This is a genomic window from Bartonella sp. AC158YNML, assembly GCF_042196725.1.
GTDB lineage: Bacteria > Pseudomonadota > Alphaproteobacteria > Rhizobiales > Rhizobiaceae > Bartonella.
Genome location: NZ_JBHIQU010000004.1, coordinates 1 through 57,671, shown reverse-complemented (window position 1 = coordinate 57,671; position 57,671 = coordinate 1). Strand labels below are relative to the sequence as shown.

General features: G+C 35.9%; 44 protein-coding genes, 2 tRNA genes and 1 other RNA gene (1 of these 47 running past the window's edge). 19 read left to right on the top strand and 28 right to left on the bottom strand.

Translation table 11 applies throughout. From position 1 onward, the window contains the following. The 13 genes from ACFIM1_RS03520 to ettA all read right to left on the bottom strand — a co-directional run. Positions 1 to 436, bottom strand: the beginning of a protein-coding gene (locus tag ACFIM1_RS03520; protein ID WP_375606967.1) for an FtsW/RodA/SpoVE family cell cycle protein. It extends 719 nt beyond the left edge of the window; 436 of the gene's 1,155 nt are visible here — the first part of the coding sequence; it begins with the start codon at positions 434 to 436; the stop codon falls past the left edge of the window. Between the two features lie 141 nt (positions 437 to 577). Next, positions 578 to 1,972, bottom strand: coding sequence for a UDP-N-acetylmuramoyl-L-alanine--D-glutamate ligase (gene murD, locus ACFIM1_RS03515; RefSeq protein WP_375609265.1), 1,395 nt, complete (start codon positions 1,970 to 1,972; stop codon positions 578 to 580). A 4-nt stretch (positions 1,973 to 1,976) separates the two neighbouring features. Next, positions 1,977 to 3,047, bottom strand: coding sequence for a phospho-N-acetylmuramoyl-pentapeptide-transferase (gene mraY / locus ACFIM1_RS03510; RefSeq protein ID WP_375606965.1), 1,071 nt, complete (start codon positions 3,045 to 3,047; stop codon positions 1,977 to 1,979). 22 nt (positions 3,048 to 3,069) lie between these two features. Next, positions 3,070 to 4,491 (bottom strand): UDP-N-acetylmuramoyl-tripeptide--D-alanyl-D-alanine ligase, encoded by a 1,422-nt coding sequence (gene murF, locus ACFIM1_RS03505; protein ID WP_375609264.1) that lies wholly within the window; start codon positions 4,489 to 4,491, stop codon positions 3,070 to 3,072. Beyond that, entirely contained in the window at positions 4,488 to 5,939 is a 1,452-nt protein-coding gene (locus ACFIM1_RS03500) for a UDP-N-acetylmuramoyl-L-alanyl-D-glutamate--2,6-diaminopimelate ligase (RefSeq protein ID WP_375608230.1), read from the bottom strand. Before ACFIM1_RS03500 ends, murF begins: the two co-directional genes overlap by 4 nt. Before the next feature lie 23 nt (positions 5,940 to 5,962). Further along, on the bottom strand, positions 5,963 to 7,705 hold the full coding sequence (locus ACFIM1_RS03495) for a peptidoglycan D,D-transpeptidase FtsI family protein (protein WP_375608229.1): 1,743 nt from the start codon (positions 7,703 to 7,705) through the stop codon (positions 5,963 to 5,965). Further along, positions 7,705 to 8,109 carry a hypothetical protein gene (locus tag ACFIM1_RS03490; protein ID WP_375606961.1) on the bottom strand — a complete coding sequence of 135 codons (405 nt, stop codon included), beginning with the start codon at positions 8,107 to 8,109 and terminating at the stop codon, positions 7,705 to 7,707. Before ACFIM1_RS03490 ends, ACFIM1_RS03495 begins: the two co-directional genes overlap by 1 nt. Further along, positions 8,106 to 9,104: a 16S rRNA (cytosine(1402)-N(4))-methyltransferase RsmH gene (rsmH, locus tag ACFIM1_RS03485; protein ID WP_375609263.1), complete on the bottom strand. Its 999-nt coding sequence runs from the start codon at positions 9,102 to 9,104 to the stop codon at positions 8,106 to 8,108. The genes ACFIM1_RS03490 and rsmH overlap by 4 nt, the downstream gene beginning before the upstream one ends. A gap of 260 nt (positions 9,105 to 9,364) precedes the next feature. Next, positions 9,365 to 9,755: RNase P RNA component class A (gene rnpB, locus ACFIM1_RS03480), an RNA gene on the bottom strand. An 83-nt stretch (positions 9,756 to 9,838) separates the two neighbouring features. Continuing rightward, the gene (locus ACFIM1_RS03475; protein ID WP_375606959.1) at positions 9,839 to 10,348 is read right to left on the bottom strand and encodes a lytic transglycosylase domain-containing protein; all 510 of its coding nucleotides are present in this window, start codon (positions 10,346 to 10,348) and stop codon (positions 9,839 to 9,841) included. A 1,006-nt stretch (positions 10,349 to 11,354) separates the two neighbouring features. Then, positions 11,355 to 11,729 carry a hypothetical protein gene (locus tag ACFIM1_RS03470; protein WP_375609299.1) on the bottom strand — a complete coding sequence of 125 codons (375 nt, stop codon included), beginning with the start codon at positions 11,727 to 11,729 and terminating at the stop codon, positions 11,355 to 11,357. Between the two features lie 2,673 nt (positions 11,730 to 14,402). Then, positions 14,403 to 15,341, bottom strand: coding sequence for an ArsR/SmtB family transcription factor (locus ACFIM1_RS03465; RefSeq protein ID WP_375609262.1), 939 nt, complete (start codon positions 15,339 to 15,341; stop codon positions 14,403 to 14,405). A gap of 672 nt (positions 15,342 to 16,013) precedes the next feature. Beyond that, positions 16,014 to 17,663 carry an energy-dependent translational throttle protein EttA gene (ettA, locus tag ACFIM1_RS03460; RefSeq protein WP_375609261.1) on the bottom strand — a complete coding sequence of 550 codons (1,650 nt, stop codon included), beginning with the start codon at positions 17,661 to 17,663 and terminating at the stop codon, positions 16,014 to 16,016. A 160-nt stretch (positions 17,664 to 17,823) separates the two neighbouring features. Here ettA and ACFIM1_RS03455 point away from each other — a divergent pair, with 160 nt between their 5' ends. Further along, complete coding sequence (locus ACFIM1_RS03455; RefSeq protein ID WP_375606954.1) at positions 17,824 to 18,360, top strand: hypothetical protein; 537 nt, start codon at positions 17,824 to 17,826, stop codon at positions 18,358 to 18,360. A gap of 47 nt (positions 18,361 to 18,407) precedes the next feature. Beyond that, on the top strand, positions 18,408 to 19,016 hold the full coding sequence (gene pncA, locus ACFIM1_RS03450; protein WP_375606953.1) for a bifunctional nicotinamidase/pyrazinamidase: 609 nt from the start codon (positions 18,408 to 18,410) through the stop codon (positions 19,014 to 19,016). Positions 19,017 to 19,490: 474 nt separating this feature from the next. Here the strand turns inward: pncA and ACFIM1_RS03445 are convergent, their stop codons facing one another. Further along, complete coding sequence (locus ACFIM1_RS03445) at positions 19,491 to 20,540, bottom strand: DUF475 domain-containing protein (protein WP_375609260.1); 1,050 nt, start codon at positions 20,538 to 20,540, stop codon at positions 19,491 to 19,493. 339 nt (positions 20,541 to 20,879) lie between these two features. On the opposite strand from ACFIM1_RS03445, the gene ACFIM1_RS03440 reads away from it, so the two are divergent. Further along, complete coding sequence (locus ACFIM1_RS03440) at positions 20,880 to 21,419, top strand: helix-turn-helix domain-containing protein (protein WP_375608225.1); 540 nt, start codon at positions 20,880 to 20,882, stop codon at positions 21,417 to 21,419. A gap of 387 nt (positions 21,420 to 21,806) precedes the next feature. Then, positions 21,807 to 21,986: a YegP family protein gene (locus ACFIM1_RS03435; protein ID WP_375608224.1), complete on the top strand. Its 180-nt coding sequence runs from the start codon at positions 21,807 to 21,809 to the stop codon at positions 21,984 to 21,986. 777 nt (positions 21,987 to 22,763) lie between these two features. Here the strand turns inward: ACFIM1_RS03435 and ACFIM1_RS03430 are convergent. Then, positions 22,764 to 23,075 carry a hypothetical protein gene (locus ACFIM1_RS03430; protein ID WP_375608223.1) on the bottom strand — a complete coding sequence of 104 codons (312 nt, stop codon included), beginning with the start codon at positions 23,073 to 23,075 and terminating at the stop codon, positions 22,764 to 22,766. A gap of 1,326 nt (positions 23,076 to 24,401) precedes the next feature. On the opposite strand from ACFIM1_RS03430, the gene ACFIM1_RS03425 reads away from it, so the two are divergent. After that, the gene (locus tag ACFIM1_RS03425) at positions 24,402 to 24,716 is read left to right on the top strand and encodes a helix-turn-helix domain-containing protein (protein WP_375608222.1); all 315 of its coding nucleotides are present in this window, start codon (positions 24,402 to 24,404) and stop codon (positions 24,714 to 24,716) included. Here the strand turns inward: ACFIM1_RS03425 and ACFIM1_RS03420 are convergent. Beyond that, entirely contained in the window at positions 24,640 to 24,822 is a 183-nt protein-coding gene (locus tag ACFIM1_RS03420; protein ID WP_375609259.1) for a hypothetical protein, read from the bottom strand. The two genes, ACFIM1_RS03425 and ACFIM1_RS03420, sit on opposite strands and share 77 nt — an antisense overlap. 1,694 nt (positions 24,823 to 26,516) lie before the next feature. Then, a tRNA-Ile gene (locus ACFIM1_RS03415) sits at positions 26,517 to 26,593 on the bottom strand. 172 nt (positions 26,594 to 26,765) lie between these two features. On the opposite strand from ACFIM1_RS03415, the gene ACFIM1_RS03410 reads away from it, so the two are divergent. Continuing rightward, the gene (locus ACFIM1_RS03410) at positions 26,766 to 27,509 is read left to right on the top strand and encodes an SIMPL domain-containing protein (protein ID WP_375608220.1); all 744 of its coding nucleotides are present in this window, start codon (positions 26,766 to 26,768) and stop codon (positions 27,507 to 27,509) included. 29 nt (positions 27,510 to 27,538) lie between these two features. On the opposite strand, the gene ACFIM1_RS03405 is transcribed toward ACFIM1_RS03410, so the two are convergent. The 3 genes from ACFIM1_RS03405 to dnaG form a co-directional block, all read right to left on the bottom strand. After that, a complete protein-coding gene (locus ACFIM1_RS03405; RefSeq protein WP_375608219.1) occupies positions 27,539 to 28,000 on the bottom strand; it encodes a YcgN family cysteine cluster protein in 462 nt (153 codons plus the stop codon). 623 nt (positions 28,001 to 28,623) lie between these two features. Beyond that, positions 28,624 to 30,639 (bottom strand): RNA polymerase sigma factor RpoD, encoded by a 2,016-nt coding sequence (gene rpoD / locus ACFIM1_RS03400; protein WP_375609258.1) that lies wholly within the window; start codon positions 30,637 to 30,639, stop codon positions 28,624 to 28,626. 354 nt (positions 30,640 to 30,993) lie between these two features. Then, positions 30,994 to 32,931, bottom strand: a complete 1,938-nt coding sequence (gene dnaG, locus ACFIM1_RS03395) for a DNA primase (protein ID WP_375609257.1) — start codon at positions 32,929 to 32,931, stop codon at positions 30,994 to 30,996. 134 nt (positions 32,932 to 33,065) lie between these two features. Here dnaG and ACFIM1_RS03390 point away from each other — a divergent pair, with 134 nt between their 5' ends. From ACFIM1_RS03390 to ubiC, 4 genes are all read left to right on the top strand, one after another. Next, complete coding sequence (locus ACFIM1_RS03390; protein WP_375609256.1) at positions 33,066 to 34,283, top strand: mechanosensitive ion channel family protein; 1,218 nt, start codon at positions 33,066 to 33,068, stop codon at positions 34,281 to 34,283. Positions 34,284 to 34,352: 69 nt separating this feature from the next. Beyond that, positions 34,353 to 36,044: a Na/Pi cotransporter family protein gene (locus tag ACFIM1_RS03385; RefSeq protein ID WP_375608216.1), complete on the top strand. Its 1,692-nt coding sequence runs from the start codon at positions 34,353 to 34,355 to the stop codon at positions 36,042 to 36,044. Between the two features lie 869 nt (positions 36,045 to 36,913). Beyond that, a complete protein-coding gene (locus tag ACFIM1_RS03380; RefSeq protein ID WP_375606942.1) occupies positions 36,914 to 37,165 on the top strand; it encodes a GlsB/YeaQ/YmgE family stress response membrane protein in 252 nt (83 codons plus the stop codon). Between the two features lie 1,063 nt (positions 37,166 to 38,228). Further along, entirely contained in the window at positions 38,229 to 38,735 is a 507-nt protein-coding gene (ubiC, locus tag ACFIM1_RS03375) for a chorismate lyase (RefSeq protein ID WP_375606941.1), read from the top strand. Between the two features lie 676 nt (positions 38,736 to 39,411). On the opposite strand, the gene ACFIM1_RS03370 is transcribed toward ubiC, so the two are convergent. Then, positions 39,412 to 39,864 carry a GatB/YqeY domain-containing protein gene (locus ACFIM1_RS03370; protein ID WP_375609255.1) on the bottom strand — a complete coding sequence of 151 codons (453 nt, stop codon included), beginning with the start codon at positions 39,862 to 39,864 and terminating at the stop codon, positions 39,412 to 39,414. Between the two features lie 258 nt (positions 39,865 to 40,122). Here ACFIM1_RS03370 and carA point away from each other — a divergent pair, with 258 nt between their 5' ends. Next, on the top strand, positions 40,123 to 41,319 hold the full coding sequence (carA, locus tag ACFIM1_RS03365) for a glutamine-hydrolyzing carbamoyl-phosphate synthase small subunit (protein ID WP_375609254.1): 1,197 nt from the start codon (positions 40,123 to 40,125) through the stop codon (positions 41,317 to 41,319). Positions 41,320 to 42,176: 857 nt separating this feature from the next. On the opposite strand, the gene ACFIM1_RS03360 is transcribed toward carA, so the two are convergent. Continuing rightward, positions 42,177 to 43,397 (bottom strand): MFS transporter, encoded by a 1,221-nt coding sequence (locus ACFIM1_RS03360; protein ID WP_375606938.1) that lies wholly within the window; start codon positions 43,395 to 43,397, stop codon positions 42,177 to 42,179. 539 nt (positions 43,398 to 43,936) lie between these two features. On the opposite strand from ACFIM1_RS03360, the gene ACFIM1_RS03355 reads away from it, so the two are divergent. Continuing rightward, positions 43,937 to 44,776: an N-acetylmuramoyl-L-alanine amidase-like domain-containing protein gene (locus ACFIM1_RS03355; protein ID WP_375609253.1), complete on the top strand. Its 840-nt coding sequence runs from the start codon at positions 43,937 to 43,939 to the stop codon at positions 44,774 to 44,776. A gap of 1,293 nt (positions 44,777 to 46,069) precedes the next feature. On the opposite strand, the gene ACFIM1_RS03350 is transcribed toward ACFIM1_RS03355, so the two are convergent. Continuing rightward, positions 46,070 to 46,978 carry a cation diffusion facilitator family transporter gene (locus tag ACFIM1_RS03350; protein WP_375609252.1) on the bottom strand — a complete coding sequence of 303 codons (909 nt, stop codon included), beginning with the start codon at positions 46,976 to 46,978 and terminating at the stop codon, positions 46,070 to 46,072. A gap of 754 nt (positions 46,979 to 47,732) precedes the next feature. Between ACFIM1_RS03350 and ACFIM1_RS03345 the strand changes: the two genes are divergently transcribed. Further along, positions 47,733 to 48,542 carry a TrmH family RNA methyltransferase gene (locus tag ACFIM1_RS03345; RefSeq protein WP_375609251.1) on the top strand — a complete coding sequence of 270 codons (810 nt, stop codon included), beginning with the start codon at positions 47,733 to 47,735 and terminating at the stop codon, positions 48,540 to 48,542. A gap of 280 nt (positions 48,543 to 48,822) precedes the next feature. On the opposite strand, the gene mnmA is transcribed toward ACFIM1_RS03345, so the two are convergent. Further along, entirely contained in the window at positions 48,823 to 50,046 is a 1,224-nt protein-coding gene (mnmA, locus tag ACFIM1_RS03340) for a tRNA 2-thiouridine(34) synthase MnmA (protein WP_375606934.1), read from the bottom strand. Positions 50,047 to 50,450: 404 nt separating this feature from the next. Between mnmA and ACFIM1_RS03335 the strand changes: the two genes are divergently transcribed. After that, complete coding sequence (locus ACFIM1_RS03335) at positions 50,451 to 50,726, top strand: DUF1153 domain-containing protein (protein ID WP_273790817.1); 276 nt, start codon at positions 50,451 to 50,453, stop codon at positions 50,724 to 50,726. A gap of 139 nt (positions 50,727 to 50,865) precedes the next feature. Here ACFIM1_RS03335 and ACFIM1_RS03330 read toward each other — a convergent pair whose 3' ends face one another. Further along, positions 50,866 to 51,252 carry a flagellar export protein FliJ gene (locus ACFIM1_RS03330; protein ID WP_375609250.1) on the bottom strand — a complete coding sequence of 129 codons (387 nt, stop codon included), beginning with the start codon at positions 51,250 to 51,252 and terminating at the stop codon, positions 50,866 to 50,868. 567 nt (positions 51,253 to 51,819) lie between these two features. On the opposite strand from ACFIM1_RS03330, the gene ctrA reads away from it, so the two are divergent. Next, positions 51,820 to 52,521 (top strand): response regulator transcription factor CtrA, encoded by a 702-nt coding sequence (gene ctrA, locus ACFIM1_RS03325; protein ID WP_375609249.1) that lies wholly within the window; start codon positions 51,820 to 51,822, stop codon positions 52,519 to 52,521. A 217-nt stretch (positions 52,522 to 52,738) separates the two neighbouring features. Here the strand turns inward: ctrA and chpT are convergent, their stop codons facing one another. After that, positions 52,739 to 53,377: a histidine phosphotransferase ChpT gene (gene chpT / locus ACFIM1_RS03320; RefSeq protein ID WP_375608212.1), complete on the bottom strand. Its 639-nt coding sequence runs from the start codon at positions 53,375 to 53,377 to the stop codon at positions 52,739 to 52,741. A 214-nt stretch (positions 53,378 to 53,591) separates the two neighbouring features. Between chpT and ACFIM1_RS03315 the strand changes: the two genes are divergently transcribed. From ACFIM1_RS03315 to ACFIM1_RS03305, 3 genes are read left to right on the top strand one after another with little or no spacing between them, the layout of a single operon-like run. Continuing rightward, positions 53,592 to 54,188, top strand: a complete 597-nt coding sequence (locus tag ACFIM1_RS03315) for a DUF1134 domain-containing protein (RefSeq protein ID WP_375606929.1) — start codon at positions 53,592 to 53,594, stop codon at positions 54,186 to 54,188. A gap of 27 nt (positions 54,189 to 54,215) precedes the next feature. Next, positions 54,216 to 54,602: a hypothetical protein gene (locus tag ACFIM1_RS03310; protein WP_375606928.1), complete on the top strand. Its 387-nt coding sequence runs from the start codon at positions 54,216 to 54,218 to the stop codon at positions 54,600 to 54,602. Then, the gene (locus tag ACFIM1_RS03305; protein WP_375608211.1) at positions 54,592 to 54,858 is read left to right on the top strand and encodes a hypothetical protein; all 267 of its coding nucleotides are present in this window, start codon (positions 54,592 to 54,594) and stop codon (positions 54,856 to 54,858) included. The genes ACFIM1_RS03310 and ACFIM1_RS03305 overlap by 11 nt, the downstream gene beginning before the upstream one ends. Before the next feature lie 314 nt (positions 54,859 to 55,172). On the opposite strand, the gene ACFIM1_RS03300 is transcribed toward ACFIM1_RS03305, so the two are convergent. Both ACFIM1_RS03300 and ACFIM1_RS03295 read right to left on the bottom strand, forming a co-directional pair. Next, positions 55,173 to 56,291 (bottom strand): DegT/DnrJ/EryC1/StrS family aminotransferase, encoded by a 1,119-nt coding sequence (locus ACFIM1_RS03300; RefSeq protein ID WP_375606926.1) that lies wholly within the window; start codon positions 56,289 to 56,291, stop codon positions 55,173 to 55,175. A 49-nt stretch (positions 56,292 to 56,340) separates the two neighbouring features. After that, positions 56,341 to 57,297, bottom strand: a complete 957-nt coding sequence (locus tag ACFIM1_RS03295; protein WP_375606925.1) for a Gfo/Idh/MocA family protein — start codon at positions 57,295 to 57,297, stop codon at positions 56,341 to 56,343. A gap of 159 nt (positions 57,298 to 57,456) precedes the next feature. On the opposite strand from ACFIM1_RS03295, the gene ACFIM1_RS03290 reads away from it, so the two are divergent. After that, a tRNA-Met gene (locus ACFIM1_RS03290) sits at positions 57,457 to 57,533 on the top strand. Positions 57,534 to 57,671: the final 138 nt, after the last annotated feature.

The window sequence follows — 57,671 nt, the reverse complement described above, 5'->3', positions numbered from 1 at the left end:
CCCTCCTGCGTATCTGTTCCGAAAAAAGCCAAGCGGACATAACCACAAAAGCTGGCTTCATAAACTCTGAAGCCTGTACAGAAAAACCAAAGAGCACAATCCACCGCCGTGCTCCCTTTAATTCTGGACCCCAAAATAAGGTTGCAACCATAAGAGCAAGCGTTACAATAAGCAAAAGAGCACATAAACGACGAATATTAGGAATTGAAAAAAAAGAAATGGTCACCATCGTAAAAAATGCTGAAATGCTGAAAATGATATGCCACCGAACAAAATAAAAACTATCAGCAATTCCGATTTTTTTTGCAATCGTGGGGCTGGCAGCAAAAGACAACATAATGCCAATCCCCATTAAAATTAAACAAGCTGCAAAGACAGAGCGGTCAATCGTCCACCACCAATTAGCAATTGGGTCTCTATCTGCACGCGTAACCATGATATCCGCCTTATCCGTTTTATAAATTGTTTCAAAGTGATATGGTTCCCCGCCTGTTTAACAAACACTTTAAAAACTAAATTACACAAAAAAAGATTCTGGAGTCTTAACGCAAAAATATTTTTTTATAACTGATGCTTTTTATTGTAACTGCATCACAAAAGAGACAAATGCTTCGCCCCGTTCTTCATAATTTTTAAATTGGTCATAACTTGCACAAGCAGGTGACAAAAGAACCGTCACCTCTTTTGCCTTACAACCTATTGCGTCAACAGCTGCTTCACGCACCGCATTTTTCAAAGTTAAGCTCATAGAAAAGGGAAAAGCAGATCCAATAATGCGAGCAAATTCTTCCGCCGCACTCCCAATCAAATAGGCTTTACGAATTTTAGGAAAAAATTCTCTAAGAGACTCTATTCCTCCCTTTTTCGCCTGTCCCCCAACAATCCAAAAAATATCATTAAAGGTGGAAAGAGCAGGAGCTGTTGCATCTGCATTAGTCGCCTTGCTATCATTGATAAACAAAACCGCCCCCATTTTACGCACCTGCTGCATACGATGATCCAACCCTTTATAACTTGCTAAATGCTTTTTTATAGAGGGATCTGTTATTTTTAAAGCCTGCAATGTTGCCAATGCCATAAGAGCATTTTGCGCATTATGACTCCCACGTAACACCGCCATAGGAGCAAGATCTGCAAGCATATGACGCTGTCCTTGACGAACAGAAAAAAGCTTGGTTCCATCTGCATAAAAACCATTTTCAACAAAATGATTCTTGGAAATTGCCTCAATTTGCTTCCCATCATGAAGTAACTGTTGATATAAAACCTGACAAGCTGCATCATCAACTGAAATAAAAGCCTGAGAAGCCTGAGCAATCAGATGCCTTTTGGTTTGCACATAACAGGCAAAACTTCCATGTCGATCAATATGATCAGATGTCAAATTCAATAAAAGTCCAATGGTTGGCTGAAGAGAGGGAGTAAGATCAATTTGAAATGATGAACATTCAATCACATAAATACGTTTTTTAACAAATGGCTTAAGCGTCAATATTGCCTTTCCAATATTTCCCCCCATCTGCACATCATAGCCCATTTTTTCCAATAAATGCGTAAGCAAAGCCGTTGTTGTCGACTTTCCATTCGTCCCCGTAATCGCAATAAACGGAACATCTTGGTCACAAAAACCATAATGCTGTAAAAAATCATGGCGTGCACGAACAAACAATTCAATATCACCAATAATTTCTATATTTTTTTTTCGTGCCTTTTCAACAACCCAATGCGGTTGAGGATAATTTAAAGGAACTCCAGGAGCGAGAATCAATGCAACAAATTCTGACCAGTCCTCATCGTGGAGATCTCTTGTTGGAATATTTTGCCGACAAGCCATCTGCACGCTTGAAGGACTATCATCCCACGCCACCACTTCTGCACCACCACACATTAATGCTTGTGCCGTTGCTAGTCCAGACTGCCCCAATCCAAACAGAGCAACTTTTTGACCTTTATAACACGTAACAGAAATCACATTCTCACCGCAATTTAAGTGTTGAAAGACCTATGAGAGCGAGAACAATCGAAATAATCCAAAAGCGTATCACCACTTGGCTTTCAGTCCAACCTTTTTTCTCAAAATGATGATGTATCGGTGCCATAAGAAACACGCGTTTTCTTGTTAATTTGAAATAACCAACCTGAATAACGACCGAAAAAGCTTCCACAACAAAAAGTCCACCAATAAGAACCAAAACAATTTCGTGCTTCGTAGCAACCGCAACAGTCCCTAAGAGTCCTCCAAGAGCCAACGATCCAGTATCTCCCATAAAAATAGCTGCAGGTGGTGCATTAAACCATAAAAATCCAAGCCCTGCCCCAACAACAGCTCCCAATAAAACAGCCAATTCACCTGTTCCCGATACATAATGGATTTGGAGATAATCAGCAAAATTCATATTACCAGAAAGATAAGCAATCAGAGCAAAAGATAAGGCTGCAACCATCACAGGAACAATAGCAAGCCCATCGAGTCCATCCGTCAAATTAACCGCATTACCCGTCGCGACAATGACGAAAGCAGAAAAAGGAATAAAAAACCAGCCCAAATTGATAAGATAATCTTTCAAAAAAGGCAAAGCTAATCCAGATGAGCCAATTTGCAGAATGGCAAAAGCAGCAATCGCCGCAACACAAAACTCCAAGCTTAACCGTGCTTTCCCAGAAAATCCTTTGTCTGTTTGTTTTGTGACCTTAAGATAATCATCATAAAACCCAATTACCCCAAAAGAAAGCATAACCAATAGCGATACCCAAAAGTAAATATTCGATAAATTACCCCATAAAAATGCCGATACCACAATGCCGATTAAAATCATTAATCCACCCATTGTAGGTGTTCCAGCCTTTTTAAAATGTGTTTGAGGTCCATTAGCACGAATCGGTTGCCCCTTACCTTGCCGCAATTTAAGAGAAGCAATGATGCTAGGTCCAAACAAAAAGACGATAAGCCCCGAAGTAAGCATAGCTGCTATCGTGCGAAAAGTAATATAACGAAAAACATTTACACCCGGAAGCCAATCACTAAACGAAGAAAAAAACAGCATCATGGAACAAAAAAACCTCTTAAAACTATGAAGAAACTGCTTTATAGCGATCAAGCAATGCAGTCACAATATTTGATGAACAAAGGCTATTGGATGATTTAATCATAAGTAGGTCGCCAGGAGAAATTTCTGCTAAAAGAAGCGGTAAAATTTTCTCAATATTTTCAGCATAATGAACCTTAACACCAGCAGACAAATCACTGACTAAAGATTTCATCGCCTCACCAAATAGAAAAACGGGATTAGCACCAGAAAGATATATTGGCTTTATTAAATCACGATGAAGCTTTTCACTATACTCCCCTAACTCTAGCATATCCCCTAAAATAGCAATTCGCCGCCCCCCTTTTCCTACAGGTCCTGTAGCAAGAAGCTCAAGTGCAGCACGCATAGAAGCAGGATTTGCATTATAGCTTTCATCAATGAGATAAAATTCACCCCCATTTGATAAAGACAGTCGATAACGAACACCTCGCCCCTTTTGAGAAGAAAAATGGCGAAAAGAAAGAAAAACAGGCTCTAACTCAACCCCCATAGCATCACAAGCAGCAATAACCCCTAAACTATTTTGCACAATATGGCGTCCCGGAGCCCCAATTTGAACCTCCTTATCCCGCCCCCCAATACGCACAATCATAGAAGAACTATCGGTTAGAAGACGTATATCTCGCGCTTGATAATCAGCATCTTTAGTCCCACCAAAGCTTAAGATCTTCTTTACACCGCATTTCTTTGCTTTTTGAACGAGATAAGAAAAAAAATCACTATCCGCATTTAAAATGGCAATGCCTTCTTCATCCAATCCTTCAAAAATTTCAGCTTTTGCCTTTGCTATTTCTTCAAGATCTTTGAAAAATCCCATATGTCCTGCACAAATATGCGTAATGAGAGCAATATGCGGACAAACCAGCTTGACCAGAGGGCGAATTTCATCTCTATGATTCATGCCAATTTCAAAGATACCATAATCACTCTCCATAGGCATCCGCGCTAAAGTGAGTGGAACCCCCCAGCAATTGTTTAAAGAAGCGAGATTCGCATGAACATTCCCAGCCGTTGCAAGTGCTTGTTTCAAAGCTTCTTTTGTCGTCGTTTTTCCCACCGATCCTGTTATCGCGATAATCTTAGCTCTTGAACGTTTGCGTGCAGCTTGTGCAAGTTGTTCTAAGGCTTGCAAAACATCAGGAACGACAATGAGTGGAGCCAATATCTTTTTCATATCCCTCAAACGGTGTTCCGCAACGATAAGAACGCCTGCACCTCGTTCATAAGCTTGCGCAGCAAAATCATGACCATCAAGATGGTGCCCTTTAATGCAGAAAAAAACATCCCCTTCCGCAAGAGTACGACTATCAATGGAAACCCCAGAAAAAGTTTCTGGCAAGCTTCCCATTACAACACCATTAACTGCAGCAACAAGTGCTTGCTTATCCCATAAAGCTGTCATTTCTTTCGGTCCTCTAAAGCTTCTATCGCTTTCAGACGATCTGAAAAAGGATAAGTTGTCTGCCCTATAATTTGGCCATCCTCATGACCTTTTCCAGCAATGATGAGTGTATCACCAGCTTTCAAAAGCTCCACCGCGTAAGAAATAGCTTCACCACGATCTGCTATCTCTATTGCTGTTGGCACCGCCTGTAAAATATCTTTACGTATTTTTTCTGGCATTTCTGTTCGAGGATTATCATCTGTTACAATAACAATGTCCGCTTTATCTGCCGCAATTTTTCCCATCAAAGGTCTTTTTCCTTGATCACGATCTCCTCCACAACCAAAAACAACGATCAAGCGTCCTTGCGTAAAGGGACGAACAGAAAGCAAAACCTGCTCCAAAGCTTCTGGTTTATGAGCATAATCAATATAAACAAGCGCATTATTTTCTGTCTTTCCCACAAACTCTAACCGCCCAGGAGCCCCCTGCAAAGTTTCAAGCGCAGGAAAAACCTTACGAGGTGAAACGCCCGTTGCAATGGCTAACCCCGCTGCCATAAGCGCATTAGCTACCTGAAAATCTCCAGCTAAAGGCAAATCAAATGTATAAATATTGTTTTCCACACGACACTCAATACACTGTTTGGAGCGTTGATGTTCGACACGATTAATCGTGATAAATTGCCCCTTACGTCCAATTGTCAAGACACGGCGGCGGGCTTGTGTAACAACATCAATAACCTTTTGTGAATAAACATCATCAGCAAAAATCAAAGCAGGAGCAGATACAGGCAAAAGTGTATCAAACAACCTCATTTTAGCCCGCAAATAATCCTCTACCCCCGTGTGATAATCCATGTGATCTCGCCCTAAATTAGTAAAGGCACCAGCCGTTAAACGGACTCCATCAAGTCGTCCTTGATCAAGCCCATGCGAAGAAGCTTCAAGAGCGGCATGCGTCACACCTTCATGAGAAATTTCACAAAGAAGACGGTGCAAGACGACCGGATCAGGTGTTGTGAGAGAACCATAAACATTCCGTTTAGGAGAAACAACACCAACCGTTCCTATACTCGCTGCACAAAATCCAACATGAGTCCAAATTTGCCGAAGAAAAGAGACAACAGATGTTTTACCACTTGTACCAGTCACAGCAACAACTGTTTCCGGCTGAGAACCGTAAAAACGTGCAGCTGCCAACGCTAAACTATGACGAACATTAGAAACACGTAAAATGGGAACAGATAAATCCTCAAGAACAGCATGACAGTCTGTAACGATTGCTCGTGCGCCACGCTTTATCGCGTCATCTATATAGTGTCTTCCATCACTTTTTTTCCCTTGAACAGCAACAAAAACATAGCCCGGCAAAACTTGCCGAGAATCCACACTTATTCCTGTTATTGCTATTGAAGAAAGACTTTCATCTTCAACACATTCTGTAAAAACTGTTCCCAACAACATGATAACGCACCTTTATATTTATTTTACCGTTGTTTAACGAAACTTGAATTGCTCTTTTTACTTAAAAGAGACTCATATTCTTTTTTAAAATCGGGTTTTACACCAAGAAAACTAGCTGTGCGACGAACAATATTAGCAAGCATTGGTCCAGCATTCATCGCCGCTGTTGATGAACGCTGTCCCTCTGCAGGCTTTGGTTCATCGATAATTGTTAAAACAACATAAGCAGGATCATCAATAGGAAAAGCAGCAAGAAAACTATTGAAATTTTTTGTTTTAGAATATTTTCCATTTTCAACTTTCTCAGCTGTTCCTGTCTTACCACCTACACGATAACCTTCTACTTTTGCATTACGTCCAGACCCAATCTCACTATTTAATTGATAAAGGTAACGCATATTTTGACTTGTTTTAGCATGCAAAACCCGTTTTGCATGGTGCAAAGTTTGTTCTTTTGTCCGTTTTAAAAATGTCGGAGCAATTAACCAACCACCATTCATTAAAGCAGCAGCCCCAACAGCTGTTTGCAAGGGAGTTGTTGCCATACCATGCCCAAAAGCAATCGTCATAGATTGGATATCCTTCCAATGATGTGGCACAATAGGATGAGCAACTTCAGGCAACTCTGTTACGAGTCGATCCAGTAGCCCAAGTTTTTGCAAAAAATCACGATGTTTATCAATCCCTATCGCTAATGCTTCTTTAGCAGAACCAATATTGGAAGAATAAACAAAAACCTCCCATAACGTTAAGGGACGATTTTTTCCGTGAAAATCATGAATAATATATCCACTACTTGCTTTTATGGGCTTTGAAGCATCAATAATACTGTTTAAATGAAAAATATTGGAATCAAGTGCCATGGCGGTCGTAAAACTTTTAATAATCGATCCCATTTCAAATGTTCCGGCCGTCATCCGATTGAGACGATCACTTTTTAAAGCTTCAATAGGATTTCCAGGATCAAAATCTGGTAGAGATGCCAACGCCAAAACTTCCCCCGTATGTATATTTAAAATAACAGCTCCTGCAGCAATTGCCTTATAACGCTTCATAGCCTGAATAAGTTCATCATGGACAATTGCCTGAAGTCGCACATCAATCGAAAGCTGAACTTGTTTTAATGATTCTTCCATGGCAAGACCAGCAGCACGCAGAGCACTCAAACCCGCATCATCAATATATTTTTCCATACCTGCAATACCTTGATTATCAACATTCACCATGCCGAGAATATGGGAAGTTACAGGTCCATCGGGATAAAAACGACGAATTTCAGTCCGAAAACCAATTCCTGGAATACCAAGGGCCATAATTTGTGTCTTCTGCATTGGTGTTAACCCACGCTGTATCCAAGAAAAACCAGTTTTTCTTTTTAAGCGCTTATAGGTTTCCTGCCAATTAAGATCAGGCAAAACTGTTGAGAGCAATTCAATGGTTTCATCCACATCAATAATACGTCGTGGCTCAGCAAAAAGTGAATAAGTTTTAATATCTGTTGCCAATAAACGACCATTACGATCAACAATATCAGGCCGCGCCGTCAGTTGAAGAACTCCTGGCCCCTTTGCTTCTTCAATCTGTCCACCTTCCAACCCATAAGAAATAAGGCAAGCCCCCATGATGCCATATAAAACTAAAAAGCAGAACAACGAAAAAAGCAAACGTGGACGACTAGAATAGGGACGACGAACAGAAACATTATGATTATTCAACGAATTCTTAAAGTGCTTTTTCTTCTGTAAGAATAAAAAAGTCGACTTCATCACTGCACGCCTTTTTGGACAACACCATTCATCTGAGAATCCCGACGATTTGCCAAAATATCTTGATTATCTTCCAAGATATTTTGTTTAATCAATTCTTCAATTGGATCATGTACCCGTACCGGAATGTCTTTAAATTCTACGATTTGACGCGGCTGTATAACTTCTAATCCAAGTTCTTTTTGATAACGTTTCGCAAGTTTTTGCATGCGCGAAGGCTTGATCATCACAGCCCACTCAGCATGAAGCAAACTCACCGTATTTTTTGCTGCAGCAATTTCATGCTCAAGATGAAGAACTTCATTCATTCGTTTTTGAACATCATATTTTACCTTATAAGTAAGACCTGCCATACAAATCATAATCATCACTAAAATCATATCAAATGTACGAAAAACTGTCATTTCTTGCCGCCTTCAAAACTGGCAATCTCTGCTAAACTAAATAATTTCATATCTTCTGTAAGAGCCTCTGCTTCAGTCCGTACACCAATACGCAACCGCGCAGAACGTGAACGAGGATTTTTCTGTAACTCCTCTTTAGTTGCCGTGATCCCACCTCTAAACAAAGGAAAAAATGTTGCTGGAGCAGCCTTTATTTCTGGCAGATAGCGTGATCTCATACGTTCTCCAGAACGAGTCGAAAAAAATCTTTTGACCATACGATCTTCAAGAGAATGAAAACTGACAACCCCCAAACGGCCTCCAGCTTTTAAAACGCGTTCAGCAGCAAATAAACCACGCGCCAATTCACCAATTTCATCATTAACATAGATACGAAGAGCCTGAAATACACGTGTTGCAGGATGAATACGATCTCCCGGTTTACGTCCTATCAACGTTTCGATAGCATACGCCAAATCACCCGTACGCAAAAAAGGCTGAACAACACGACGCGTTTCAATCATCCGTGCAATTCGTCCCGCATAACGCTCTTCTCCTAATACCTTAAAAATACGTGCCAAATCTCTTGCTTTTAAATGATTGACAACATCGCTAGCTGTAAAACCAGTCTGAGCCATTCGCATGTCCAATGGCCCATCTTTTTGAAAAGAAAAACCTCTTTCTGCTTCATCAAGCTGCATTGAAGAGACACCAATATCCAAAATAACTGCATCCACCTTCTCTTCAACGACACGATCAAGCTGTGAAAACGCCATATGGACCAAACGAAGGCGTGGAAAAAATTCTTCAACAAGCAATTGTCCTGCACTGATAGCATGAGGATCACGATCAAGAGCAATCACCTGTGCCCCTGCCTTTAACAAAGCGCGCGTGTAACCACCAGCACCAAAGGTGCCATCAATCACTTTTGCTCCAACCAATGGCATAAGCCCAGCCAAAACTGGCTGTAACAACACTGGAATATGGCGTTCAGCTCTTTGATCCTGCTTTATCAAAATAATCCGTCTTGAAGTTATGCTGTCTTAAATCAACAGCTCTCTCATGGCAACTGATCTTAGAATAACCTGGCCTTCATCACATTAATCACAATGAACGAAAAAACTAAAGTTATCCTAAAACAGATCCTAACGCATTATACTTAAAGAAATGTTATAATTTTTTAAAACACTCTTTGCTCAAGTGTCCATTTCAAACACATAGACTCCATAAAAGACCATATATAATTGATCTTATAAAATATCGCGTATCATCATGAAATATCAGTCGGCCTATAAGCCGGGTTCTGTAGAGTAAAGCTTACACTTTACATGGCAACCATTCATCTGGGACGGATGTTACCATCCGCCTCGTGCAACCTACCCGAATGACTCGCCCGGAAATCGGCTGCAAATTAAATTTTGCACGTCATTTCTATTTGGTCTTGCTCCCGGTGGGGTTTACCTTGCCACATTCATTACTGAATGCGCGGTGGGCTCTTACTCCACCCTTTCACCCTTACCTATAAAAATAGGCGGTTTACTTTCTGTGGCACTTTCCCTAGGGTCACCCCCGCCGGGTGTTACCCGGCACCGTCTTTCCATGGAGCCCGGACTTTCCTCACCTGCCGCCTTTCAGCATTGGACAAGCGCGGCTGCCCAGCCGACTGACATACTGATTTATAAAACATTTTTTGCTCCGTGAAAATAGCATCTTAAAATATTTTATGACAAACCTCTCTCAACAGATGTTTTTATTTTAATGAAGCCAGATAAGTTTTTACTTTTGCGCAATATTTCGCTGAAATAGAATTCATTTTTTTTGCAGCATGACCTGCGTTATATTTAAGGATTGTACCACACGTACTTCCACCACTGAGTTTATAGGCCCGTGCCAAATAACGCATACCATATTCAAGATTGGTCGCAGGATCGTACAAATCCTGTACAGAACCACTAAAGCCCAACCCTCGTGCCGTAGAGGGTTTAATTTGCATCAAACCTATTTCGCCAGCAGCCCCCTTTATACCTGCCTTATAATTACTTTCAACTTTTACAACAGCATGTGCTAAATTAACCGGAATATTATACTTATTTGCAAATTTCTGAATAAGAAATTCATAAGGACGATTAGAAATCTGAGAAGCAACACTCCCTAAGCCTTCTTTTGCTTCTGCAACATTTAAAACACTATGAGCCCAACTTATATCAAATACAAAAAATACAGCACACGCTGTATTTAACAAAATTTTCAAAAATTGCATTTTCTTTCTCTCACTCAAAAATTCTCAAATTCTAACCGCAAATAATTTTCGAATGCATTGTACAAAAAAAGAAAGCAAAAGAACGGCTTGAAAAGGGAAATATTAAGACAATTTCAAGATAAAGTTCTGTATAAAAAGAAAAACTCTTTATACAAAAATTATAGACTTCTCTATATCATCAAATAAAAAAATTAAAAGCCTATAATTAAACTTATATCATATTAACTAAAATGATATATTCTATCAAGTTCTGCTATATTTATTGTATTAATCAATTTTTATATTACAAAATAGCACTTTTAAAAGATATGATATTTTTTTATATACGATGATTAAATTTTTTATTGATATCAATCCCACAAAGCAATAGAGACGAGATCATCTTTACCAAAGATCCTCGATATCGCAAAAGTTTCACAAAAATAAAACCCGTTATTGATGCTTCTTTCTAACCAATAAACACGCGCAGCATTCTTTATGGCCCCAATAAACCATTGACTAAAATCAACCCCCTACCTCCATCACTGTGCATAAGGAGTCCATAGATATACAAAAACCATCATACGCTATTTACCAATTCAAAATATTGCGCAAACTCTTTGAGAATTTTCTATCTGCTCATATCAAATAAAAAAATAACTGGTATCTAAAATGCGATTAACGTGTTTTATTATAGCAATCTCTTCCTTTGCTTTTCTACAAATGAGTGCCCTCAGCTTATCCTCACCCTTTATGCAAAATACCGTATTGATTTAAGCTGTTTTTTATTGCTTTTGTCATTGTAACAATGAATAATGCAGTCAGCCTAACCAATGCCCTTGATGGACTTGCTATCGCTCCTGTAATAATTGCAACATTATCTTATACTCTGATTTCTTACCTTTGTAGGAAGATAAATTTTGCTGATTATCTTACAAATTTATTATCTTCCTACACACTTTTCAAAACCTCACGAAAAGCTCTCTCCCCCTTAAAATCAAATCCAAAAGCACAATTTTAAAAATAGCTAAAAATAAGCATTAGCAATAGAAGGACGAGAAATCGCTTTTGAGAGAGCCATAGCAACAGTTTCACCAAATTTGTGAGCCTCTTCACGTCTCTGACCATTTTCACAAGCAAATGAAACCGCCTCGCGACGCACTTGCTCAATAAACAGCTCTTGCTGCCGAGGACTCATTTTAGAAAGGTGCACGATAATATCCGGAAAAGCCATTGCCCATCTCTCTAGCAACACCCCCTCCGTTACCTCAACTTGCTGAGAAGAAGAAGTGTAGCCAGAAAAAAACTGATAAACAGCAACACTGCGAGAAGCAAAAATGCTAACACCAAAAATAAGAAATATAAACAAAATAAAAGCAATACGACCGGAGAAAAATCCCATCATCTCTTACTTAAAGATTACAGACTGCAAATATAGGCTCCTTCCATAGCATTCAATGATGACTCAATAAAGAAAAATTCTAACCATTGAAAATAAACGCAATAACACTAACCAATAAACAACCGCTACCCGCCTATATACTGAGACACTATAGATGAAACAATAGCATATCTTACGCCTTTTACCCCTGATAACATCTTACCAAACTCTAAAAAAAACTACAAAAAACCTGACTGAGGAAATCCTCAGCCAGGCCAGACAATCTAGGGGATCCACGCGGGGGGGGGGGGAGGAGGTTCCCCGATTGTCCTCTCACATCAACCACTAAGATAGCCGATGTAATATCTTTGCTATGGAATAAAATGCTTTAAACAACAAGAAATTCTTATCATCTTCTACGCAAAAAAGCATAAAAGAATTATAAATTATTTAAAAATGACGATATTTAGGCAAAAAAAATTTAAATTGACCCAATTTGAAGCAACTTTATTCCAAAAAAACATCAATCAGAATCTACGACTATTGTAATTTTTATAATAATTTTTTTCATAACTCTGATGATCATCATTAAAAAACAAGCAATTTGTATATATTCACCCTATAAAAAGCAAAGTCCATACAAGCAGAATCACTTGTCCAACAGCGATCATCACAAAAAGAAAAACGTAGACTTTTAAAACTGATACAATAACAGCAAAAAATATCTGCTTAAAAGAAGATATGGATTGTTGAAATAAAGACAATAAATTAGCTAAACCGAATCTTATCTATCTTCATAAAAAATTCTACAAATGATCCTTTAAAATATTGTCAAACTCCTTACGCAACAACATCAATGAAAAATTTAAACAGCTGCTTTTACGAAAAAAATAAGAACGCTAAAGGTATTTTTTCGAATCATGCCCTATGATCATTCCAAATAGCGATAAATTATTTTTCACTAGCCAACAGACTCCAACGCATTTTAACATAACAAATAAAGATCCGTGCAAACATTTTCTCTTAATTTCTATCACTTAAACTAATCCGTAAAAGAATAAACACAGCAGTTTTTATGCTCAAAAATTGTTACACTCTGTTTTTTAACGTAAATAATCCATTGATTTGCAATCATAACGCATCATTTTACAACTTACTTGAGAGATCTGAATAGCGTAAGGTCCTCTTATTTCAAATCTTCTTATATTGAATCAATAAAAAGCATTCATTTGCATATCACAAGCCAAAAGAAGCATGTGAATACCACTAAAAGGTGTAGATACCTCCAATGAGCCATTTGAAAATAAGATCTGCAGCAACATGAGAAACTGGAAAACAAAATGGTAAAGCCGGCTTACAACTTTTACTTAAACTAAAAATGGTAGTGCTCTATGAATTTTATACTATATTCTCCATGAGCTGCATCTAAAATGAACGCGAAAACATAAAAAGAAAGAAGAAAACCACTTTTAGCAAGAAAAATGGACTTATTTAATAATCCTCATTGCTTCTAATGATAAAGATACGCGAAACTATGCCATAATATCACTCTTTTCTTTACATAGCCTCTGCAGAAGCTATCTTAATTTGACTTTATGAAGATAACATAAAGGATCTGTACAAGTACCTGTCCGAATTCATCAAGCCAAATGTGTATGACGATTATCATTTGCAAAATATTTTATAAAATCCGGAATATCACTCCAATCCATTGCTGGCCTATAAGTGTTTTCATAGTGGTGTTTGCTGAATTTTTTCTGTTACTTATCATCAATATCAACGCTTAGCACATCAGCCACATTTGAAATAAAAATTAAGACGAACGCTCCCTGCGAACCGTTTCAGATTTTATATACCCAATGAGAGTAAAAAATATTTATATCTGTTTGAGGAATTGTTAAACAAGGAAAACCATCATTCATTTGGGAAAAAATATAAAAACCTAAAGACAAAATCTGTTGCCATCTTTACCCTTCCTTTCATTTTGTTTTACGACTTTCAAAAATACTCATAATGCTGTATTTCAAATAATGAAAATTGTGCATTGTCTTATGCTATTTTCGTTCTTTTTAGCATCTTTTTGCACCCCTCACAAAAAAACTCTAAGGTACTTCTCGTCTAAGAACCTGCTTTAAAGAGACATTTTACCCTGTTTCACCCACTCTCTTTGTGCCATTAAAGATACAACTTAAGCCCTATTGATCATCATCATCTTTGACTTTATGAAGACACGAATTATCACTCCATTATAATATAGTTAATCTTACATTGAGAAATGTGCATAAGAGATGTCATTCCTTTTCCAAACGGTATTATTAATACAAAAACCTGCTCTTGTAACATACAAATAAACGCTTTTAGATTCTAAAAACAAAAGATTTTAAATGAAAAAATATTCTTGTATTTGAGCTTTTTATTGAAGTTTTAAAAGAATATATTATCGTTTAAAATCAATATATTGACTAATAAAACGAAGATGATATCAGGACACCTTAAATAATGATCCTCATAAGCTTAACTCTATAGAAGGTGTTTCATTATACAGCCTACACGCCGCTATAAAACACCAATACTCCCATATAAAAACATAATACAAATGTAAAAAACAATAGCTTATCAATGATTGAATAAAGTTTTATCTCTACGCTATTCCTTGAGAAAAATCAGAGAATAAAGTGCGTTAACAAACGCGATTTATGCAAAATCTACTTGTTTATCTTTGATATCGTCAACTAATAAACGCGGATCACGAGCAAGCCAAAGTGTAACCATGCCCTCCTTACTATTTTCATTTTGTATAGGAGTAAGACAAACTGTTTGCTCTAGCATAAGTCCGGCATTTTTTAGCCACTTTTCTATTTGTAAAGTCGAAAATCCAAGACGCATATGTGCTTGATCAAAATGTGAAGAATCAGCTTTATGATAACCCAAATCCACAATCAATAAACGCCCATAGGGACGCAAAACACTTGATATCTCATGAAGAAACATTTCAGGATTTTCAAGAAAATGTAAAACCCAATGAAGAATAACTAAATCAAAAGTTGTATCTCCAACAGACAAGTGAAAAACATCGCTATCAAGCACAACTTCAACCGCATGCGTATAAAGATTAGAAAACAATTTTAAGATAGAGTCTCCACCTCTTCCAATATTCAGCATCATCTGAAATGGTTTATCGCCAATGATTTCAAGTAAAGAGTTTTCTACACCATGATCTGCCATATAGGATGACCGTAATACATCCCGTTGCAACGCATTTTGTAAGAAATGCTTCTTCCTCCTTTTTTGACGCTGCTTTTTAACATCCTTCAAACGTTCTAAATCATGCGCTAACAACACATCATTCTTTGGTAAAGACGAAAGAATACCCATCACAATGTCTTTACCCCCAAAATCATGACAAAGCTTAAAATAAAGGCTATCCCCCTTCTGATAACGCTCAATCAATTGTGCTTCGTACAATAAACGTAAATATCGTGATATACATGCTTGCGACTGATCAAGAATAAAAATAAAATCAGGGATTGTTAAATCTTCATGACGCAAGAGCGTAAGAACACGTAAATGGCTTACTTCTGCAACCGCTTTCAGCAGCTCAATTATTGCATCTAAACTTGTACTTTTTTTCATAATTATCCCCTAAACATTCCTATAAACATTTGTTTATAGGAAAAAAAGTCAAGCATACAACGCATATTCTCATCTATTTTGTGCTCTCTATTTTATCATACTATGAAAAAAATAGGCTCATGTAAAAAACGAACAGATCTTATCCATCTGTTTCTCGTTATGATGATAATACATTGATTTATAATAATAATTCATTCATTTTAACTTGAATAAAAAACCGGAATACCATAAATTTTTCTCATTTCAAATCTATTGATGATAAATCAATCCAAATCATTCTCTTACAGCACATAAACGGAGGGAACATATAGATAAAAATACCTTTTATGCCCACCTCAAAACAAGAACTGCATACCATTGAGAAAAAATAAATAATATGATAGTGTCAGCTTGCATCTTTATTAAGTAAAGACGATAATGCTCAATGACCAGAGCATTTGTAGAAGTAATACTATACTCTTCATCTCCTCCTTTTCATTGCAATTTTACAAGCAATAACCGGTTATATATCATGAGTAGAATAACCCTATTTAGCTCATAATTTCATAAGATGTCTCTTACTTTTTTCAATGAATAAAAACTTCCACAGAGCACACACACACTTTATTTATGAAATAACAAACACAATAAAATACACTATTATTCCAACAAAGTTGCGATAAGATAAAAATTCTAGCGTGTAAGAGGTTTATAATTTGCATGCTTAGGATTAAGAGATTCCGCCCCAAGACGACGAACTTTATCAGCCTCATATTCAGCAAAATTACCTTCAAACCATTCTACATGACCATCACCTTCAAAGGCTAAAATATGTGTTGCCAATCGATCAAGAAACATACGATCATGCGATATGATAACTGCACAACCAGCGAAATTTTCCAATGCATCTTCCAATGCACCCAATGTTTCAGTGTCAAGATCATTTGTCGGTTCATCAAGAAGAAGCACATTCCCCCCCTCTTTTAGAAGTTTCGCCAAATGTACGCGATTGCGCTGCCCTCCTGATAAATTTGCCACCTTCTGCTGCTGATCTGCCCCCTTGAAATTAAAAGCCCCGCAATAAGCGCGGCTATTCATCTCATATTTGCCTAATTTAATAATGTCATTTCCACCAGAAATTTCCTCCCAAACAGTCTTATCCCCCACCAAGGAATCGCGACTCTGATCCACATAACTCATGTGAACTGTTTCACCGATACGTATCTGACCTGAATCGGGATTTTCCTGTCCCGTTAACATTTTAAACAAGGTCGACTTTCCCATACCATTGGCACCAATAACGCCGACAATGCCGCCAGCAGGAAGTTTAAAAGAAAGAGAATCAATCAATACACGTTCACCATGAGCTTTAGAGAGATTATCAACCTCAATAACAACTTGTCCTAACCTTTCTCCAATAGGAATAATGATTTGCGCCTCTCCAGGACGGCGCTCACGTGCTGCTTGAACCAACTCATCATAAGCCTTAATCCGAGCTTTTGACTTTGCTTGTCGCCCTTTTGGACTAGAAGCGATCCATTCTTGCTCACGTGATAAAGCACGTTGACGCGCTGCCTCTTCACGGCCTTCCTGAGCCAAACGCTTGGCTTTAGCCCCCAAATAAGCAGAATAGTTCCCCTCATAAGGAATACCTCTACCGCGATCTAATTCTAAAATCCAACCCGTTACATTGTCGAGAAAATAACGATCATGGGTTATCAAAAGCACAGCCCCAGGATATTCACGTAGATGCCTCTCAAGCCAAGCCGTCGTTTCAGCATCTAAATGGTTTGTCGGTTCATCCAAAAGTAATAAATCAGGTTTTGACAAAAGTAATTTACAAAGCGCAACACGCCGCTTCTCACCACCAGAAAGTTTTGTGACATCCCCATTGGCTGGCGGACATCCAAGAGCAGCCATAGCCATTTCCACTTGACTTTCTAAATCCCAAAGATTCTGACTATCAATAATATCCTGAAGCTGTGCACTTTCATCAGCCGTTTCTTCGCTATAATTCATCATCAATTCGTTATAACGCTCAAGAATTGCCTGTTTATCTGCAACACCTTCCATCACATTGCCGCGCACATCTTTGCTTGCATCAAGCAAAGGCTCTTGTGGTAGATAGCCACAGCGCGCTCCTTCACAAAGCCATGCTTCTCCTGTATATTCCTTATCTAGCCCAGCCATAATACGTAAAATCGTTGATTTACCAGCACCATTTGGCCCTAAAATACCGATCTTCGCATCTGGATAGAAAGACAAATGAATATTTTCTAAGATTTTTTTATTGCCGTAAGACTTGTTGAGCCCAGCCATATGATAGATAAATTGACGTGCCATAAATTTCTCTTTATATTGCGCGATATTAAAGATTAGGGTTTGAAAAAATTGCTTTCGCTTTTTGAAACTGTACAGTAAATAGTGCTTACACCGTATCAAAAGCTTTTCGCTTTATATTGGTACATTTTTTCTAATCTCACAAGCCCCAGTATGGTTCTGAATGCAAAAAAACATCGCCTCAAAAAGCAAAAAGCAAATCTTTTTAGCTGTCCCTGAAACATGTTATCAAACATTGCCCATCTTTTCCATACCAGATATAACCTTGTATTTTTATCGTATTAAACCAACTTATCAATGTGATAGGATACCAGAAAGAAAAGCAATTCTCTACGCGCCTTCTTTTTTTGCCTTATGGGCTTTATATTACGCCGTAAAAAATCCTTCCCTTTTTTCATCGATTTTTTGTTACGGGAAACAATGGACTTCACCCCTTTCCTTGATGTGGCTTAAATTACGTTTACAAAATGACTGCCGCCTTATGGGATCTGACGTCCCAAGCCCAATGATCATGAAGGCGTTGCATCAACACGTAGCAACAAATGACTACAGTGCACTCCCCATTGGTACGTGGTTACAATTCGTAAAAAACTATAAAACAAATTGTAAAAACTTATCCATTCCCCTCTTTTGGCTTGATAACTGTAAAAATAGTATCAATATTCAGCAACTCATTTCAAAACTTCAAGGCGAAATATAGCTTTTTAAAAATACGATAAAAGCGCGTCTCCTATGAGGAATATATTTATGGAAAAAAAAGCCTTAATCGTCATTGATGTTCAAAATGACTTCTTACTTGGTGGAGCACTTGCAGTACCACAAGGTGATACTATTTTACCCGCCATCAATAATCTCATAAATCATTTTGATCACGTTATCTTAACCCAAGACTGGCATCCCAAAAACCATTGCAGCTTTGCTTCCTGCTATCCTGAAAAAAAAACCTATGATACAGTCACTCTTGACTATGGTCCTCAAATACTTTGGCCTGATCATTGTATACAAGGAACACAAGGAGCAGAGTTTCATACATCTCTTAGAGTGGAAAAGGCACAACTTATCCTTAGAAAAGGCTATAATCCAAAAATGGATAGTTATTCTGCCTTTCTTGAAAATGATCAAAAAACACCAACAGGTTTACATGTTTATCTCAAAGAACATGGTTTTACCAAGCTCATTATGTGCGGCTTAGCAACTGATTTTTGTGTCGGATTCTCTGCTCTTCACGCCATACAATACGGTTTTAAAGTCAGTGTTTCATTAAATGCTTGTGCTGGTATTGATGTAAACGGATCACTAAACACTATGCTTAAAACTATGAACGAAGCAGGTATAGAACTGTTAATGCTCTCCTAAAATATTCTTTTCTCATCTACCATTATAACATTCTGATTTATAATGAATAAATTTTTTTACCTATTTAAGAAAGGAACCCAAATATCGTAAAATTCTCTCATTTCACCCCTATTTCAATACCATTCTCTTAAAACATCATAAATAGGATTGATGTATGAATAAAAATCTTGCAAAAAAAACAGCCAAAATGCTTCTTATGAATCATTAAATGCAAAAGCAGTTATGATACTAAAAGCTGGTAAAAAGTATAGCGTAAACTTGCACCTTATATTGAAGTCAAAAAGCCTCTATACGTCAAAAGTTATCCAAAAGATTATACATTATTTACCTCATGGAGGGAAATCGCGCAATAGTGTCAACTTTAAAACAAAAACATCAATAAGCAATAACATGGCATTTTTTGCATAAAAAGCCTCTCTCTATTCAAAGACATGCGATAAACAAAAGCGTGAGAAAACACGAATTTTTCATTACTTACGACACGCCCTGTTTATCCAATTGACAACGCTTAAAACGAATCGAAGAATACAATGCCATTCCAATAATACAGACTCCCACAAGTCCTGTTAAAACTTCAGGAACCGATATAATCGTTTGCAGATACATAATCACTGCAAGAACTAGAATTGCATAAAAAGCACCATGCTCTAAATAACGATAATGCAATAATGTGCCTGATTCAACCAACATAATTGTCATAGAACGAACGTAAAATGCTCCGATACCAAGACCTATCGCAATAATAAAAAGGTTGTGTGAAAAGGCAAAAGCACCAACCACGCCATCGAAAGAAAAACTAGCATCAAGAACTTCTAAATAAAGAAACGCCCCTACTCCCCCGTGAGCTACTGTTGTTAAAGTCTTTTGAGGAGTATCCAAGAGATGACCGACAACTTCAACACCGATAAAGGTCAAAAGTCCATAAAGTGCTGCCAATAAAAAAGTTATTTTATTTTCTGCGTCAATCTGACCTGAAACAAATAAGATCAAAATCAAAACAATTGCAATATCAATTCCAACAAGCGCCCCAAACTTTTGAGCAGGTCTCTCTATAACATTAAGCCAATGCACTTCTTTTTTAGAATCAAAAAAATATTTTAAGCCAACCATCATAAGGAAAGTTCCTCCAAAAGCGGCAATCCCCATATGTGCATCGATTAAAACTTCGGCATATCGATGTGGTTCCCATATCGCTAATTTGACTGCCGCAATGGGATTAATCCCAACAGCAACGACAACCACCAATAACGGAAAAACAATCCGCATCCCAAATACAGCTATCAAAATGCCCCATATAAGAAAACGGCGACGCCATAACGGATCCATTCTACCAAGAATACGCGCATTGATAATAGAATTATCAAAAGATAAAGAAATTTCCAAAATCCCTAAAACACAGCAAATAAAAAAATATTTAAGAAAACCAGTAATGCTTCCCGTTTCGAACCAACCAATAGCCCCTCCTAAAAAAATACCAATAATCGTGAAAAAAAAAGCACACCCAAAATAGCGTAATAGGGCCATGATCATTCCTCAAAGTTTATTTTCTAATTCAACTACAGCACACACAGTATAAATCCAAAGCTTGCATCTCTTTAAAATTGCATTTATTAATGCAGAGGTGTATAGAATATATATGGTAAAGTTACATGAGAATTTTCTCAAAAAAACAAGAGACAGAATGCAGTAAACACAAAATTTTGTTTTGAAATAAATATTAGTCCTCAATACAATAAATTAAAAATAAAAAAATAAAGAGAAATTAAAACTATAATATTGACATTACATCATAGAATATTAATACATAGTGTGCTTTTATTAATCAAAATTTATACCATGATGATTTACTGAGGGAGATAATTCGTGGCACGTCCTGAAACTGAATCAAAAACTATATTTGGAAAACGTTTACGTTATGTACGTCTTGCTTTAGGTGATCCATCACGTGAAACCTTAGCGAAAAGTTTTAGCATGACAAAAAATTCCATTGCTTTTTACGAGCGTGGAGAGAGAGAACCCAATCTTAGTGTTTTACAAACATACCGCACGTTGTATGGTGTCAATATTAATTGGCTTTTAACTGGACAAGGAAAAATGTTTGATGCCGAATACACAAAGGGTGATTTTGACTGGAATTATTTTATTAAAAAAATTGAAGGGCTTGAAGAAACAATTGCCAATAATGATCATAATGAAAAACTAAATCGAGAGAAAATCGATAGCTCTTATGAAAAATTGCAGCAATATTTATCAAAGCAAGGTATATCAAATGGACTAACCCCTAAAACGGCAATCTCTTTGATTGATATGAAAGCCAAAATGGCCAATTCTTATACTCTTAGTTTATTTATTGATTTACTCATTCGCAGCGTATCCCAAAAAGAGGTTATAGCAAACCAATAAACGTCTATTTTAAAAGAGAAAAAAGAAACGATTAAACTCTACCAGTGTGGAGAACAGTTTTTTATTGTGTCCATGCTGGTGGAATTTTGTATTCTCTATAAACTTTGTTTCTGTAATGATAGTAAAAATATTCGCATTATAAATGAATATATAGTGTCATTAAATTAAAAAAAATAATTTTATAGTATAAAATTCTCATTCATATCTTATTGACAAGAAATTTTTTCTTGTTAAAAGAATAATAGCTCTCATAGAAGATTTTTTTAGGTCAGAAAATTTAAGGGGCATATATTGACGACTTCCTATAGAGACATAGATTAATGTTCATAAACGGATTAGTTGAGTATTTATCCTGAAAATTATCAGCTATTTTATGAGGTGGGAAGCATGTATTTTGAAGTGTTTCAAGGAGTTCACAATCAATGGTACTGGCGTTTAATCTCGGGAGATGCACAAAAAATTGCTTTTTCAAGTAAAGGTTATCCAACAAAACAAGATATTCTTATGAATATTGAACAAATCAAAGAAATTACGCATAAGGCTCTTATCAGAGAATTGCAGTCCTGACATTCTTTACCATTAAGATAAGCATTTATTTTATATAATGGAGTTTTGAGTTATTTTGGTGATGAATGAAAAGTAACTGATTTTATCTCAATGAAAGAGGGCTTTTGTCTTATTTTTAACACGCGCAAATAACAGTAAATTTTTGCAGGTTGTATGTTTGTTTTCAAACATAATCAGATCTTTATAGCATCTATCAAGAGCCCCCCTCAAATTTTGTATTTTTCATAAAAAGCAAATGCACATGAAGATAAGATAAATCATAAATTAGGAATATGATTGCTCTCGCAGAGATTAATATCTTTTACGTTCATCTTCCTATTCTGTGTCCGATAGCATAACTGGCTTATCCACTTCATCTTCATAAAAAGAAAATATCTCTTTCTTTCTATTATCATGCAATTTTTATGCCTATTGGTTGAAGCTATCATAATATTTTTATATCCCAACACCTAAAAAGAACATACAAAATCGCTTTCAGTAATAATATAATATCACCACAACAATTGTTGAATCTTATATACAGATTTTTTTAATAACCTAGCATATCTATAAATCAGTGCATTATCATAAAATTTTATTTTATGATCAATGATACTCTATCTTATAAAATTAAATCTTTTCATAAGTCAGAGTAAACTTGAATATTTTGTTTCAATACAATTTCCCCACCAGCACTGTCATTTACTTCATTAAAGTTTATCTCTCTCATCACTCCAGTCTTTCTAAGACATTTTCAAAACCTTTAATGCATAAATTCGATACAAAAAATGAATATAGTTACTCTTTATCATTTTTAGATTGAAGTTCTTTTTGATATTTCTTTTCATTTTCTTCATATCGTTTAATTTGTTTTTTCAATTTTTCAATCGTTTGATCGCGTCTTTTAATCACCATATTCTGCTCTCTAATAGCTCTATTTCGTTCTTCAGTCATCTTCATAGAATCTCTTAAAAACTCATGCTTTATCCTTCTGGACTCCTCTTTTAAAGCTTTAACTTGACTACGATAATATAAAGAAAACCGAAATATAACTCCGCTGAACAACAAAACAACAACCATTGCTCCCCATAAAATTTCGTTTACACCCATTTAGATCTCCTTTAATTTCCGCTCAAGTAATCATCTTGACCAATTTCTTTGTTGCATCCTCAATCAAAAAAAGAATGCAATAAACCGGCATGTTCTAAGTGCGAACAATCACTCTCGGCATTCTTATTTTCTCTATTAAAACATTGATAAATGATGTAAAAATCACTCTGAAAGTGGCTAAATCCACACGCTCACACCAATTATTTGCGACATATTTATTGACACAAAATATATAAAATAAGGAATTTCAAACAAAACGAACGATGCAATAAAATCAACACATGCCTTCCTCAAACACTCCTATCTTCCTCTTGTACACCATGTGAAATTCTGCTACGTGTAGGTTCTTTTTCTTACAAAAATCTGCAGGGTTAAAAGCACAGCATTTCTGTAAAATTTGGCCCTCTTGTAAATCTTTACATCACGACAAACTAAAGCGTTTTCATAAACTCTAACCTTTCTATAATCACGAGCATCACCATAAACTTGAAAACATTGAACATTCAAAACTTGATCAAAAAAGAGCGCATTAGTTTAAACATATACATCTCCATTCACATGTAAATAATTATAAAACCTCCCCTTTCATAAACACGCGAATTCTTGCATCCCCCTACACAACCATATATTAACGTATTGTTATAAATAACAATATCCTTGTAAAGACAGACTTCATTATAACCGCAACATCATAAAAAATACATTCATTCTCATAAAACACATTGATCGAGTATATCCATCCTACCAAACCACCACCTTTGTGAATCAGATTATCTTCATGTTCAATAAAATACCTAAGATCACCTTTTTTGATATTTCCCAAATTTCTTAACGCACACACGCGATATACTAACTGATAGTGATCTAATTTATTACAATAAAGGAAAAATCAGCATTCTTTGCTTATGAATTTATATTTTTTTCTACAGCCATTACCCTATCTCTTAAGGCTCTAAAGCTTCATTATAGTCACATACCGCCTCAATGCAGAATTTTTTTACAAATGCTGATATCGGAGTATATCTTGATTTATCATATCGCTGCGTATACTATTATGATAAAATCTCATGAGTATGTGAGAGTGTATTACCGTTTTCGGTATACGCACTGATTTTGTCACATCGTCACAACCGTATAACTAAGCAACCATTTTTTATTGATTCGAATCTGAAAGTGTATGGAGACATTTTGTTATTAGTTAAAAACAACTCTATATGCCTCATAAGCGAAGAGCTCTGCATGGATATTCTCACGCTCCTTGTATCATATATTCTGGATTCGCAACGCAATATTAACGCTATAGCGTAAATATGTAAAGGTCTAAAAATGACACAGACTGAAAAAGATTGGTTCCAACGCTTAGTTGAATTGATAAAAAGTGACGGACGAACAATGATTGAAATAAGCAGAGCTGCAGGCTGTGGACAAAATTACGTCCAACAAATGATAAATGGAGGCAAGAGGCCTTCTGTAGATAAACTCATGGCTATTTTGAATACACTGGGAAATGCTAGTGCCATATATGTAATAACTGGTTTCAACATTTCCGATGAAGATTTAAAACTCATAACTTTGATTTCGTCTGGAGATAAAAAGAAGATTGAAGCTTTAAATGTTCTGTTGAATGAGCAGAATCTATAGAATTTTCTACTTTATCCAATATCGCTTGCTTTTGAGACGTCGATAAAGACTCCCATTTCACAATAATATCAGATAAAGTTGTTTCAAATTTTTTATCATTCTTCATAGTCATACTCCATGTAGTCACACTATATAACGCTAAAGCGTTTAAAATATATCTCATACCTTAGAAAAAAATATTTGCAATAGGCAGTATGGAAGCAATTGTGTACAAACTTATTTTACAAAATCAGATGAAGTTCTATTAGTCATGTACCATGGTGAAACAGAAAGCATCACACGATCCAGACCTTCTTATGAAAATTGGTATAATCTATCAAAAACGCGAATAATGTTACGCAGATCTTACGATTCGGACCAATAAAAACTAATGTGAAAATATCCCTGAAGACACTCCTGAACTCTATATAAGAGAACACGAAAGAGCTTTTTTGAAAAAAATACATCACAATTTATTCTACATAGCACCATCTATGTTTTTTTAACAATATTGCAAAACAAGAATATAACAATGTTATAGGAATAAATTCTTATAAACAGAGCCACACTACCTAAAACTCTGTAACACGTTTACAGGTAACCTCCCCTCTAAACGCACCTTGTAAATACTAATATAAGTCTCTATCATAAGCAAAAGTGATACTATTAAAAAATAAAACGAATCACCACGTACAATCTTTGTACGTAAATTTTATACAGATTTACAACAAGAGAGAAATTCCCTTATGCAAATGAAGAATTATATTTTCAAAGTATGACTTTGAAGAAGAAGTATACTTTTCCAAAAAAACACTCTCCCTGCCAATAATTTTTCATAAGAGAAGAAACTCATAACAAAGATCAAACTCTCTTCACAATCAATACAAGGAAAATTTTAGCAATACAAAAAATTGCTAGGTTTATCGCAATATTGCTAATTCCTTATATAGAGTAAAATCAAAAAAGACGTCTGCTTTTCAACAATAATTCGGATAACATGAAAATTCTATAATTTAAACATTAAGCAAAAAATACACAAAAACAGAAAATGGCATTTTAATGAATTTTCCAATATCATAGAAAACATTTCTTACAGAATAATAAAATGCTTATTACAATAGAATCTGGATAACGCAAAGCGATAGAAACAATCACTCAATTGACTTTTCAAAGAATAATTAATAAAATTCTTTTCAGAGAACACGCCACCGTCACTATGAACAATATTTCTCACAATATCAAATAGAATTCCTTTCTTGGGAAAAAGAAAATATCAACAAATGTTATCATCGTTGCCCCCACGATACATATGAATGTCCATAGATCACATTCTCTTATACACTAACTTTTCATCACGATGATGCTATTCGAACGTCTAAAAGACATTAACATCATTTAGAAAAAAGCAAATTTACATTAAATGTTTTTTGAGCCATTTGTTCTGAACAGGTCCAATCTTTAAAATTGTCTCTATTAAGATCTGTTTATTTGCAAAACAAGTATAAATAAACTTATCCAATGAAGCTTTTAGCTTTCTATTTTTGAAGTACATCACACAGAAAAAGTACAAAACAGTACACGAATTAAGAAAATAAATAGCGACACATATCAGTTAATCAAAATACTAAAATGTTGCAAATGAGAGAACTTCTTTGATGAGACTAAAAAAACGTACCCTCACTTTATATTAAAGTGAGTGAGAGAAAAAACTGCAAAAAACAACGACTAAAGGCTTCTAGAATAAATAAATAAAAAATGAAAACGGTGGAATCTCAAAAATTTTATATAAGCGATCCATTTTTCTATTGGACATTCCCCTATTGGTGGGCCCGGAGGGACTCGAACCCCCAACCAAGCGGTTATGAGCCGCTGGCTCTAACCAATTGAGCTACAGGCCCCATATAGGTTGTTTCTCTCTAAACTAAAATGCCCTATGATACAAGAGCTGACCCAGATTATAACCAATCTTTTTCTCTTTTCTATTGGTTTTTTTTTCAGTACCCTAGTTTCTTTATAAGAACTCTTAAAAATGATAGAGAGTAGTCAACTGACAAATGTAAAGGAATAGATATGATAGAAAAGAAAACTCAACCACTGAAGGGGTCTCTGGTTAAAATAGCTCTATTAGCATTCACGCTCTTAGCCTCTTCATTGACTGTACGTGCTTATGCTGAAGAAAATAAAATAAAAAATGCAACGATTACAGTGACGGCAATCGGAGAAAGTCAGGCAGTACCGGATATGGCAATTATTAATCTCGCCGTTGTTACCCATGACAAAACAGCCCAAAAAGCTTTAGCTTCCAATAATCAATCTATCAATGATATTATAAAAGCTTTTAAAAACAATGGCATTCAAGCGAATGATTTGCAAACATCAGGCTTATCCATTTATCAGTCGAATCCTGATAACCACCACGAAAAAAAGAATAATGAAAAACTCTATCATGTTTCAAATTCTTTAACTGTCCGCATTCGTGATCTTACCAATGCTGGTAAAATCTTTGATCAAGCAATGACACTGGGGGTTAATTCAGTTAACGGTATTACGTTTACCAACGCAGATACGAAGCCATTTTATCAAGAAGCACGCAAAAAAGCCATTACTGAAGCCATTGAAAAAGCGCAAACGATAGCGCAAGCTGCCGATGTAAAATTAGGAAAAATTATTGAAATCAATGAAAAAGATGATTACTATCATCCAACACCGCGCCTCATGAGCAGAGCAGCAGATGCAAGCTACGCAAATACAAATTTTGCAAGCGGTGAATTAAATTATAACGTGAGTGTCACCGTAGTCTTTGCTATCGATTAAATGAGCAAGCATTGTATAAAACAATCATATCACTGGCCTTCACACAGAAGACCAGTAATATGAGCGAGGTAAGCTTCTTCAGATAATAATTCGTCTTCATAAACCTCTATTTGTCCACGTGCAGAAGCATGTGCGTAATGCACCGTCTGAGAATCCCCTGATACCAATGGATGCCACCACGGAAGATCTTCTCGCTCATAAACTAATCTATAAGCACAACTTTCTGGAAGCCAACGCGCCGTTTTAACTGTTGTAATGTCTAATGATATACAATCTGGTACGATTGAGTGACGATGAGCATAGTTTCGACACCTACAAGTTTCTCCATCTAAAAGACGACAAGCAATACTGGTTGCATAAAGGTCACCCGTATCATCGTCCTCAACTTTGTGGAGGCAACAACGACCACAGCCATCACAAAGGCTCTCCCACTCAGAAATGGAAATTTCTTCTAATTTTTTCACTTTCCAAAAGGGAAGTTTTCCACTCATAAACTCAAGCACACCTTTTTATTTAAAACGATCTATAAAAAACGAAAGAATTAAAAGTTTAATGTCTATAATTTCATATATTTCTGTGTGTTAAAAAGATTTAACTCAATGCATACTTAAATCATTTTCTTAAAATCTCTCTGAATAACAAGAGGATATTCAGAAAATATCTCAATAAATGAACATACTCTATTGAAATATCCCTTTGTAAGCTAACAAAGAATGCAATAGAATGTGCGCCTTGAAATGATAGAATAATTTCTGCAAAGAATACACCTTTCGCATCAAAAAGTCAGTATGCTGCAATAGCAGCACTATAAGTTTATTCTTAATACATCCCCTCTTTTAAGAAACAAATAGTTACACGCAAGAGAATATTTTACCATTCATTTTTTTGAAAGACGACCACACCACTCTTTGCCCCATATCTGTTATTTTCAGAAAGAAAAATACAAAATCCCAAACCCCAGAAAAACATTAAATATCATCAACTTTCTAGATTATTCAAAGCCACCTCATATTTTTCTTTTTTTTTTCAAAAAATCATCCAAATACAAGAGAATACCCCTCCCCCCCTCATTAAGAAGAAAGGAGGAATTCTTAAAATGTATGAATTTCTTTATTTAAGAATCGAGAAAACTGCGCAACTTTCGCGAACGACTAGGATGTTTCAATTTACGAAGTGCCTTTGCTTCAATCTGACGAATACGCTCTCTTGTAACTGAGAATTGTTGTCCCACTTCTTCCAATGTATGATCGGTATTCATCCCTATTCCAAACCGCATCCGCAAAACACGTTCTTCTCGTGGTGTTAATGAAGCAAGAACACGTGTTGTCGTATCTCGAAGATTAGCCTGAATAGCTGCATCAATCGGCAATAAAGCATTTCTATCCTCAATAAAATCACCCAAATGGGAATCATCCTCATCACCAACCGGTGTTTCAAGTGAAATAGGTTCTTTTGCAATTTTAAGAACCTTTCGCACTTTTTCTAACGGCATAGAAAGCTTGCTAGATAACTCTTCTGGTGTTGGTTCTCGTCCAATTTCATGGAGAATCTGACGCGAGGTACGAACGATTTTGTTAATTGTTTCAATCATATGAACAGGGATACGAATAGTCCGTGCCTGATCAGCAATTGAACGCGTAATAGCCTGACGAATCCACCATGTCGCATAAGTCGAAAACTTGTAGCCGCGCCGATATTCAAACTTATCCACAGCCTTCATCAAACCGATATTGCCTTCTTGAATAAGATCAAGAAACTGCAAACCACGATTAGTGTATTTTTTTGCAATTGAAATGACAAGACGCAAATTAGATTCTACCATCTCTTTTTTGGCAATTGTTGATTCGCGTTCACCTTTTTGCACCTGCATAACAATCCGACGGAATTCACCAATTGAAATAGCCGTTTCTTGTGCAAGATTTTGTATTTCACTCCGCAATTTTTGAATTTCTTTTGCTTCACGCATCGAAAATTCTTTCCAACCAGGTGTAGGTAAAGTGGCAATATAATTCATCCAATCTGCATCCAATTCACGTCCCTGGTATTCTTTTAAAAAATCCTCATGGCCAATTCCATAGCTATTGGCAATCCGTTTCAGCTTACCTTCATTCTGAATCAATCTCTTATTGATGTCATAAAGCTGTTCAACCAAAGCTTCGATACGATTTTGGTTCAAAGAAAGAGATTTTACGGCTTGAATCAACGCACCCTTTAATTGAATATATTTTTTCTTCTGAGAAGATGTAAGAGCTCCCTCTTTACGCTCTGCCAAACTGCTTTCAACATGCTGATCTTGCAATTTTCGTAATTTTACATAGGTTTGAGCAATAAAATCCAATGTTTCCATAACTTGAGGACAAAGTTCATTTTCCATTGCCGCAAGTGATAAGTTAACATCGTCCTCGTCTTCTTCTTCATCTTCCTCAATGTTTCTCTCTCCTATGCTCTCCCCTATATTATGTATACCAGAAGACATTTTTTCTTCTTTTGTCTTATCCACTTCACTTCTCTCAATAACAGGAGCCTGCTTTGCTTCTGGACCAGCATAAGTAGTTTCAAGATCAATAATTTCGCGAAGAAGAATACGCTGTTCTTTTAACTCGTCACGCCAAATAATAAGAGCCTGAAAAGTCAAAGGGCTCTCACAAAGTCCGGCAATCATTGTCTCACGCCCTGCTTCAATACGCTTAGCAATGGCAATTTCGCCTTCCCGTGAAAGAAGCTCAACAGCCCCCATTTCACGCAAATACATACGCACCGGATCATCGGTGCGATCTGTTACTTCGCGCTTATTCGTTGTCGTTGCAATTGCGTAACTAGAGGACTCTACTAAATCACCGCCTTCTACAGTAACTTCCTCTTCATAGTTTTCGGCATCAACTTCATCCTCATCATCCACAACATTAACCCCCATCTCAGAGAACATCGCCAAGATATCTTCAATTTGTTCGGATGTAACCTCTTCAGACGGAAGAACTGCATTAAGTTCATCCATCGTTACGTAACCATTTTTTTTGGCAAGTTTAATCATTTTCTTGATGGCATCATCAGAAAAATCAAGAAGAGGGCCATCTAAACTCGCTTGGCTTTTTACTTCTGCATTATCTTTCTGTTTAACCTTTGTTGCCATACCATAACTCCACTCGATCACGCCATAGTTTCTATGTGACCAGCTTTTTTGTTCTCACTTCAATCACCCAATAGTTTCTCATATATATTTCTTAAGAGATTACTATTAGAAAGAATACATTTTGTATACACCTTGTCATTCAGACAAAAACGCGGGAAAACTCCAGAAGTTTCCCCGACACCTCTCAGCCCTTCTGAGATAATTTCTGTACCCTATCGTAAGAACCAATTTCCCGCTTTTCCTAAAATTTGCCCGCTTTTTCTAGAATTTAATCATCACCTTTATGAAAATATTACTCCACATAAAACTTCCTTATCTAAAATTTAAGTGACTGATTCGCATTAAAAAAGCGAATCATTTTATCGTATCTTGTGCATTCCCGTCTATTTTTTCATCCAACCAACTTCCAAACCCTTCAATTAACGCTTCTGTTGCCTGCATCTGCTCCAGCTCATTTTTTATCTCACGAAGCAGATCAAAAACCTCACTCTTAGGATTTTCTACAAGTTGCTCTTCAATATCCTGTAACCTTTTATGTAGGTGGTGTTCTTGAAGATGCAAGTAGACAGCTTGTTTTAATATAGCACGTGCATCTTCTATAGGGGCTCCACTAAAGATAATACGCATACCAATATTTTGCACAAGATGTTTCATACGCTCTAACAGAGCCTTTTGCCCTCTTTTTTCCAAGAACGCAACCATTGTCTCTTTATCATGAAGCTGCTGATTGCCAAGAATTTCCAACATAGCTTGATGAAAACACATCAATTGAGTATTTTTTAATTCTAACTCAGAAAGAATCTCAAAATTTTCATACCACAACTCAGGATAGTAAGCTAAAGTGAGTAAAATCACTGCTTCGCGCACAGGAATAGCTTGCGAAGAATTTCGTACTATTTCAGAATTTGCTAACAGAGAAAAGGATTGCTCTTTAAAAATCCTATTTGGCGAAGACAGATCATATCTTCCTCCTCCATTTTTTTTAGAAAAAGAGGGACGAAAAAAATCAAAAAGGCGTTTTTTTACATCTTGCAAATAATAACGACGAACATCTTCATCCTTAATCGTAAAAATTTGTTGTTTTAGGTGTTTTTCCAGAGCTGCTCGTGTCTCTGGAGTTTCAAAATGCTTTCCATAGGTAGCACGCCACCATAAAAGCTCACTCAAAGGAATTGCTTTTTGCAAAAAAGAAGAAAAAAGCTGTGCACCACCAGCACAAACAATTTCGTCAGGATCTTTTCCTTGCGGCAACAAAACAAAGCGTACACAAACCCCAGCCTTTAAAAGAGGAAACACACGATCTGCAACACGAAAAGCAGCTTTTAAACCCGCATCATCACCATCAAAACACAAAATAGGCTCCTTCCCCATCTGCCATAAAAGCTCAATTTGTGCTTCCGTTAATGCTGTCCCTAAGGGTGCTACAACTCCTTCAAAACCAGCTTTAGTCAATGCAATAACATCCATATACCCCTCAACAACAAGGAGTGAATGAATTTTCTCATCGCCAACAAAGCGACTATTTTTGCGAGCTGCTGCCGCGTTATAAAGTATATTTCCTTTATGAAACAGCACTGTTTCAGGGCTATTGAGATATTTTGCTCGTGTATCTTTCTCTAATGCACGCCCTCCGAAAGCCACCACACGTCCGCGCAAATCTTCGATAGGAAACATAATGCGATTTCTAAATCGGTCATAAGAATCCGCGCTCTCCTCATGCACTGAGAGAAGCCCACATTCTTCCATTTGCTTTATTGAAATGCCCTGTGCACTCAAAGCTTCTTTCAAAGCTGTACGCCTTACCGGTGCAAAACCAATGCGGAAACGCTCTACAAGCTCTGGTGTAACACCACGTGCATCCAGATAACGACGTGCTTGTGCACCTCCTTTATCGCGTAAATTATATTGAAAAAAATCTGTAGCAATTTTCATCACATCATAAAGGTCAGCTTTTTCCAGTTGACGCTGATGACTTTGTGAATCCAAAATAGGGAGTTTCATTCCCGCAAAATCAGCCAAACGCTCTACACTTTCTGAAAAGTGCAGTCCATCAAGCTCACACAAAAAGGTAAAAATATCTCCGCTTACACCACAACCAAAACAATAATAGCGTCCTTTATGATCATCACAATGAAAACTTGGCGTTTTTTCACCATGAAATGGACAACAACACCAAAAGTCTCCCCGTGAAGGCTTACTTTTTCGAGGATCAAAATCCACCCGTTGACCAATTACTGTTGAAATTGGGAGTCTCGTACGCAGTTCATTAAGGAAATCGGGCGGAAAACGCATTATCTCTCACAGAGTTTAAAAATTCTTTTTTGCATATTTAACGACTTTAGAGCATAATTCCAATACTTCCTCTTAAGCAGTTGTAAAATTTTAAACCCTCAACTGCATATATTTTTAGAAATGGAGAATAAAAAGTGATCGAATTTATTGCTCAATATCCGTGGTTAGAGGCTATTTCTTGGCTTGTTATTCTTACTATAGCTGCCCTTTTAGTGAACTTTCTAGGACGAAAATTACTTATTCACGGAGCAAAAAAACTCTCTTCTTTTCTCCCAAAAAATACAACGATCGATATTAATAATGCTATTCAATACACAGCGGATATCATTTCAGCTTTTATTCTTTCAATTGGTGTTAATTTTATCTCAACATTGCCCGATGCATTTAGCACTGTCATCGGTAATGTTGCCAACGCCTTCATTATCTTCTTTGTCGTCCTGACAATTTCTTCCTGTCTCAATGTCATTAACATCCTTTACGAACAACGACCAACAGCACGACTAAAACCAATAAAAGGTTATATTCAAATTGCTAAAATTGCACTTTTTGCTGTTGCAACAATTTTAATGGTCGCTACATTAATTGACCGCTCCCCTCTTATTCTCTTCTCCGGTCTTGGTGCAATGGCCGCGGTTCTCATGTTAATTTTTCAAGATACGCTTCTTTCTCTCGTTGCCGGTATTCAAATTTCATCCACTGATATGGTGCGTGTTGGGGATTGGATTGAAATCCCCAATCTCGGTGCCGATGGTGATGTTATTGAAATTGCCTTGCATACTGTTAAAGTTCAAAATTTCGACAACACCATCACCTCAGTTCCTATCCGTAAACTTGTGACCGACCCTTTTAAAAATTGGCGTGGAATGCAAGAATCGGGTGGAAGACGCATCAAACGCTCTCTTTTTATTGATCAATCAAGTATCCATTTTCTCACAAAAGAAGAACAAAAATATCTTTCCCGATTTAATTTATTAGAAAATTATTTCACGCAAAAAGTAGCAGAAATTGATCAATGGAATGCTCAATTAGATAAAAATCATGATGTCTTAGCCAATACACGCCGTTTAACCAACATTGGAACTTTTCGTGCTTATGTTTTTGCTTATCTACAACAGCATCTAAACATCAATCCTAATATGACCCTCATGGCACGACAATTACCTCCTACAGAAAATGGTTTACCTTTAGAAATCTATTGCTTTACGAACACCACCGTTTGGATAGACTATGAACAAATTCAAGGCGATATCTTTGATCACCTTTATTCCATTCTGCCCTGTTTCGGTCTAAAGGTTTTTCAAAATCCAAGCGGTTATGATTTTAATCAAGTATTAAAAGCAAAAGTAAAATAAAAACAATAAACTTCAATTTATTAATTTGAGGCAACCACATTCACAACAACAAAGAAAGAATAAAGTATCATGAATGGTTCATTGGTACTCCTTCATCTTGCCGGCGCTATTTCTTTACTTCTCTGGGCCACACGCATGGTGCGCACAGGAGTTGAACGCGCCTATGGTGACAGACTTAAATATAAAATGTGCCACGTCGTTTCAAAACCATTGTTTGCCGTAAGTTTTGGGCTTTTTACAGCAATGATTTTACAAAGCTCTACAGCAATAACACTCCTCGTTGGCTCTTTCGTTGAATCTGGTTTTGTCTCTGGAGTAGCAGGACTTATGGCTGTACGCGGAGGAGAATTAGGATCAGCAATCGTTGTAAAAATCCTAACCTATGATCTCACACTTGTGGTGCCCCTTTGTCTTTTAATTGGCACTTGTATCTTCATGACAACAGAAAAACGTGAATGGCGTCAAATAGGACGTATTATCATCGGTATTGGTCTTTTGATTTTATCTTTAGAAATGATAAGTACAGCGACAGAGCCTTTACGTGAAAGCGAAATTTTGCCTAGCATCATTCGTTATCTTTCAACCGATCCTGTTTCCACTTTTTTGTTGGCTGCTGGCTTAACCTACCTCTTACATTCATCTATTGCAGGAATCATTTTGCTGGTCAATTTTGCCAATTACGATCTTATCCATACGCAACTCTGTGTTGTCATGGTTCTTGGTGTCAACTTTGGCTCTTCTCTTATAGCACCACTTTTAACGCGCAACGCCTCTCCTAATACTCGCCTCGTTCCCTTAGGAAATTTACTCATGCGTGGAGCAGGGTCAATCCTTATACTTATCTTATTTCTCTCCTTTCAACCACCCATCACATGGCTTGGCAATAACGCCCCTACTCAAGTGATTAATGCCCATATCATTTTTAATGTTTTCATTCTCCTTGCTGGAATACCTCTTTCAAAGTGGGTTTTAAAATTAACCACTCAGATCGTGAATATAAGTGCAAAAAAAACGCAAACCGATAAAACGCTCAATTTATCCGATCAAACAGCTCTTGATGATAGTGTTCTTGAACGCCCAACTCTCGCCCTCTCGAATGTCATGCGTGAAGTCATTCATATTTGTGATCTTGTAGACATCATGCTAGAAAAAATTATGGGACTTTATGAAAAGCCTGATCCCAATATTATTCGTGAACTCAACCAACTCAACACCATATTGGACAAAAAACATATCGCCATCAAACTTTATCTTGCACGATTAGCGGGACAAAAATTATCTGACGAAGAAGCTCTTCAAACGCAAGAACTTCTAGGTGCCTGTATAAAATTAGACCAAGCAGGCGATATCATTATTCACAATATGTTGATGCTGGTTAAAAAGAAACAACAAAAAGGTTTACAGTTCAGCAGCGAGGGCTGGAGTGACCTCCTTCGTTTCCACGCCATTGTACTAGCCAACGCGCATATAGCATTTAACGTTCTCGTCTCACGTGATACACACACTGCACACCTATTGGTACAAAAAAAAGATCAACTACGAAACTTAGAAAAAGAGATGAGTTTAAAACATTTTAAACGTCTGCGTGAAGGGGATCTCAAAAATGTAGAATCATCCAGTCTTCATCTTGACACTGTGCGCGACCTCAAACAAATCAACTCTCTTTTGACCTCAATGATCTACCCCATTTTAGAAGAACAGGGACTTCTTCAAAGTTCTCGTCTACGCAACCCTGTTGAAGAACAAACAGAAAAATCTTAAAATTTTAAAATAACTTGAATAAGAAATGCATCTCATCTATCATTAAATTTTGAACATTCAAATACCTTGATCAAAATATCAATTTAGTAAAAATATTTTATCTATTTGACATTTTAAATGAATTTTCTTCATCGTAAATTTCTTCCATTTAAAATCTACTCATGATGAATTCCTCAAAGTCATTTGCTTGCACATTACAAACAAAGTAGCATATAGAATAGAACTCTTGAAGAAAGACGTCAAAATACCTAACCATCTCAAAGCCAAGACTGTTCAAAACATAAAGAGATGGTCAAGAGCATGACAATTGCAATCTAAACCCGCCTTGTAAAAAGGGAACCGCTTCACAGTAGCAGCGAAACAGAAATACTCTATAAGGAATACAAAACCCCACAAAAATGCAACGTTTATATCAAGATTGGTAGAGGTTCAACCTATACAGCCACGCTATAACCTGTCAACGAAACAATTTTCATTTTAAACATCATTGATATCAATTGGCAAGCTCCAAACTTTTAAATATCCATTTTACTTATTACTTTAATCACAATTGTCTTTTAAATGTAAGAGAGAGCTTAAAAAGCTTATAAATACACTTTATGAATTCTTAAAACATTTTCACTAATATTTTCTTCTTTTATTCATACTTCTCAATTAATTAATTTGTTTATAAATTAAAATGTATTATATAATTTATACTTATTAAGTATTATATATAATATAAATGTGAGTATTATTTTAATATAAAGGAAATTAATAAGTAAAATCTCTAACAGAAATATCCTTTCCACTGGGTAAAAAAAGAATAAACCTTGATTTTTACAAAGTTTACTCTAGTTACAATTTAAATTCAGGCAAAGGAGGGTATCATGGAAAATGCAAACATCGGTTGGATTGCAGCTATTATTATCGGCGGGATTGCAGGTTGGGCTGCACAATATATTATGAAAAGCCAAACAGGAATATTATTAAATATTATCTTAGGGATTATTGGCGCTGCGCTAGCGAGCTTTCTTTTTAGTCTTTTAGGTGTAAGTTTTGCTGGTTGGCTTGGCTATCTTATTTCAGGTTTTATAGGAGCCTGTATTCTTATATGGATAGGAGAAAAAATTCGATCATAGAGTATCTATTTTTACACTTTTGGGGATTCAATACAAAACTAGGAAACAACTAGCAGAGTTTGAAATATTCCCCTGTAACTTGTTGTTATTAATTTTGATATGATGGTGAGATGCTTAAGCTGCGATTTTAGGCATACACCATCACCGTATTATAAAACCAAATGCAGTAAAGAACTTTATAACGCACCATTTCATACCTATATAAACTTACGCATATCAGGAAAGATATGTTGCGTTACTTTAACGAAATACGAACTTATTTTTGTACCACGTGCGCAAATCCAGCTTATCTCACTGTAATAACAATTCATAAGGTTACAAAAATCACTAACGATGATTAAAGATTCTACCGTATAATGCTTAATACCTATACACTTTATCAACAATACCCTTTTTACCGAAAAACTCGAAGAGCTTTTTTGCATCTTAAGAAATAAAGAGAGATGGCAAGAACAAAATGATAAATAATTTTTTCTAATCTATGAAATAATATTAATATAACTTTATTATAGAATTACTACACATTATGTGATGTAATATTTCAAAATTTTAACAATATAATATATTTTAAAGTTTATAAAAATATATGCATTAATATAAACTTCTTTATTATAAAGAATACGATCTTCTTTACATCTCAATTCAAAAGATTTGAATATCTCTTCACTTTCTAAAGTATAAAATAAAGTTTTGTTCCTCTTAAAACTTCCTCTTTATATCATCTTGCATAGATGAATTTTTAGCTCTTCTTTATATGTGTTACAAACGAATTTTAAAGCACGAAACATTTTTCCCATTGCTCTCATGCGATAAAGAAATTTCCGTAACACATTGTGAAAGCGCCTTGAACAAAACATAATACTTTATTTTACTTTTTTAAATGAAAATAATCCTATAATATATACTTCCTGCATATCTTCTTTTAAAGACCTTTGCTTTCGATTTTCCCTTTGATATCTTCCTGTTAAAATCTTGCTGCTTTTATACTCCTTGTATTACAATAGAGCTATCTATTTAACCCAACATAACATATGGAATAAGACTTTAGCTGTGGAGTAAAACGATGTCTTATCTTGAAGATTCCATCTTACCACCTCTAAAGTGGTTTTCTGATCAAAGTCCTCCAATACCAGAAAACGTTCGCAATTGGCTCATGGAATCGGGCTCAATGACGCTTCGATTAAAGAAATATTGTACCTGCCTCCAAGTTCAACCACAACGCGAATGTTTTATTACGCGAGATAAATTAACAGAAGAAGCAGAGCATATCCCCGAAAGTGCGCGTTATTGGCTACGTGAAGTCATATTAATGGGAGATAATAAGCCTTGGCTCCTTGGACGCACTGTAATTCCACAAGAAACCCTCCTACACAATCAAGCCTTAATGCATTTGGGAACTGTACCTCTAGGACATTATTTATTTAACAATGACAAATTAACCCGCGATTACATTCATATTGGTCAACAAGGTGCGCTATGGGCACGTCGTTCCCGCTTGCGGTTAACGGATAAGCCATTGTTGCTAACTGAACTATTTTTAACAGATTCACCACTGTATCCCCACAAATAGAGGTTACTCATTTGATTCTGCATAATTTATAGATTTTATATAGCTTATAAGGGATTTAATCAGAGAAAAGAATTTCAAAATTATCTCAAGAACACATTACAAACAAAGGCTTCTTTTCAAAAGATCTTTTTATTTCATAAACTCAACTTAAAAATCTCTTCCCTAGAAAAAACGTTTTAAAGTTTTGATTTTCTTATCATTAAAACCAGTACTTGAATTAAAAAGATACACACCATATTGATAAAACCATCTATATTTAAATTTCTTGCTGAATAATCACCACTCTAAAATACGGAAACTCTTTATCAAAAAAATGCTTTGAAACAGCAAAAAAGACAATAATACACTCTCCAAAATTGGAAATCTGTATCAATTAGCTTAATCATCCTATTTTGAAATTTTTAACAGTGCTGACAATAGATCTTTTTAAAAAAGTAAAAACTCTATAATATTTTTGTTTTTTAATGGTCTAAAAGCTTTGAAAAACAGAAAATATAATACATAAAAGATGTTTCATTGCTCTATGAGAGCCTAAAAAGTTTAGTTGATATCAAAAAGTTATTTTTTTGATAATAGTATGTGTGTACAAAATAAATGAAATTTATTAACATCCTACTAACTTACAAAGGCGACGCACAATAAAAAATATTTTCCAATCCCCTTGAATTAACAAGATCTATTGCAATTTCTTACGAAGACTATTGCACACTTTAGAAAAATTCATTTGCCCCGCATACCGTTCCTTAAGCCATGCCATCACCTTACCGATATCGCGTAATTTTTCAGCCTTTGTTTGTGCCAAAGCTTCACAAAGAACTTGTTCTACTTCCATCTCCTTAAGTTGATAGGGAAGAAATTCACGAATAACTTCTATTTCTGCTTGTCCTCTCTCTGCCAATTCCAAGCAACCAGACTCTTTATAGGCTCGCATCAATTCTTCACGCTGTTGAAGCATTTTAGTGAAAACAGACTGTATCTGCTGATCATCCACTTCTAGCTTCCCTTCATCATAATAAAGGATATCACGATCCCTAACTGCAGCATTCATTAAACGAAGTGTAGCAAGACGCGCACTATCTTGCGCTTTCAAAGCAGCCCTAAGAGCCCCATCAATCTGGTTACGCAACATAAGTTTATCCAATTTTGTTCAAGAAGAAGATGCCTTTTAACCAATCTTTATCCATCTTGCAATGGAGGATAAAAAAATAATTAAGGACTCGATCTTCGAAAAGCTAAAACAAGACTTTACCTCTTCATTGAATGTACTTATACTGCCTACTTCAAGCGAAACGTTACCAGAATAATATACACAGCATCTGTTAAAGGTATGATTTTTGTGTAAAGTTGATCATTATACCTTTCAGGGAATAAATTGTGGATACATACTATGATACAAACAACTTCACCCAGCCACCCTTGGAGTATCAAAAAACCTACAGCCCTCTTAGTCTTAGCAGATGGAACCATTATTGAAGGTAAAGGAGCAGGTGCTACAGGTATCGCTGAAGCTGAAGTGTGTTTTAACACCGCCATCACAGGCTATGAAGAAATCCTCACCGACCCGTCATACACACAACAAATCGTTAATTTTACTTTTCCTCATATAGGAAATGTAGGGGCAAATAGCGAAGATATTGAAGATCTCTCTCCTCTCAATTGTCATGGTGCTGTTGGCGCTATTTTCAAGGCAGACATTACAAATCCCTCAAATTACCGTGCCAATGAAAATCTTAATCAATGGCTTAAAACGCGTAAAATTATTGCACTTTGTGGTATTGACACACGTGCGCTCACAATTCTTATTCGTGAAAAAGGTGCGCAAAATGCTGTCATTGCACATGATGCTAATGGAAATTTTGATATTCCTTCTTTAAAGAGGCGTGCGCAAAAATGGCATGGTCTCGTCAATCTTGACCTTACGAAAGATGTGACATCTCAATCATCAATGCAATGGGATGAAAAAACATGGAGTTGGAATAAAGGATACGGTACAAACAATGTGCACAATCTTCATATCATTGCCATTGACTATGGTATTAAACGCAATATTCTTCGCCTTATGGCAACACAAAAAGCCCGCATTACTGTTGTACCTGCCCACACAACTGCAAAAGAAATTCTGGCAATGAATCCTGATGGCGTTTTTCTTTCTAATGGACCAGGAGACCCCGCAGCTACGGCTCAATATGCCGTTCCAACAATCAAAACATTAATTGATCATAATTTACCAGTTTTTGGAATATGTCTTGGTCATCAACTTCTCGCTCTTACGGTTGGTGCAAAGACCGTGAAAATGCACCAAGGACATCATGGTGCCAACCACCCAGTTAAAGACCTTAACACTGGAAAAGTTGAGATTGTATCGATGAATCACGGCTTTACCGTAGATTCTACCTCTTTACCACAACATGTTCAAGAAACACATATTTCTCTCTTTGATGGTTCAAACTGTGGTATTCGAATCATTGGAAAACCTGTTTTTTCTGTTCAATACCACCCCGAAGCTTCTCCGGGACCACAAGATAGCCACTACCTCTTTCAGCATTTTAGTGATCTCATTATGAATTATAAAAAAATATCTTAAAATAAAAAGCCTCACCTTTTAGCTTCTCTCCTTTAAATTATATTATCTTCCTACGCACAATTATATTATTTTTATACCTACAACTTATTGAATAAATATTCTTATTTATCATTCTGAAACTAAAAAGAGCGCACTGAATAGCTTAAATTTTTCTCATTCCTCTTCTCTTAAGGTCGTATCCATCAAAATCATTGGCTTCTCCCCCCCCAAGCAAGATAAGTGTGTCGATAAAAACTATTTTTAAAAAGAGTAAAGTGTCTAACCTTCAAATAAATATTGGATTCACAATACAATTTTAAGAATTATATTGTGCATGAGAAGTATAATTCCTACTAAAGAATAAAAAAATTAAATTGTGAGGCAATGCAACAAATCTCTACTTTTTAAAAGATATTGCCGTAGATGATTTTGAAAACTGTAAAGCCGAATAAAAAAGTAATAGCAAAACAGAAAAAATCTTTTCAATTTTACAACTTTATATTCTTCCAAAATGAGATTTTCTTTTGATTCCAGAAGTGATGCCAACAAATATAAGTAATATTTTACTTCCAATTTGCCCTATAAAATTTGGAATTGTTCATACAATACTGATACATCTAACTCAGATACATTTTAATCTTTGTTTTCAATATGCTGCTGCATTAGCACTGAATATTAATTTGCAAGCAATAGAAAAAATACGGGCTCCCCTATACAAACAATATGACAAAATAAAAAAATTATTTTCACTAAATGAAAAGGATATATCGATATTTTAACAACACTTTGCAAAACAAACATCCCAAAAACTTTCTTCCTATAAAGTTTATCTTGTGCATTCTCTAGCAAAATAGTACATACCAGCCCCTCTCAACACATTAACGTACCCGCAAGGCAAAAATGACCGTTGCAATGACAAGAAGCAAAAAACCTCCTATAAAAGGAGCACCAGAAAAATAAAACAGTGCATTTTTATCTGTAAAACATTCAAAGAGAAACACATAAAAAACAGAACCAAATATTAAACTTAACGAAATAACAGATGTCATTGCTCCTTGCAGTTCTCCTTGTACATTTGTTGGTACCTGCGCTGAAGCAATAGCACGTATAGGTGCCTGAACAAGATATTCAAGCATTGTGCACGCACAAACCATATAAACCATCCACCCCTGCGTCGCAAATGTATAGCCCAGCATAGCAACGGAGGCAAACAAAAGCCCCACTATAACAATATGCCAATCACTCCATCGTTTAGAAAAATAAGGCAAAATGAGAGCGACTACAATAAATTGGCCTATTCCAAAAACACTATAGGAGATCCCAATAGAAAAAGAACTCCAATCATAGCGTTCTTTTGCAATGAACGCCCAAATGCTTAACCATACAGATTCCGCAAACCAATAAAGAAAAAAGACCAATAATACCCAAAGAACCATCGGATATTGTTTCAGGTGCCAAAAAGCACCTAAGGGATTTGCCCGCTTAATATCAAAAAAGCGCCTATTCCATAAAGAAAGAGTTTCTGGAATCATAGCCCAAGAAAAAATAAAATTAATGAGTGAAAAACCAGCAGCAAAATAAAACGGAATACGCGGACCAAACTGACCTAAAAAACCACCAATAAACGATCCTAAAATAAACCCCAATGCGGATGCAACGCCTAACAGACCAAAATTGCGCGTACGGGTTTTATCATCGGATATATCGGCAAGATAAGCTGTACAAGTTGCAAAACTAGCGCCACTTATCCCCGATAAAAGACGCCCGATAAATAACATAGAATAGCTCCATGCTATAGCACATATGAGATTATCAAGAGCAAAGCAGATAATAGAGACAAGCAAAATAGGACGACGACCATAACGATCAGAGAGATTACCAATAACAGGAGCAAACAAAAACTGCATCACTGAGTAAGCAGCAAGTAATTTTCCTCTTTCTACAAAAGATGCACTGACATCTTTTCCAGTTAACTGAGAAAAATATTCAGGCAAAACAGGACAAATGATCGCAATACAAAGAATATCTAACAATAAAGTGATGAACACTAAAATGAGCCCACGCTGAACAAATTTCGGATTGAGCATTTGGTCTTGCATAACATACACACTATTTTACGCATACAATGACTCCCCCGCTCTATTTTAACTCCCTTTTCCTTTTAAAAGTATTCTATACTTTTTACATATAATATAATAACAAAGTAAAAATTACAAAAAGAGTCAAGATAAAAATATAAAATTATTTTTACTTGATATATCATTATCAAAATATAAGAATATCTTTTATATTAAATGAAAAAATATTTATGATAATAAATCATGAATAATTAATAGTAAAACATAGAGTATTAAAATAACTTTGGAGATATTATGATTAATTTTATAATACATTATTATCACTTCTCATACTGCTAATTTTTAAAACATAAACTCTATTAGATACATCAATACCATATAATAATTTAAAACTTTAATAATCATAGTAAAAATATATTAATACTGTAAAAATTGTTTATATTTATTGAATAAATCAAGATTATATGTTATTATTACATTTAAATGCTAATAAGCATAAGAAAACAGTTCTTTTAGTACGTGTTGTCCATAAACTGTTAAATTCAAAAATGGTGTATAAAATGCGAAAAATATCCCTATTAATTATCACTTTAATGTTAGTGATAGGACGTGATGTCGAAAATTCTTATTCACAAGAGGGGGGGATAGAAAATAAAATAGAAACACAACAAACAACCAGCGTAGAGCTAGATCCCTATACTTTAAATAAATTAAATGCTCTTCTCAAAAAACGTTCAGAAATAAATGATCACGAAAAAGGAGCCATGATTGACTTTCTTTCTGAAGCTTTTTTAGGAATACCTTACAAAGCCCATATGTTACATGGCTCAGAAAATACACCAGAAAAACTGATTATTGATTTTAGAAGCTTAGATAACTTCATTTGTATGGATTATATTGAAGCATTGCGCAAATCAACAACCCCAAAAGAATTCATAAATAACATCATAAAAACGCGTTACATTAAGGGTAATGTTCACTTTTTAAACCGAAAACATTTTTTTACAGACTGGGCTTATAGAGAATATAAACTCGCCACTGATATTACCGCTGAAATAAGTCCTCATGCAGTCAGCGTAGAAAAATATCTCAATAAAAAAGCTGATGATAGACGCTATCTTCCTGGACTTCCAGTTGTGAAACGCACAATAACGTATATTCCAAGTAACTTTATTAATGAAGAGGTTATAAGCCGTTTAAAATCAGGGGATTTCATTGGCATTTATGCAAAACTTGCTGGATTGGATGTAACACATGTAAGTTTCTTTATCATGACAGATAAAGGGCCAATGTTACGACATGCTCCTTCACACAAAGAAAATGAAAAAGTCGTCGATACGCCTTTTATGGATTATGTTGCAAAAACACCAGGAATCGTCGTTTTAAGAGCCCTTGAATAACATCATAGCGATATGGAATATCTTCTCTATTCTTAAAATATATACTGTCGTTATTCCGGCAAACATCTAACTTCGTTCAAGCTATCCGGATACAATATATTTGTTTACAGTTTTAAGAGAAAAAAGTCGTTTTGATCTAACTTTGTTTATAGGTATGACAAAATCATTTTTGGAGAAATTACGAATTTGTAATCACTTTTACTTATTGAAAGATAAAGACAGAAAAAACTCTACTATAGTATCACGCTTTCTTTTCATATTCTCAACCAAAAGTTATCTATAGATTACAGCTAATCTGATCTTTACAAATATAACGAAAAATACACAAACGAATGTTTGTAAATATAAGTAAAAGTAAAGCCAGATATGTTTGGTTATTGTCTATAAAGTATTTTATAAAAATTCGATCTACCTCTCTAATTTATTGCGTATAAATTTTTGACTTTATAGCATTGTTTTCCTTATAAAGTCTTTTCTTTTTGTTGTTGTCTATAAATTAAAATAGCCCTGATATAGCAGCATATTTATGATCAAAATGCACCAGTACTGTACGAGTCCTTGTAAAATTTTGATGCCAGATTGAAATAAAAATATGAAAGTATCAATTAAAAACCAGTCTCTATCTTTAGCATCATTCTTTAGTCCAGCTTTGCGATTTTCTACAGCAACGACAATAATATCCTTTAAAGAGTAGAGATATGAGCATTATTTTTTGTTTTTTCATTCTTTAATGAGTCCCCATCCTTCATGTAATAAAGAACACTCAAAACAGAACACATTGTATCGATAAAACAACACATTTATTAGCAACAATAATGATGATTAATCTATGATCACAAACTTTAAAATTCTATTCATAACTTTTATATAAAATTTACAATTAAATCTCATTAAACTTATTACGAAGGCTTCACTCCTCTTCTCCCTAAGCAACGAAACATCTACTCCTGACAGTCTGTAAACAATCCGTTTTCTTAAGTAAATTTAAGCTGCTAACCATTTCATGAGATTCACTTACAAAAGAATACACCGGCAAATCCTATTTTGAATATTTACTCCATACTCTAGAAACACTTAATAGATCAAACTTTATATGCCTTATCTCACCACACCTTAAATGGCAGTGTTTTAACGACATAGAATAAATCTTGCCTTAAATACTCTGTTTAACCTTGTATACTTGATTAATGCAAAAATTAAATCAACGAAAGAGCATCATTGTATTTTCGAGAGATATGAATCACCCCATCATAAAAAAACAGTCTAACATAACAGACAATTTGAAAAATCTTTTTATATAAAAGGGATTACCGTTGTACCGGGAGGCAATTTTGCCTCATCTTCAGGCTCGACATGAATAGAAATACGTACATTATCAAATTCTTTTTGAAGAACAGCTTCGATTTTATCACAAATTTTATGTGCTTCTCCTACCTGCATTACAGCAGGCACAACCAAATGAAACTCTATAAAAGTAACCCTCCCAGCAACACGCGTCCGCAAATCATGGACCTCAAGCGCACCCGATGCATTTGCAGAAATCAACTCCCGAATCCGCATGCTTTCATTCAATTCAACACCAACATCCATTAATCCCTGAACAGCATTTCTAATCACCTTCCAGCCCTGTAAGAGAATATTAACGGCAACGATTATCGCTAAAATTGGATCTAAAGCTCCCCATCCTCCGACAAAACCGGCAATCAAACCAATTAAAATTGCAAGCGACGTAAAAACATCTGTTATAAAATGTACTCCATCAGCTTTAAGAGCCGGTGAGCGATGGAGTTTTCCCTGCCCAATAAGAACCATTCCCCAAATACAGTTTATGATAGTTGCAATAAGATGAATAGCAAGCCATATTCCAGGTTTCTGCAACAATTTAACGGTCGAAAGAGCTATCCATGCTTCTCTTAAAATAACAATTGCCGCAATAATAATGAGTACCCCTTCAAGAATTGCGGAAAAATATTCCGCTTTATGATGCCCAAAGGGATGATCATGATCTGCTGGCTTCATACTCACTTTAACAGCCCACCATGCTGCCAATGACGCAAGGATATTAACGATTGATTCCAATGCATCAGAATAAAGTGCAACCGAACCTGTGATGTGATATGCCCAATATTTCAAAGCAAAAACAATACACGCAATAAAAATAGAGTATAAAGTTAAGCTTTGTATATTGATTTTTACATCCATGAACCTCATCCTTTTCTTCACGAAATAGGAAATTAATATTTTCAACCATATCATTATACTTTTGGCATAACGACGATCTTTCCTCAATATTACAGAAGCTTCATCATACAATAAACGCTTCAGCTCACCATTATTATCGTAAAAACTGCTCAGTTACACGAACAGCACCAATAAATAAAGAAGAGAGAAAATAATAGAAAGAAGAGCTTTCCCAAGAGCAATCAAACACATAACCTTCATTATTAATCGTTTTCTGAATAACTTAAAGCCATCTCACTTCTCATAAACGAAAAACTTGTTTTTTCTCAAATCTATCATAATCATGCATTTTTTTAGTCTTATGATGTGCATTATAAGCCATCTTTGCACCTTAGAAAAAATATCTTAGCACTCTACGGTAACCTTACAGGTCAACTGGATTTTAAAATATGATTTACTAAAAAATTTAGATATAAAAAGAAGAACAATGATTACCCTCAAAAAAAAAGAATCTGGGCATTGGGGACCCAGATTCTTTTCCCTTAGAAATTAAGGGCATACAGAACTTGGGAAATAGCGGGGACCCAAGACACTGCACCCGATACAAGAAAAATATATGATTCCGTATCAGTACTTTTACTGTATACCTATGGTTGTATATTGTCAATACAAATTCTATCATAAGTTTTAAAAATATTTTTTTATCTCTTTTTTTTTAAAATAAAACAAATTCAAACATCTGGAAATCATAAGAAAAAAACACTAAAAACCTCGCATGCATTTGAATATCATAACAATCAATGAAACAGATGATCCACGCCTAAAAGCCTATCATAATATCCGTGAAAAAGATCTTGTTGGACGGCAACATCAATTTATTGCTGAAGGCAAAGTAACATTGTCCGCATTACTACACTCAAAAGAGTTTTCTGCCATCTCACTGCTCATCGTAGCAAACCGTCTCTCTGGACTTCTACCGCTTTTAGAAAAAACACAGCCCCTATGTTCCATTTATTGCGTTCCACAAAAAGTTATGGATAATATCACCGGCTTCCATGTTCATCGTGGTGTTCTGGGTATTGGTAAACGCAAAATACTGCCATCCTTACAAAGTTTTTTACAATATCTTCCAGAAAAAGCTTTGATTCTTGTTTTATGTGGTATCTCGAATCACGATAATATGGGATCAATTTTTCGTAATGCAGCAGCCTTTGCCAGTAATGGCATTATTGTCGACAAAACCTCATGCGATCCACTTTATCGCAAATCAATAAGAGTTTCTGCCGGCGCTGCTTTAAAAGTACCCTATACGCAAAACGCTGATATAGATGACATTATAGCTGCTCTAAACGATGAAAACTTTCATCTTTATGCACTCTCCCCTTCTGCCTCACACACTCTCAAACAAGCCAACAAAACCAAAAGAATAGCACTTATTTTTGGAACAGAAGGCGATGGCTTACCACCCCATATACTACAACAATCAAACACCTTACGTATTCCCATAACTGACGGTTTTGACAGCCTTAATGTTGCCACAGCCTCAGGTATTGCACTTGCCCATTTTACTAACTTTGACCCCTAAAGATGATAACACTTCAAGTTATAGAACATATCCAATGTTGTGTGTTATCTACCAGTCTCCAATAATATTACCGTTCCCTAGCCTTTGAAAGCATTGATAAAAAACATTTTCACATTTTCTTTATCATCATTTTCCACACCCTAACCCCGCTTATGAAATGCAGAAGATATAATTTTGATGGATTCAATCATAAAACAAACTTTCAATGAGAAAATTTTCCGGAAGTCTCTCATTCAAGTTTAAGATTAAAAAATATCATTATAAATCAATTCACTATGCTTTATAAAGCTGTTGTTTTTAGTTCTGAGGAAACAGAATCTTTTGTTTCAAGATTGCATAAAACGCGCTTCAACATCATTTCAGTATCGGCTGCACGTTCTGAATGTGTTACAAATCCTCCCCCAAGAATACGCGCCTCATGACCATTTCCATCATAAAGAACGCAAGCTTGCCCTGGTGCCACACCATTTTCACATTCCAATAAATCAACGGAAAAAATACCTTCTTTATAATGTAAGCGCGCAAGGTGAGGAGGACGCGTTGAACGCACCTTTACAGCCACCTCAATACCTTGAGAAGGGAAATTATCTAACGGTTCATCACCAAGCCAATTCACATCACGTAAAAAAAGCTTATGCGTTTCTAACATTTCACGCGGTCCAACAATAACACGTGCATTTTCCACATCGAGATAAATCACATACAGCGCTTCACCCGTTGACACCCCAATACCACGACGTTGACCAACAGTATAATTAACAATTCCCGAATGTTTACCTAAAATCTTTCCATCAATATGGACAATAACGCCAGGATTAGCTGCTTCTGGACGCAGTTTTGCGATAACATCTGAATATTTTCCTTGTGGAACAAAACAAATATCCTGACTATCATGCTTATTGGCAACCACAAAGCCCATTTCTGCTGCCATTTCACGAACGCGGGCTTTTGGAAGGTCACCAAGTGGAAAACGCAAATAATCAATCTGTTCTTGTGTCGTTGCAAAGAGAAAATAACTCTGATCACGATCATTATCGAGAGGACGAAAGAGTGCTCGATGCGCTCCGTGGGAACGCGAACGAATATAATGTCCCGTAGCCAAAGCATCTGCCCCTAATTCGCGTGCCGTTGCTAATAAATCAGCAAACTTAACCGTTTGATTACATGCAATACATGGTACTGGGGTCTCTCCATGAGCATAACTTTCTGCAAAAGGATCAATAACAGCTTCGCGAAAGCGCTTTTCATAATCAAGAACATAATGCGGTATTCCTAGTGTTTCTGCGACGCGACGAGCATCTTCAATATCTTGTCCTGCACAACACGCCCCCACCCGATGCGTTGCTTCCCCATGATCATAAAGCTGCAACGTAATGCCAATAACATTATACCCTTCCTTTTTCAAAAGACCTGCAACAACCGATGAATCAACCCCCCCCGACATTGCAACAACAATGCGAGAATCCTCAGGTTGTCCTGGTAAATCAAGGCTGTTTAAAAACATGTATTCATTCTCTATTTAATGCTCTCTTTAATGGATACCCATCTATTATTAATATTCTGATGCGCGTTCTTTGCCACTTTTATACTATTAATTGCTCTTTATATTGTTTTTTTATCCTTTCCACAACCATAGCATCACATTCTAAAAAGCTGCTGCAAACAAAAAAAGAATGATGGAAATAAGGCATAATGGTAATTGTTTAGGAGAAATCCTTTTAGAAAACCTTTTTTCTCTTTTGAAAAATCCAGTAAAATATTGCAAGAATCTCTTCTAACACTTCAACTTGAGCTTCTTTTTACATACCCAATCACTTTATTAATTTTTTCTTTCAGCGCTTTTAGCTCTTTTTTAAATTTCATGCTCTATAAACGAATCAAGTCCTTGACTAAAGGTAGAGGATACGAATGAGCAACTTGATAAAAACACAAATGAAATATGTTATTGGGCCAGATGGAAGTCCGCTTACAATTGCCGACCTACCGCCGCAAACAACACGGCGCTGGGTGATTCGTCGCAAAGCTGAAGTTGTTGCGGCTGTCAGAGGTGGATTATTAAGTCTTGACGAAGCGTGCCACCGTTATACTTTGACTGTAGAAGAATTTCTTTCATGGCAAAGTTTAATCGATGAACACGGTTTAGCGGGATTACGAACGACCAAGATTCAACACTACAGGCATTAAGTTGCCATTGATTAATAACATAAAGCAATCCATAAAACAGCTAAACTTGATAAAAGTTTGGCTGTTTTATACTATATCCAAAAGATAAACCTGAAAGAATGGATTTTTCAATAATTGCTTTTATCATCCAGCCATTAAATTAGCCAACCATTGAATTAGATTGAATCAAAATATCCTTATCATCCGCAGCAATCTTCTTTTCTCGTGCTTCCAAAAGCTGTGCACGTTGCAGCTCTGTATTCGCCTCATAAAGAGCAATTTCAGCATTTGTTTTTTGAAGTTGTAAATCACGAATTGAATTGATTAGATTATCACGTCTTTGCCGCGCTGCGCGCGCAAAAGCAGAATAAGCAAAATGGTGAACATCATTGTTTCCAGATTTACGTTCTTCATTAGTAATCTGTACCTCCAGTTCTAACACCATTCGTTCAAATTCTGCGATCATCATCTCAAGCTGTGCAATTTCACGACGCTTTCCACGTACTTGAAACATTCTCAATCGCACCATATTTACCCGTGGCTTCATACTCACTACTCCTTGATTGCGATAACTCAAAACTCGCATTCACACCTAATACATATCTTTTTCATTACATATCTATTCGATAAAACAGTCTATTAACTTGAAACTACAATAATTTTTCCTTTCCTTAAAGCATCCGCAAACACAACCTACTTTAAAGATCAATAACTATTTCTTTACTTTTCTCCCCCTACTATAAAATGAAGAGGTTTAAAGCTCAGTAAACAAACACTGAAATTGTAAAAAAGTAATTTATAATGTTTTTTTACAAGATTTTTTTAGGTTAAAGTTTATAAAAAAAGCCCTTCATTTTTTATTATGTTAAAAAATATAGGATTTTTCTAAAATAATTTTGTAGCCTCTTTCAAAAATAAAAATATTTTGTTAACCACTATCATGGATAGTGGGGAATTTAGTAGTGATTGTTACGCGTACTACTGAAATATTCATAAATGCTTTATTATAAGCGTTTGATTTCATGAATTGTTTTTATAACGGTGATTTTGTCAACTGTTATAAACATAGAAATGCTCCTTGTGATTCGTGAAGGAGCGAAGTGAGGGATCTAAAATGCGCGTATTGTTGATTGAAGATGATAGAGCAATTACTCAAAGTATTGAGTTGATGCTAAAATCAGCCAATTTTAATGTTTATATCACTGATCTGGGTGAAGAAGGTATCGATTTAGGAAAACTCTATGATTATGATATCATTTTGCTTGATCTGAATCTCCCTGACATGTCAGGGTACGATGTTTTGCGGACTCTAAGGTTGGCAAAAATAAAAACTCCTGTCCTAATCCTTTCTGGTATGAATGCCATTGAAGACAAGGTTCGTGGTTTTGGCTTTGGAGCAGATGACTATATGACGAAGCCTTTCCATAAGGATGAGCTCATTGCACGTATCCATGCAGTTGTTCGTCGTTCTAAAGGGCATGCACAATCAGTTATTGTCACCGGAGATCTCACCGTTAACCTTGATGCAAAAACGGTTGAAGTTGCAGGACGTCCCGTTCATTTAACCGGTAAAGAGTACCAAATGCTAGAGCTTCTCTCTTTACGCAAAGGTACAACACTTACTAAGGAAATGTTTCTCAATCATCTTTATGGTGGAATGGATGAACCAGAACTAAAAATTATCGATGTTTTTATCTGTAAATTACGGAAAAAATTGGAAGCGGTCTCTTCTAATGTAAATTACATTGATACAGTTTGGGGACGTGGTTATGTATTACGTGATCCAATTGAAGAAAATGTACGGAAAACCGCTTAAGCATTAAAAATGCACATTGTAAAAGTAAAATCTCGGGGGTATAGCGGACCGAGATTTTGTCTTTGTCAAAAATAAAAAACGCATACAAAAAATCTCATATAGAAAGCGCTTAAAGCTTAAGAAGTAACTACACCTAATTTATAGATATAATCTCATCGTTCGTAAGTCCAATCGAAGCCACTTTTTCCTCAACACGGCTTAAGCGCTTCTTTCTCATTCAAAGCTTTTTTACACTTTCTAAAACAATACAACCATCACTTTCATCAATATTTATTTTCATCTCTGTCATCTGAGCAAGTAACATTGTGTAATAAAATTGGATGACATGTGCATCAATAAGCTCTTCTTGAACTTCTCCACGAAATAACGCAAGAAAATGAGGGGGTATACGGAGAGTTCTACCGAAAACCTCAAATCGAAAAGAACGTTTATTTTCTTCTTGCAAAATCATAACAACAATTTCACCACCACGAGAAACTGTTGCGTTTGCAATCAATAATAAATTAAGCAAAAGTTTAACTTCATCTTTTGCTAACAATAAAGAAGAAGCTTGCCATTTTAAAGTTGCTTTTTCTTCTTTCATATATTGCTGAGCAACCTGCTCTGCAGCCCGTGTATCTATTTGTCCTCCACTTGCACCAGCAAAACCAAAAGCTAATCGCGCAAATTGTAGACGTGCAGCAGCACTCGCAACGGATAAACGCACCAATTGTAAAGCATCTTCTTCAGCTCCTCCTTCATCATAAAGCTCCATTGCATTTTGAATAGCCCCCACAGGTGAAATCAAATCATGGCAAATACGACTACAAAGCAAAGCAGCAAGATCCATAGGCTTCAAAAAAATATCTAACGTCATAATGATTGAAAACTCCTAGATTCAAAAAAACAAACTTTATTTTAAAGAAAAACTCTTAACATCTGATGCATAATAGGAAACATTAACAATCATGCTAAAAAATTTAGAAATAAATTCAAGAATTTAAATAACCTTATATCTTATTTTTTATTTGAATAGAATGAAAATTCTAATATTATCTTTTTGTTTATCACTAATAAAAGGAGAAAACTCTATGGCTCTCTCTCTGCTCAAATACTGGTACAAAAATATTATATCTTTAATCTTCCTTTTATTCATCACCATAAACACTACACAAGCTCGACTAAAACCAATAGAGCAAAACGAACCTCATTATTCACTCCAAGAAATTATTGATTCTGGTCATATCTTTTTTGGAAAAACAGCCAGTGGTCTGGCTGTTGCAATTCAAAATATTTTTTCAAAATACGGTTATCCCAATGCCTATATTTTAGGAGAAGAAGCTTCTGGTGCCTTTTTTGCTGGATTAACCTATGGCGAAGGAATGGTTTTTACCAAAAGCTATGGTCAACATAAAGTTTTTTGGCAAGGTCCCTCAGTAGGATGGGATTTTGGCGGACAAGGCTCCCGTTTAATGATCTTAGTTTACAATCTTAATGGCATAAATAATTTATGGAGACGCTATGGAGGTATTTCAGGTTCGGCCTATTTAATTGCAGGTGTTGGTTTTCATGTCCTCAAATACCATAATACCTTGTTAATCCCAATACGTACAGGAGTCGGCGCTCGCCTTGGTATCAATATAGGATATTTAAAATTAACACCTAAACCGACATGGAATCCGTTTTAAACGGTTTCTTATTTGAAAAGGGGTATTATGCTTATTCAATCATTTCTTTTTTTTATACTTGGAGTTGCTTTTACTTCCTGGTTACTGGTGCTTTTATCTCCTTTTATTTGGCGTAAAGCCGTTCATTTTGCGTATAAAGATGTTTGTGCGAAAATGCCATTATCACTCGCGGAAATAGAAGCAAATCACGATTTTCTTCGTGCACAACATGCTGTAGAATTAGCAAACAACCAAAAAAAGTACGAATTTTTGCAAAAAAAATATGTCCAACAAAAAATACAACTGAGCCAAGTAACAGAACAATTTTATCGGCTATGCCTCCCCACAAAAGATACTCTCACCAAAGAAGCGATAGCAATCAAACAAAATATCGCCACACTACACACTTCCAAAGGAAAGACAAATGATGCGTGAAAAAGTCGCACACTATCAGCAACGCTTACAAAAAATCCAAACTCATGAGCTGGACACGACCGCTAACCAGCAACTGCTAGAAGAACTCCGAGAAGAAACAAAAGAACTTGCAGCAACATTGGCAGCTCACATAGCACTACAAGAGGGGAATACATCACCCATCAACACATTGATTCAAAAATCCAAAAGCAAAAATGACCTAGCATCACGTATTCGCCAAAAAATAAAGCTTCTCTCCCAAGTCCCCCTTAAATAAGTTGTCTTTAAAAACACCTTAAATGAAGAGTGAAATCAACAAAGAGCTCTCATAACCGAAATATTTTTTATTAAACGTGGCTTTCTCACTAAACGAAAGAACAAACTTTCTTAAATCCACGCCGTTTTGTAAAAAAAACATCTTCTTGTCTCGCTGGTTCTCCTTGCTGATCATATCACCGCCCTAAAAGACAACATTTCATGAGTCCAGACAATTATACTTAAAAACATTTGCCACACACTCTAATAAAAATATTTTCTAAAATGGATCCATTCATAAAGCTTTTACATATTTTTAAAGATAAAAGAACTCTCTCAAGAGTAATAAAAGTCTTTTATTTTCTGAATAATCATATCCTGATCATTCTGCGTTAAATAAGGATGCATGGGTAAACTTAAAACACAATCTCCTAAAGACTCTGAAACAGAAAGAGAATCTGTGACATAAGGAAAATGTTTATAAGCAGGCTGTTTATGTAAAGGAGTTTTATAATAAACCATTGTAGGAATATAATTTTTTTGTAAAAAATCTTTTAGTTTATCACGTTCTTTTACCTTAATCGTATATTGTGCATAAGCAGAACGAATATTTTCTCCTATTTCTGGAACTGTAACAATATCTCTTAAGCCATCGGAATAACGTTGAGCAATTTCTACACGCTTTTGCATTTCATCTTCAAAGATAACAAACTTTTCTAATAAAATTGCAGCTTGAATGCTATCTAAGCGCGAATTCATACCAATACGGACATTATCATATTGCGTTTCACCTTTACCATGAAACAAAATAGAACGTAAAAGTTCTGCCAAATGATCATCATTGGTCATCATAGCACCTCCATCACCATAACATCCTAATGGTTTTGCAGGATAAAAACTTGTGGCCGCTACATCACCAAAAGCACCACACATAGTATTACCGCTTCTTCCGCCCATAGATTGTGCAGCATCTTCAATCACAAAAAGATTTTCCTTTGCTGCTACTTGAGCAATTTGCACATAGTCAGCAGGCAGCCCAAACAAATCAACAGCAATAAGAGCTTTTGGCTTTAGACGTCCTTCTTTTTTTACCATTTCAATTGCATGAGAAAGTTTTTCAACATCAATATTGAATGTATCAGGTAAAACATCAACAAAAACAGGTTTAGCCCCCACCAAAGCAACCACTTCAGCCGTTGCAGAAAACGTAAAACTAGGACAAAAAACAGCATCCCCTGGACCAATATTTTTAGCCATAAGAGGCATCTTCAAAGCATCTGTTCCATTAGCACATGCAATCACATGTTTAACGCCAAGATATTCTGCCAATTTCTCTTCAAATTCTGTTACTTTTGGCCCCAAAATATACTTACCACTAGCGACTACATGCGCAATTGCAGAATTAATTTTATCTTCAATACGCGCACGCTGCGCCCCAAGGTCGATGAATTGCATATTAACTCCATTGATCATCACAAGAATGCAAAAGCGCTACCTATCTCTTTTATCTATCATAATTGATATCAGCAGCTGTTAAAATCCGTAAAACCGCAATAGCATCATCACCATTTGTACGAGGCGATTGACGCGTTTCAATACAATGAAGGAAATGCCGTAATTCGCAAGTAAGCGGCAAATCTTCACAAACATCAATGTAATTCAGCTCATCCATGCTAAAAGCCCACTCTTGATTTTCTTTCCAAACGGCAAAATGGTGCATTGCCAATTTACGACTCCACGGTTCCATATCATCAAAAACGAGTATAGCCTTTGTTCCAACAACAATTAAACGCCTCTCACGATAAGAACTCAAGCGTGAAGTAAAAAGATGACTACGCACACCATTTGGAAAAGTCATATGAATATGAGAAAAATCAGAAATCTGATCAACGACAGCAGCGCCCTCACCACGAATTTCGGAAGGCTCACATCCTGTCAACGCCAAAATCATTGAGAGATCATGAGGGGCAAGATCCCATAAAGCATCACTGTGTGTGTGAAATTTTCCAAAGCCTAATCTATGAGAATAAATATATCGCACATCTCCCACATCTCCGTTTTTCACCAATTCACACATTTTTTCAAAAGCTGGATGAAAACGCAAAATATGGCCCACCATAAAAACTCGCTCATAGGCCTCAGCCTCCTGAACTTGGCGTTTAGCATCAGAAACATTCAAGGCTATAGGTTTTTCCACCAAAACATCTTTACCATTTTTAACAGCACGCAGCACATTTTGCGTGTGAAATTGTGGAGGCAGCGCCAACACCAGTGCATCAATATCTCTATGAGCAAAAAGATCATCTGGTTTAATAATCTCCACACCATACAGTGTTGCAAAACTGGCAGCACGATCACTATCAATATCAGAAACTGCTGCTAAAGCCCCAAGAGAGTGAAGTGTCTTTATATGATTTCCACCCCAATGACCGCATCCTAAAACCGCTACACGTGGCACCATTTTTACGCCTTACCTTACTTTATCATATAAAACTACACTTACATATCGAGGATAAAATAAAATAACAAGAAAAAAGCTTCAAAACGATGCTTGACATCTTACTATTCTACCCCTTATATCCGCAAAAGATGAAATAGTTTACAGTAATATATCTGTTTTGGCGGAGTAGCTCAGTAGGTTAGAGCAGAGGAATCATAATCCTTGTGTCGGGGGTTCAAATCCCTCCTCCGCTACCATTGTAGCTTGCCAGCAGGTTTTGTATATTTTGCCACTAGGTTTTGTTGTAGCTTGTGTAGCTTGCCAGCAGGTTTTGTATATTTTGCCACTAGGTTTTGTACCAATTCATTTTTTTTCAAAGAGTTTTAAAGGTGTTC

Excerpts from the sequence above, each read along its gene's own strand:
- ACFIM1_RS03490 (WP_375606961.1), bottom strand. The coding sequence starts at position 8,109 with ATGACAGTTTTTCGTACATTTGATATGATTTTAGTGATGATTATGATT.
- ubiC (WP_375606941.1), top strand. The coding sequence starts at position 38,229 with ATGTCTTATCTTGAAGATTCCATCTTACCACCTCTAAAGTGGTTTTCT.
- ACFIM1_RS03310 (WP_375606928.1), top strand. The coding sequence starts at position 54,216 with ATGCTTATTCAATCATTTCTTTTTTTTATACTTGGAGTTGCTTTTACT.
- mnmA (WP_375606934.1), bottom strand. The coding sequence starts at position 50,046 with ATGTTTTTAAACAGCCTTGATTTACCAGGACAACCTGAGGATTCTCGC.
- ACFIM1_RS03300 (WP_375606926.1), bottom strand. The coding sequence starts at position 56,291 with ATGCAATTCATCGACCTTGGGGCGCAGCGTGCGCGTATTGAAGATAAA.
- ctrA (WP_375609249.1), top strand. The coding sequence starts at position 51,820 with ATGCGCGTATTGTTGATTGAAGATGATAGAGCAATTACTCAAAGTATT.
- ACFIM1_RS03330 (WP_375609250.1), bottom strand. The coding sequence starts at position 51,252 with ATGAAGCCACGGGTAAATATGGTGCGATTGAGAATGTTTCAAGTACGT.
- murF (WP_375609264.1), bottom strand. The coding sequence starts at position 4,491 with ATGACAGCTTTATGGGATAAGCAAGCACTTGTTGCTGCAGTTAATGGT.
- ACFIM1_RS03345 (WP_375609251.1), top strand. The coding sequence starts at position 47,733 with ATGCATTTGAATATCATAACAATCAATGAAACAGATGATCCACGCCTA.
- ACFIM1_RS03495 (WP_375608229.1), bottom strand. The coding sequence starts at position 7,705 with ATGAAGTCGACTTTTTTATTCTTACAGAAGAAAAAGCACTTTAAGAAT.
- ACFIM1_RS03420 (WP_375609259.1), bottom strand. The coding sequence starts at position 24,822 with ATGAAGAATGATAAAAAATTTGAAACAACTTTATCTGATATTATTGTG.
- ACFIM1_RS03500 (WP_375608230.1), bottom strand. The coding sequence starts at position 5,939 with ATGTTGTTGGGAACAGTTTTTACAGAATGTGTTGAAGATGAAAGTCTT.
- ACFIM1_RS03350 (WP_375609252.1), bottom strand. The coding sequence starts at position 46,978 with ATGGATGTAAAAATCAATATACAAAGCTTAACTTTATACTCTATTTTT.
- ACFIM1_RS03370 (WP_375609255.1), bottom strand. The coding sequence starts at position 39,864 with ATGTTGCGTAACCAGATTGATGGGGCTCTTAGGGCTGCTTTGAAAGCG.
- rpoD (WP_375609258.1), bottom strand. The coding sequence starts at position 30,639 with ATGGCAACAAAGGTTAAACAGAAAGATAATGCAGAAGTAAAAAGCCAA.
- chpT (WP_375608212.1), bottom strand. The coding sequence starts at position 53,377 with ATGACGTTAGATATTTTTTTGAAGCCTATGGATCTTGCTGCTTTGCTT.
- ACFIM1_RS03335 (WP_273790817.1), top strand. The coding sequence starts at position 50,451 with ATGAGCAACTTGATAAAAACACAAATGAAATATGTTATTGGGCCAGAT.
- pncA (WP_375606953.1), top strand. The coding sequence starts at position 18,408 with ATGGAAAAAAAAGCCTTAATCGTCATTGATGTTCAAAATGACTTCTTA.
- ACFIM1_RS03410 (WP_375608220.1), top strand. The coding sequence starts at position 26,766 with ATGATAGAAAAGAAAACTCAACCACTGAAGGGGTCTCTGGTTAAAATA.
- ACFIM1_RS03355 (WP_375609253.1), top strand. The coding sequence starts at position 43,937 with ATGCGAAAAATATCCCTATTAATTATCACTTTAATGTTAGTGATAGGA.
- ACFIM1_RS03425 (WP_375608222.1), top strand. The coding sequence starts at position 24,402 with ATGACACAGACTGAAAAAGATTGGTTCCAACGCTTAGTTGAATTGATA.
- ACFIM1_RS03305 (WP_375608211.1), top strand. The coding sequence starts at position 54,592 with ATGATGCGTGAAAAAGTCGCACACTATCAGCAACGCTTACAAAAAATC.
- ACFIM1_RS03475 (WP_375606959.1), bottom strand. The coding sequence starts at position 10,348 with ATGCAATTTTTGAAAATTTTGTTAAATACAGCGTGTGCTGTATTTTTT.
- ACFIM1_RS03435 (WP_375608224.1), top strand. The coding sequence starts at position 21,807 with ATGTATTTTGAAGTGTTTCAAGGAGTTCACAATCAATGGTACTGGCGT.
- ACFIM1_RS03295 (WP_375606925.1), bottom strand. The coding sequence starts at position 57,297 with ATGGTGCCACGTGTAGCGGTTTTAGGATGCGGTCATTGGGGTGGAAAT.
- carA (WP_375609254.1), top strand. The coding sequence starts at position 40,123 with ATGATACAAACAACTTCACCCAGCCACCCTTGGAGTATCAAAAAACCT.
- ACFIM1_RS03445 (WP_375609260.1), bottom strand. The coding sequence starts at position 20,540 with ATGGCCCTATTACGCTATTTTGGGTGTGCTTTTTTTTTCACGATTATT.
- ACFIM1_RS03380 (WP_375606942.1), top strand. The coding sequence starts at position 36,914 with ATGGAAAATGCAAACATCGGTTGGATTGCAGCTATTATTATCGGCGGG.
- ACFIM1_RS03470 (WP_375609299.1), bottom strand. The coding sequence starts at position 11,729 with ATGGGATTTTTCTCCGGTCGTATTGCTTTTATTTTGTTTATATTTCTT.
- ettA (WP_375609261.1), bottom strand. The coding sequence starts at position 17,663 with ATGGCACGTCAATTTATCTATCATATGGCTGGGCTCAACAAGTCTTAC.
- ACFIM1_RS03405 (WP_375608219.1), bottom strand. The coding sequence starts at position 28,000 with ATGAGTGGAAAACTTCCCTTTTGGAAAGTGAAAAAATTAGAAGAAATT.
- ACFIM1_RS03465 (WP_375609262.1), bottom strand. The coding sequence starts at position 15,341 with ATGAAAAAAAGTACAAGTTTAGATGCAATAATTGAGCTGCTGAAAGCG.
- ACFIM1_RS03360 (WP_375606938.1), bottom strand. The coding sequence starts at position 43,397 with ATGCAAGACCAAATGCTCAATCCGAAATTTGTTCAGCGTGGGCTCATT.
- ACFIM1_RS03315 (WP_375606929.1), top strand. The coding sequence starts at position 53,592 with ATGGCTCTCTCTCTGCTCAAATACTGGTACAAAAATATTATATCTTTA.
- mraY (WP_375606965.1), bottom strand. The coding sequence starts at position 3,047 with ATGATGCTGTTTTTTTCTTCGTTTAGTGATTGGCTTCCGGGTGTAAAT.
- ACFIM1_RS03430 (WP_375608223.1), bottom strand. The coding sequence starts at position 23,075 with ATGGGTGTAAACGAAATTTTATGGGGAGCAATGGTTGTTGTTTTGTTG.
- ACFIM1_RS03455 (WP_375606954.1), top strand. The coding sequence starts at position 17,824 with ATGCAAAAAAACATCGCCTCAAAAAGCAAAAAGCAAATCTTTTTAGCT.
- ACFIM1_RS03385 (WP_375608216.1), top strand. The coding sequence starts at position 34,353 with ATGAATGGTTCATTGGTACTCCTTCATCTTGCCGGCGCTATTTCTTTA.
- dnaG (WP_375609257.1), bottom strand. The coding sequence starts at position 32,931 with ATGCGTTTTCCGCCCGATTTCCTTAATGAACTGCGTACGAGACTCCCA.